Source organism: Pseudomonas sp. K5002 (genome assembly GCF_013386655.1).
GTDB lineage: Bacteria > Pseudomonadota > Gammaproteobacteria > Pseudomonadales > Pseudomonadaceae > Aquipseudomonas.
In genome coordinates, this window is record NZ_JACARK010000094.1 from 1 (window position 1) to 43,977 (window position 43,977).

A 43,977-nucleotide genomic window follows, 5' to 3' on the forward strand; every position below is an offset into this window, starting at 1 on the left:
CACGCCAGCGCGTTGCATCCGTCCTTGATGCGCCCGACATTGATCAGCGCGACGGCCCGACTGGCGCAGGTGCTGGGCACGCCGAAGTTGTGGCTATGGCTGCTCAGCGCGTCGAAGGTGCTCTGGCCCACGTCCTGGTTGGTGATGCAGTCGGCCAACTGCAACTGGCCCTTGCTGATCACCAGCTGTTCCACCTCGCTGCAGCGCGCATCCGACCAGTAGTCACCGACCACCACCGGATAAGGACTGGTGTGGCGGGTGATGCCTTTGCATACGGTCGGCAGGCCCTGGGCGAGCTTGTCGGCATACACGGTGTTCTGGCCGTCGCCTTCCCAAGCACCCAGGAACAGCACCAACGTGGAGCTGCAAAGCGCAATGGCGCCGGCGGCGATCTTGCCGCGCAGGCTCATGGCTTCACCTTCCAGTCGCGCAACATCTGGCGATACTTCGGAACCAACAGCAGGATCTGCAGCACCATGTAAACGGCAGTCAGCATGTAGGCGACAGCCGACCAGTCGACGGCCCCTGTCGCTCCAGTTGCCGCTACACCGATCGCAGGTGACGCCTTCGCCAGTGCGATGGCGGTGTCCTGGGCCGCCTGATTCGTGCTCATCGCTGCACTCCTTTCTCGAAAAAGGACTGGCACAGAACGCAGCGGGTTTTGCCGCCGAGCGCCTGGCGCGCTGCAGGAATCTCGTTATTACAGTCCTGGCAATGTGTAAGGCTTGGGCCCGCTGACTCACGCCGGGCCTGGGCCAACTGGGCGTTGATAGCCTGGTCCCGCTGACGTTGTTCCAGGGCTTGGGCGCGGTCGAACGGGCAAGTCATCAGCTCAGGCCCTCGATCTCGGTAGCGTCGAGGTACGGCACGCCGTTGATGCGGATAAAGTCCGGGCTGGTGACCTCAAACGGCACCTTGTGCTTGGTCTTCTCGCCGCCCTTGGGATCAATGCTCAGCAGGCTGGAGACCTTCAACTTGCAGCCGAAGGCCTCAATGCGCAGCTCGTCGTCGCCGGCCTTGGCAAAAAACACCGTGTCGAAGGGCGGCAGCTTGCGAAAGCTGCCTGCACTGCGCGCCGCCTCGATCAACAGATTGAAGTTGGTGGAATCCAGCTCCAGATCGCCAGCAGCCGCCACATCGCCGTCGACGTAGCCATCGGGTACGCCCCGGGTTTGCGCGGTTTTGCTGTTGTCGGTGATATCCAGGGTGCAGCTTTCGACGTGAACCAGCAGGTCGCCCAGGTTCACGTCAAAGTTCTTGCCGCCAATACGTGACATGGGGGGTTACTCCGAATCGTCGTTGGAAAGGTCCAGGGCGATGTTCGCCATGAGGTCTTTCGGGCAGTTGTGGGGCTTGAGCTTGATGAACGCCTCTACGGCGGTTTTGCTCTTCCAGACCAGCACGATGTCGCCATCCTTCGGCGACTCGATTTCGCCCGGGAACACCTGGCCGGCGAACTTCACCGACTTGGCCATACGGCGCAGGGGCGCCATCAGCGCGTTGATGTTCACGGCCATGCTGTTGGGGGTGCTGTTCAACCGGCGATCGGCCACGCGAAGGATCAGCAGCGGACGCACCAGGCGCGCCGCCTTGTCGGCCAGGCGCAGGTATTCAATGACCTGGTAGTCGCTGGCCGGGGTGTCCAACATGTTGCCGTCGCCCCAGTACACGCCTGGGTAATCGGGGTAGGTCTGAGAGACGGAAAAGCGGGCCTTATCCAGCTCGGCACGGATCGAGGACGGTAAAGGAATCCCCTCCTTGTCCGCTGGCACACTACCGAGGCCGAGAACGGCACCGGTGGCCACACGCATAGGGCTGTCAGCAATACTTACTGCTGCGTTGGCCAGGCGACCGGCCAACACGCCCAAGTCGTTGCCATGCAACTGGGGCACCACCAGGACGCGGGGCGCGGCCAGGTCGGCGGTGATCGCCTTCTGGTCCAGCAGGTATTCGTCCCAGGCCTGCAGCGGCGTCGGGCCGGCGGAAGCCGCCATGATGAATACGCGGCGCCCGTAGACGTTGCTCAGCGACACAGCTGCGTCGTGCATTGCCGCCAGCTCTTCGCCCTTGGTCACCGGCTTGGTGATAACCACAGCCTCTACGGAGAAACCCTGTTGTTGCGATGCTTCCAGCGCCGGTTGCCAATCACCTTCCGCGCCGATAGGCGCCGCCAGGCATGCCCAGCGATCGCCACCGTTCAGGCGCGCTGCAGTGATCTGGGCTTTCAGGTCACTGGGCTGCAGGCCCAGAGTGGCGTCCAAGTCGCTGTCGGTATTGAGCGCGACCAATTTGCCGGCGTTTTTCGTGCCGGGACCGATGAACAGGAAATAGCGTTCGATCTCAGTCACGGCGCCTTGGCCCAGATTGAGATTGTTAACGCTGACTTTGCCAAGTGCCATGCTGTGCCTCGTTAGCGGGGTGAATTAAGGATTTGTTGGAAGACCTGGTTAACCAGCTCGCGGGTTTCGCTCCCGGTCTCTACCCCGAGGAACTGGCGTTTTGGCAGGGTGATGTCCCAGCTTTGCGCGCCCGATGTCTGGGTTTTTTCATCGTTCAAAATGCGGATCAGCAAGCCGGCCTTGGCGTAGTTCACGTGTTCTTGAATCCATGCCACTGACGGCCTGGTCAGCGTCTTTTTGCCCTTCTGCCGGGTGCGAAACCCCAGCCGGCGTAAGCGCTTGGCTTGTTTGTCGGTGCAGGCGATTCCCGGCGGGACTTTGTTCCAGCGCCTCATCTGTGCAGCGGTGCGCCGCTCGCTGACGCCGTTGTGCTGCTGGGATGCGACCCACCGGGTAAGCGCGTTTTTCCAGCCCAGTTCGGCTTCATCGGAACTGACACGGGTGACCTGCAGCAGCTTGGCCAGACCGGCTTCCATCTTCTTTTTGCCCTTGGCAGACCCCTTGCGCTCGGCGAAGGGGCTGCCGTCCAGGTTCTTTTGTTCACGTACCCGCTTGCGGCTCATCGAGCGCACGCGTTTGGTCACGTTGTTCAACAACCGCCGGCGCAACTGGGGCGACAGATCAAGCAACGCCAACTGGGCGTCGACGTTGAGCAAACCCCTGATATCGAGGTCGAGCGGGCTAGCTGCCATGACCGACCTCGCCGTGTTCAGCGATCCACAGATCGAACGGCACAAAGGCCCAGGTCTTGTTGAAGGCCTCGATCTCGCCGGCGGGATCCTCAGCCAGGTATTGCGGCTCAACGAACTCCAGCGACAGCTCCACGTCGAAGCTGTCCTGGTCCAGGGGCTCAACGGCGAACAGTGGCGCCGGCAGGTCGTGGCGGTGGCGATCGGGATCGTGTGTTTCCAGCCAACTGCCCACCAGGGCCATCAGCCTCGCGGGGTGATCGGTGAAACGCTCCAGGGAGAACACAGCGCGATAGCGCATGTCACTCATGTGCAGGCCGTCGCGGTCGGGCTTCCAGATCAGTTCCAGGCTGACCTGTTCGGTCCAGCTGTCGAACTGCTCCGGGGCAACCAAGTTGCGGGCCATGAGGTAGGCGGTCAGCGCCTGCAGCTGGATCACTGCAATGACGCCGTGATGCGGCCACGGCCCTGCAGGGCTCGAACGGCCTGCTGGCTGAAGGCCAAGAATGTTTCAGCCCGCTCTGGGGCTTCCTTGCCGGTGTTCTCGGCGCTTTCCCTGCGGGTGACCGTGGCGAACTGCGGCAACAAATTGGCCTTGGTGCGGCAGTACACGGCGCGCTTGTACAGCTTCACCTTGAATGCACGCTCCGGCAGCAGCACCGTGTCCGCGGACTCAACATTCGTGATGCCGTAGGCCTGCCAGCGCGCCTTGCACTTGGCCAGGTCGCCGTTGACCTCGATCATGGCCATGGTCAAATCAGCGCCCAGCAGCTCTACCAGGTACTCCGCCGGCAGGCGGTATTCCTTCTGGAATTCAGACAGGGAAAGGTTCGGCCAAAAGCCGTCGTTCTCGATTGTCTGCTCCACAAAGGTGGTGGGTTTCCCGGAAAAGCTCATTGCTGGGCGCTCAAATAGGGCGGAGAGCCTGTTTTCAGTGGGACGGTCCATAAATGGGCGGCTCACTTCCACAGGTCCCCGCTGGGGGGGGTAGTCGGTTATTCGGTCGCCGGGTTAGCGGCCGCTTGTTTTGCCAAGGCCTTGCGAACCTTTTTGATGCGGGTGTCGTTGCCGGCCTGCGCATAAAGCTGAGTGGAGCGCTCCAAATGCTTAAGCGCGGTTTCCCACTGCTCGGCTTCCATGGCGCGCATGCCGATCAACTTGTGGTACTTGCTCGGGATCTGCTCCGTCAGGTTCCACTCGCCGTCTACACGCGGCAGCAGGTCGGACAGGTATGGCTCTGGAGAGCGACTGGCGTTGTATTCGGCGTAGGCCCACTCGCACACGGCATCTGCAACAAAGGTCTGGATATCCCGGCGCTTGAAGCGCTCCGGCATTTCCTGGCCCTGCTCCATCAGGAAGTCGGCCAGCTCCAGGGCGTCTTCGAACTGGGCGGTGTCGAACAGCCAGACCAAAACCTGCACCGCAACACGGTTGGGGAAGTTCAGCCCCGACTCGCAGTAGCGCTGGACGTATTCCTTGTATTTGGGCAGCAGCTCTTCACGCTTCAGCGCCTGGCGTCCGGCCAGGCCGTTGATAGCGCTGATTCGCGCCAGGTCCTGATCCAGTGCCGCTTCCTGTAACAGCAGATGCTTGCGCGCATTAGCGGGACTGCTCAGCGCATCGGCCGGGGAATAGGCCATGCCTGCAGCAGCGGCGAGCGCCGCTACTGCAGTGTTGCCCAAGGCCAGGGTGCGGCGCTTGTGCGCCAGGGCCAGGCTCACGCGACCACCAGCTCAACGTTTTCGGTGAACGCGATCTTTTCCAGTTGCTCGATCACGTAGCCTTCGTTGCGGCTGTTGTAGTCCTCGACGCGGGAGCGCTTCGGATTCTCGATCGTCTGCTTACGCCAGCTAGTGTCCTGGTAGTAAATCGAGAGGTTGTCCCAACTGGTGACCAGCACCGCGTTGACCGGAAAGTTCGGTACGCTGAACGCCGGCAGGCCGCCATAGGTCGCAATGACCTGAGCGTTTTCGATACGCTCCTTCTCGGTCGGGGTGTCGCCCTGTTTGGTGTACAACTTGGCCTTATCAGCGGCGAGCAAATCGGTGCCGATGATCGCGACCAGGTCGCCGTCTTCGCGCAGGATCTCGTCCACCATCTGCTTGGTGTCATGCACCAAGGCATCAAGGTTGGCGTAGTCGCCACCGGCGCCCAGCGTAACCTTACCGGCAGTCTTGCCCTCTTTGAGCACCTGCTGCGGGGCCTGCTCGCGAAGTTGCTGCAGCCAGCCTTTGTTCACGTCCTGCAGCTTGGGGAATTTTTCCAGATCAGTATCAACAGCAGCGTGAGTGCCGTGGAAGCCGATAACGATCCGATCTTGTGCGATACGCTTCTGCACGGCGGCGGAGTAGCGCTCTTTGAAGTCTGGAAACTTCGCCCAGGCGTCGATTTTGGCATACGGAAGACCAACGTCCGACTGTGTATCAGCCAGTTCGTATTGGGTGTTATCCAGCGCCGATGCGTCCTTGGCTTCGCGATCGGTTGTCTTGGTGTTGGTGCGGCCAGTGACCGGGCCGTTCACACCGATGAACACCTTCTCACCTTTGATCTCGCTGACCGGGGTGACGTTGATGCGCTCCAAGAAGTCGGCCTTAGCGGTGATCGCGTCGTTCAGCTCCTGAGCAATCGACGGTTCAACACTGAACATGCGGCTCGATCGTTCAACACCATAGGCTTCGGCGATTGCGGCCTGCAGCTCGGCATATTGTTTGGCGCCACGGGCGCTTAATGGCTGGGCCATGTCAGAGCACCTTGCGTCGTGGGGTGTTTACCGGGCCTGGATTGCGTGGCAACTGGCGACCGGTCGAGGTGTTCTGCAGTGCGGAAAATTGCTGCTCCAACTTCGCCATGCTGGCGAGCAATGCCTTGTTGGTGGCGCTGCCTTTACGGCTGAATTCGCGGTCGTCTTCGGCAGTGGTGACGATATCGTCAACAGCTGCTGCTACGTCGTCGATTGGGGCGGCTTCGGGCTCTGGGGCGTCTTCCGCGACGGGCTCAATCACAGCCTGAATGCCGGCAGCGACAATCAGCAATTGAGCCAGCAGGGCTTTAAGGGCCGTTGCTGTAGCTTCATCCATTGGGGGTTTGCTCTCGTTTGGGGTGGTGGGTTCGACGGGCTCGTCATCCGTGGAAAAGCGCTTGAACAAGCCAGCGAGCAAGCCGATAAGCTTGCCGACCTCGCTCTGTGGCTCAGCCTCAAAAGAGCCCAGTTCAACGGACGCGGCATAGAAAGAGTTTTTGTGGGTCTGCTTCGAAAAATAGAGTTCCTGGGAGCCCAGGCTGGCCGGCTCATCGGTGACGCCCAGACCTGTCAGGTAGGCTTTTCCGCTGCCGGCGAAGTTCGGGGTGATCTCGATGCTGGAGAAGAGCTTTTGGCCCTGATCATTCAGCTGCAGTAGGCGATCATTCGGCTTGAGCTGTGCCTCCAGAGCGATTTGCCCGGGCTCCAGATCTTCGCCCTCCTCCAACAAGCGCACGGCAAAGACGGTGCCGTGGGAACCGCTCCAACGTTCGTGGTCGCACCAGATCACTGCCGTATACTTCGAAGGCTTGTAGGTTTCAGCGATGTCGCGCAGTTCCTGGGGAAGGATCTCGCGACCATCGGCGGTAGTGCCGCTGGTGGCGACACGTTTCCAGTACGAAACAAGGGAACGGGGCATGGGCGTTAACTGCGCTCAATCGGTTGAATGAGCCGCCAAGATAGGGAGCCCCCAAGCCCTAAACAAACGGTTCAAATGCGCGTTTCTCCTAGATTCGGCATATAGGAGAAACGCGGAATTTAACCCCGCGTTTCCAGCGTTTTCGCCGCATAGACTGCGGCCCATGTACTACTCGACCGAAGTTAAAGAAGCCGCCAAACGCTTGTTTCTGCGCCGCTGTAAGGCCAAAGAAATTCAGGCGCAGCTCAACCTGCCCAACATCCGCATCGTCTACTACTGGATCCGCCAAGGTGGGTGGGAGGACATGCTGTCGGACGAAGAACCGCTGACCGCCGTTGGCCGGCGAATCACCCTCCTCCTGGACAAAGCCAGCAGCCTGACCAAGGACGAGCTGAACGAATTGGACCGGCTGACTACCGTTCGCGAGCGGCTGTTAAAGCAGGCGGTCAAACCGGCGCCGGCACCGATCGGGGAATCGGCCAGCGAGCCCCAGGAACGTCGCCCAGGTCAACGCAGCGAGCGCTCCAGCCGTGGAGATAGCGGTGCAAAGAAGCGCGAAAAGAAAGTGAAAAACGACGTCAGCGAGCTGACCGAAGTCGACTTCCTGGATAAGTTCATCAGCAAGATGTACCGCTATCAGCAGGAGCTGTTCGCGGCCAAGCAAAACCCGCTGACGTGCCGGATCCGCAACATCCTGAAAAGCCGCCAGGTCGGCCTGACGTACTACTTCGCCGGCGAAGCGTTCATGGACGCGGTGCTAACGGGCGACAACCAGGTGTTCCTGTCGGCCAGCCGCTCGCAGTCGGAAATCTTCCGCAGCTACATCATCCAGTTTGCAAAGCAGTGGTTTGACATCGAGCTGACCGGCAACCCGATCGCGCTCAGCAACGGCGCCGAACTGCGGTTTCTTAGCACCAACAGCAGCACCGCCCAGGGCTACCACGGCCATGTGTATGTGGACGAATATTTCTGGATTCGCGACTTCGAAAAACTCAGCACCGTGGCCAGCGCCATGGGCACCCACAAGAAGTGGCGCAAAACCTACTTCTCGACGCCCAGCGCCGTGTCGCACCAGGCCTACCCGTTCTGGTCCGGGGAGGAATTCCGCAACAGCAAGCGCGGCAAGAAGGCCGGCGGCACCTGGCCCGCCGAGGCGGCCTACACCCAGGGCGCGCTGTGCCCCGATGGCCAATGGCGTAAGACCATTACCATCGACGACGCTATCGCCGGCGGCTGCGATCTGTTCGACCTGGAGCAACTGCAGCTGGAGTACGACGAAGACAAATTCCAGCAACTGTTCTACTGCAAGTTCATCGACAGCAGCCAGAGCGCCTTCGGCCTCAAGGATCTGGAGCGGTGTTACTCCGATCTGTCGTTGTGGGAGGACTACAACCCAGAACTGGATCGCCCTTTCGGCAACAGCCCGGTGTGGCTTGGCTACGATCCCAGCCGGACCCGCGACGACGCCACATGCGTGGTGGTCGCCCCGCCGCTGGAGCCCGGGGCGAAGTTTCGAATCCTGGAGAAGCACAGCTGGCGGGGGCATTCGTTCACCTACCAGGCCGCCCAGGTCAAAAAGCTTACCGAGCGTTTCAACGTCCAACACATCGGGATCGATATTACCGGCGTGGGCTATGGCGTATTCGACCTGGTGCGCGACTTCTACGCGAAGGCAACGCCGATTCACTACAGCCTTGAGACCAAAAACACCCTGGTACTCAAGGCCCAGGACACGATCCAGGGCAGCCGCATTGAGTGGGACGCCGGCTGGACGGACATCGCCCAGGCGTTCCTAACCATCAAGCGCGGCACCACCAACAGCGGGCAGGTCACCTACAGCGCTTCGCGCACCGACGCCACCGGCCACGCCGATATCGCTTGGGCCGTCATGCACGCCCTGGCCAACGAACCCCTGAATACCAACAAGCGGCGCCGTAGCCGCTACGTCACGAGCGGAAACAATGCCCAAACCACAACGCAGAAAGCCCCAAGCCAGTCAGCAGGTACGACAGCAGCAGCCCATGCGGGCGTTCACGTTCGGGGAACCCGAACAGGTGCTGTCCGGCAACATCGGCGAGTATCTGGGGGTGTTTCTCAGCGACGACGGCGAAATCTACAAACCGCCGGTATCGCGGGCGGGCCTGGCCAAGTTGCTGCGCGCCAACGCGCACCACGGTGCCATTCCCAAGTTCAAACGCAACCTGCTGTTGCGTGAGTTCATCCCTTCCGAGGGCTGCAGCACACAGACCATGGGACGGGCGAGCCTGGATTACATGGTGTTCGGCGAGGCGTATTTCTATCGCGACACCAATGCCTTCGGCGAGGTGCTGGAGATGCAGCACCTGCCAGCGATCAACATGCGCGTGAAGGTCGACGGCGGTTTCAGGATGCTGCTACCGGACAGCAAGTTCATGGACTTCGACCAGGACGAAATTGAACACGTCCTGGACTACGACGTGGAACAGAACATCTACGGCGTGCCCGACTACCTGGGTGGCCTGCAGGCGCTGTTGCTCAACGAAGCCGCGACCCTGTTCCGCCGGCGTTACTACAGCAACGGCGCGCACGCGGGCTACATCTTCTACACCAACGACCCGGACCTGACCGAGGAAGACGAAGAGAACCTGCGCGCACAGATCAGCGCCAGCAAGGGCGTGGGCAACTTCCGCTCTATGTTCGTCAACATCCCGAACGGCAAGGAAAACGCGATCCAGATCATCCCTGTGGGCGACTTCCAGGCCAAGGACGAGCTGGAGAAGGTGAAGAACATTACCCGCAATGACGTGATCGCTGCTTGGCGCATGAACCCCGCCCTGGCCGGGATCATCCCGGAGAATAACGGCGGTTTTGGCGATATTGAGAAGATCGATCGCGTGTACACCAGCAACGAGATCAGACCGATCTGTCAGCTGTTCAGTCAGTTGAATGACAGCCTTCGATGCGACAGGCACATCAACTGGAAAAAGATAGATAACTCAGGGGAAAGCGTTATCTGAACGTTCAAAGATAGAGAAATATCCTGCACTACATGCGACCATAGTGGCAAATAGCTGCACCCTGGGGAGGGAATATGAGAGTTACTTGTAAATGCGGGCACAAAGGCCGGATTGCGTCGCGTGAGGTGCTATCTACCGACTTCGCGAAGCTTTATTGCCAGTGCCTTGATGCGAAGTGTGGGCACAGCTGGGTCGCAAATCTCACGTTCTCCCACACACTCAGCCCGTCTGCACAGACGTTCGACAGGCTGCTGATTGATCGTCTGCGAGACATGCCTAGAGCCCAGCAGCGGGAGCTATTCGAAAGGCTCGGATCGCAGGCAATCGCATGATCAAAACCGCCGACAATCGAGTGCCGGCGGCGCTGGGATCAGTCTTCGTCGGAATGATCCGGGTTGCTTATCAGCGCTTCGGTCAGTCTGCGCAATTGCTCTTGGTCGCGAAGGCTCAACTGACGATACAACCCAATCAGACGACGCTCGATTTGCGAAAGCTCATACCGCGCAGATGCTGCCATTTCAACGTAACCAACATCCGCGTTTGTGCGATCCAACATGCTTACCACTCCATTAAATCCATTGCTGTCGCAGTGATATGGGGGCAAGCGAGTGGCGAGACGGGAATGGAGGGATTAACCCACCCCTTTGGCAGCATCGTCAGCGATGGCTTTAAGAAAGCGCCGGATGGCTTTTTGATCGTCCACCGGAATGCTGCGGTACTGCTGAACAATGCTGTCCTCAACCTCAGACAACGCATCAACTGTCAGCGTGGTACGAGTTCCGCTCACGATGTAAAGCACGTCAAATCCGAGCGCGCTTGCAGCCATACTCAAGTAGGAGGCTGGCGCGTCACTGGCACCAGATTCGTAGTTTCCTTGAGTTCTTTTCGAGACACCAAGTTGTTCCGCAAGTTGATCTTGCGTCAGCCCAGCCTGGGCTCGCTGTTGGCGCAACCTTGCGCCAATCTCTTCGGAGAGTGTCAATATTTTTCCATCCAGATATTTACATTGGCAGATTTTTGCCACATCCTGCGCTTGTCATCACACGAAAACGCAAGGAATTGCACTATGCCCAACTCACCCATCACCGAGCAAGCTCGCCAGCAGGCGCGTGCATCCTTGGAGAAGCGTGGCCAGACTGCCAGAAATTTTGCTGAACGGAACAACCTCAACCCCAGCACCGTTTATGCGGTGCTGAATGGACAAAGCCAATGCCGTCGTGGGGAGGCTCATCGCGCAGCCGTATTACTCGGAATCAAAGACGGCGTGATCGAACAGTAATGGCCGGTGCACTGAGGGAACAGCAGAAGATGAAAAGTCAGGTTCTAAAAACACGACGTGAAGTCGTCAGTGCAATTATTTGCACCTTTGAAGGTGGCCGCGAACGCGCCGCCGCTCGCATCGGCCTACCTCTCAAGAAGTTTGATAACCACGCTTACGAGAACAATAACTGCCGTCCGCTGACAGACCTACAGATCTATCAGCTGGAACAAGTCACAGGCACCCAGCACCTGGCCAACTACGTAGCGGCCATGTACGGCGGCATGTTCGTGCCGGTCATCCAACCGGAAAACCTCGACAACGTTGAGATGTACGCACGGGCAGTGCAGACCTCAGCCAAACAGGGCACGGTCGACCAGGTTATCGCTCAGGCTATCGAAGACGGCGTAATCACCGAAGACGAGGCCGAATTGATACTGAACGCGCACGTCTTGCACATAGCTGCACGTACTGCCGAAATTCATGCCGCCATCGATCTCTACCGTGCCAAGTCTAGGAAAGGCCAATGAACACTCAAACCAATACCCTGGACTACAAGCAGTGTATGCAGAACGCTGCCATGGCGTTCCTTAAGCGCCACCAGGCCGAACACCTGGGCGATCTGTCGGCGCTACGCAACCGAGCAGTTATTCATCTGGTGGAGAACCTCGACGTGGCCGAACCGGTTGCAACCAAACTGACTGACCTTGCCCACATCGAGTTGTTGGACCTGGCGCGCCGCTAACGCTCCGCGAACTCGTAACACCTACCCCAACCAATCGCCGGCCCCACATCCGTGGGTTTGGGTGAGCTGCGCCCGAAATTGAGGTTTAACGATGGCAAACGCCGTAATTGTCACCACACAACTGCCCCCAGCCGAGGCCGAGGCGTTGCTGGCCGCGCTGCGTGAACAGTATCGCTTGAGCCTCAACGAACACTGGTACGCCGACCAATTCCGCCTTGTTGCGGCCGGTCTGCGCCACGGCGCGATTCTCGCCCACATCCCGGTCATGGCTGCGCAAAAACGCCTCATGGCAGCCCTGTCCCACAGCCTCAAAGCAGTGAAGTAACCCCATGAAAGAAGACCTTCGTCACGACGTGTTGCAACGCCTTCAGGCCGACTTTGGGCTCAAGCACCGCACGGGCACCGACTACATGCGCGGCGGCACCTGCCCGAAGTGCAAAAAGAAAGAACTGTATTCCCGCTTTGATACGCCATGGATGGTGATTTGTGGTCGCCCCGAAAAATGTGGTCACACCCTGCACGTAAAAGAGCTGTACGACGATCTGTTCGAAGACTGGAGCAAGCGAGCGCCGGCGACAGACCAGCATCCCAACGCAACTGCACGCGCCTACCTGGAGTTCGCCCGGGGCTTTCGGTTTGAGCTGATCCAGGGCTGGTTCACCCAGGAAACGTTCTACTCCGCTGAACACAACGCTGGCAGCGCAACGGTGCGCTTCGCTCTGGAAAAAGGCGGCTGGTGGGAACGCCTGATCGATCAGCCGCACCGCTTCGGCAAGATGAAAGCCCGCTTCAAATCCAAGGATAGCTATCGCGGCGTCTGGTGGTGCCCGCCCTGCGTCGACCTTCTTGAAGCCAAGGAAATCTGGATTGTTGAAGGTATCTTCGACGCCATCGCCCTGGTGCATAACGACATCGCGGCCGTATCGGCAATGTCGTCCAATGCGTTCCCTGGTGACTCACTCAAGGGCCTGATTAAGACCCGCGATGGCGGGAAGTTGCCCAAGCTGGTCTGGGCGCTTGATAACGAGCCCAGCGCCAACGCCTACACCCGACGTTGGGTGCGCGAAGCCCGTGCCCTGGGCTTCGTCTGTGAGTCTGCGCAGATCCCGCAACGCGACGGTCGCAAGTCAGACTGGAACGATCTTCATCAGCGCTGGAGCTTCATCCACGACGACACCAAGCGCGCCGAACAGATCGCTGCTGACCTCAAGCAAGCCCGGCACCAGGGCGCCCTGCTGCTGGCCGAGAGCGCAGCGGAAAAGGCCTTGCTGATGTACGACTGGAACAAGCGCGGGGAATTTCACCTGGGCTTTGCCAACCGCCTGTACTGGTTCAAGTTGGACATGGAGAAGTTCAACCGGGCCATGTCCGACATCGAGGACAGCGAGAATCACGACGACCAGTTGCTCAACCAGGCACAACAGCGCGAAAAGGCGCTGCAGCAATCCGGCAGTGTTGTGGAGATTGCCAACTGCTACCCGCAAGCCCTTTATTTCCAGCGCAACGAAGTAACGGACGAGTCCTGGTACTACCTGCGCGTGGACTTCCCGCACGACTCCGAAAGCGTGAAAAACACTTTCACCAGCGGCCAACTGTCGGCCGCGAGCGAATTCAAAAAGCGACTGCTCGGCATGGCGGCAGGTGCGATGTTTACCGGCAGTGGCCAGCAGCTCGATAAGCTCATGAAGGACCAACTGTTCGGCATCAAAACTGTGTCGACCATCGACTACGTGGGCTACAGCAAGGAATACGCCTGCTACGTCTACGGTGACATCGCGATCAAGGACGGCACCACCTACAAGGTCAACAGCGAAGACTATTTCGAGTTCGGCAAGCTGCGCCTGAAAACCCTGCAGAAAGGCGTCCCCATAAAGCTGCAGCGCGAAGCAAAGGGCTTTGATGAAAAGTGGGTGCAACTGCTGTGGACCTGTTTCGGCGCCCAGGGCTTCGTCGCGCTGGTGTTCTTCTTCGGCTCGCTGTTCTGCGAACAGATCCGCGCCCGTTACCAGTCCTTCCCGTTCCTAGAGGCCACCGGTGAGGCCGGCGCCGGTAAAACCACCCTGCTGAACCTGCTATGGAAGTTACTCGGCCGCGAAGGCTATGAGGGCTTCGACCCCATGAAATCGACCAAGGCCGGACGCTCGCGCCTGATGGGCCAGGTCTCTGGCATGCCGGTTGTGTTCCTGGAAGCAGATCGCCACAGCGATGATCGAGCGCACGCTAAAACCTTTGAGTGGGACGAGCTGAAAGACTTCTTCGGCGGGGGAACCCTGGCTACGAAGGGCGTCAAGACGGCCGGTAACGAGACGTACGAGCCACCATTCCGGGGAACGATCGCAATCAGCCAGAACGCGGCCGTGGTCGCTCACGAAGCGATTATGACGCGAATTGTGAAACTGCACTTTGTACGCCCGACCGTAACACCAGAAAGCCGCGCTGCAGCTGATCAGTTAAACGCTTTGGACGGCGGCACCCTCAGCCACTTCTTATTGCGGGCTGTAGGCAAAGAGTCCGAGGTGCTTGAGCTGTTCGCCCAGCGTATGCCCGAACACGAAGCGAAGCTGCGTCGCCTCCATACCCAATGCTTTGCCTGCGGCACCGCCTATACCAGCGATCAGGGCAACTGCAGCAGTTGCGGCTATGACTTGCGCGGTTACCTCCGTGTCGAGCGCATCAGCAAGAACCACGCGCAACTGCTCTCGCTGTTGGATTGCCTGCGCCTGCTGCTGAAATTAAGCGACCCCCAAGTCGCTGCCACCCAGCGCCAGATTGTGCGGATGGCCATCGAACGCCAGGCCTCGATCAGTTCCGACCATTCGGCCGTGGCCGAGTTTTGGGAGGTGTACGACTACCTCGAATCCTTGAGCGAAGACCCGGTGGTGAACCACAGCAGCGACCCCACCGTGATAGCTATCAACCTCAACGAATTTAGCGAGCGCGCCGCTGAACACAAACAGAAGTTAGCCGACGTGGCTACGTTACGCGATCTGCTTAAAGAGTCACGTTCCCGCAAGTTTCTAGACAGCAACAAGGCGGTACACAGCGCAGTTCGCACTGCGATGAACAGCAAAACACCACTGGCGCCAGGTCGCCCCACGACAGTCAAGTGCTGGATTTTCAAAGCGTAAGGGAGGCTACAACGATGCAAATCCAAGTTTTTATGGACAATGCTGGTGACAGCAAGACGAGCAGGCTGCAGGAGATACAGAACCGGATGGAATGGATGAATGTGGATGAGTTCGCCGTTGTGGCTCAACTATTAGCTGACCATCCATCGACTAGGAACGACAGAACTGTTCGGACTTTCTCACTTGATGGAGCAACACAATGAAAACGTTATTTGTCTTGATGGCCCAATACAACGGTCAGGTGGTCATTCCCTTGGATCGAGTATGTAAGGACTACTTCACTCATCTAACCACCGACATGTTCCAGCGCAAAGTGGGGGCCGGGCAAATCAAGATTCCTATCACTCGTATGGAGCCAAGCCAAAAAAGCGCAAAGGGCATTCACATCACGGACCTTTCCGAATACCTAGATGCGCAACGCGCCGCAGCCGTCAAAGAGAGCAATCAGTTGAACAGCGCGCCACGCGGTAGCTAATTCACTTAAGCGTCCTGGCGCCCAGCTTTACGGGCGCCTGTAGGACTTTTTCCAACCACTTCCAATTTTCGTATGCATCCCCGCGTCCGCGAAGGTGGGTATAGCGCCGCATTGAGTTCCAATCACGATGCCCCGATACACTCGCTACCCGAGGAATGTCCCAGTCCATTTCGAACAGGCGGCTGACACCGTCGTGGCGCAAGTCATGAAAATGCAGATTCTCGATACCAAGTATCTGACAAGCCCTGGTCCATGATGTGGATACAGACTCTGCACTGTACGGAAATATCTCCGGCAGCACCTTCGGCATAGTTTGGAGAATTGCCCAGGCTTCTGGCGGTAAATGGCACCAGACGTCGTTACCAATCTTCTGGCCAGGGTTTTTCATGTCTCGCACCAGTACCCGATGGCCCACCTCATCGAGATCCGTCCACTGAATCCGCGTAATTTCCTCCTGCCGGCGTGTTGAAAACAACGCGAACCCGGTCATCTTGAGCATGTTGATCGACGTTGGGCGGCGCGCTTGGATACCCTGAAAGTGCGTAAGTAACTGGTCTAGTTCATCCAGAGTGGGGCGTCGGTCGCGCTCGCGACTTTTCATGTTGTACCCCAGCTTTTTCAAGACCCGGCGGGCATCCGTCATTGCGTGCGGGTCGACTTCATAGCCCCAGGCAGGCCGAGCGATAGACAGCACTGCGCCCAGATGCGCCAGATCATTGCCAGCCGTCTGTGGTTGTACAGTCCCGCCCTCCTTACCCATGCGCCACAGCGCATACTCCACCAGCACCTGACTGTTAATGTCCTGGTCGTCCAATTTGCCTAGGTACGACTCGCTAATTGCTTTGAGCGTAGCGAGCTTGGTCTTACCCAAAGGTCGGACCTTCTCCATCTCACTCAAATAACGGTCAATCATCTCCTTGACTGTCGCGGCTTTGCGGTTTGCACGCTCGATCGCGCCAGGCTCAGCCAGCTCCGTTTCGCGCTTGCGAGCCCAAGCTTGGGCAGCCTGTTTCCGGGCGAAGGTCTGGCACTCTTGGTAGACTAAGGCCCCTTTGTTTTTAAGGCGGATCTGGACCGTATAACTGACCGATCCGTCGGCCTTCTTTCTTGCTCTAATGGTTGCCATCGTTCCAGTGGTACAAATGAGAAAGTGAGTGGTACATTTTACCACCGGCCTTTAAAAAACGTCTGAAAACGCCTAAAAACGGCCCAGAATTCGCAGAGAAAAATGCTACCTAAAACAGTCACTAAGCCACAGAACACAAGCTCTGCACTGTCTCGGCGGTTTAGCGTTGCGCCCATGATGGACTGGACGGACAGACACTGCCGCTTCTTCCTGCGCCTACTGTCCAAAAACGCCCTCCTCTACACCGAGATGGTCACCACCGGCGCAATCCTCCACGGCGACCACGAACGCTTTCTGCGCCATAACGAGGCCGAGCATCCACTCGCCCTGCAGTTGGGCGGTAGCGTCCCGGCGGACCTGGCCGCCTGCGCCCGCATGGCCCAGGACGCCGGCTACGACGAGGTGAACCTCAACGTCGGCTGCCCCAGCGACCGGGTGCAAAACAACATGATCGGCGCGATCCTGATGGCCCACCCTGCCTTGGTGGCGGATTGCGTAAAGGCGATGCAGGACGCGGTCTCGATCCCGGTAACGGTTAAGCACCGCATCGGCATCAACGGCCGGGACAGTTACGCCGAGCTGTGCGATTTCGTTGGCCAGGTGAAGGACGCGGGCTGCACCAGTTTTACCGTGCATGCGCGAATCGCCATTCTGGAAGGGCTGTCACCGAAGGAAAATCGGGACATCCCGCCCTTGCGCTACGACGTTGCCGCCCAGTTGAAGCAGGATTTCCCTGAACTGGAGATCATCCTCAACGGCGGCATCAAGACCCTCGAACAGTGCCTGGAGCATTTGCAGACGTTCGATGGCGTGATGCTGGGCCGCGAGGCTTATCACAATCCGTATCTGCTGGCCGAGGTGGATCAGCAGCTGCTTGGCAGCACTGCACCTGTTATCTCCCGCGCCGAGGCGCTGGCGCAGTTGCGTCCTTATATAGCCGAACACTTGGCGACAGGTGGCTCGATGCACCACATCACCCGCCACGTACTGGGGCTGGGGACGGGTTTCCCGGGGGCGCGGAAGTTTCGGCAGTTGTTGTCGGTGGATATTCATAAGGCCAGTGATCCGCTGGCGTTGCTGGATAAGGCCGGGGAGTTGCTGGAGGGGCGGTGATTTGGGTGTCAGTGGGTTTATTGGGTGGCTGACACGACGCCTTCGCGAGCAAGCCCGCTCCCACATTTGGATGGGGGGATGTCAGGAAGATGGGGCAAGGCTGCTCCCACCGTTTGATCGGGTGGTCATCGGGCAGTTGGGTTGAACCTGCTGACTGTTTTGGCCTCCTATTGAGCATTAGCCGGTGATTCAAACGGCTGTTTTCAGGTTGTTGCCCTCGCAAACGATCGAATGCATTTGCGCCCTTGAGCGGCTGTCAGCGCTCGGGTAATGTCATCAGACCCACAGGACAGAGCACGCCCATGACTTCCAAGCTGGAACAACTCAAGCAATTCACCACTGTAGTAGCCGATACCGGCGATTTTTCTACCCTCGCCAAGCTCAAGCCACAAGACGCCACTACCAACCCTTCCCTGCTGCTCAAGGCCGCGTCGATCCCAGGCTATGCCAAGCTGCTGGACGAGGCTGTTGCCGACTGCAACGGCGATGTAGGCCTGGCCAGCGACCGTTTTGCGGTAGCCGTCGGCCAGGAAATCCTGAAAGTGGTGCCCGGCCGCATTTCCACCGAGGTGGATGCCCGTCTGTCGTTCGACACTGACGCCGTCCTCAAGCGCGCCCATCGCCTGATCGACCTGTACGACAAGGCCGGCATTGGCCGTGACCGCGTGCTGATCAAGATCGCTTCCACCTGGGAAGGCATCCGCGCCGCCGAGCAGCTGGAAAAGGAAGGCATCCAGACCAACCTGACGCTGCTGTTCTCCTTCGCCCAGGCCGTGGCTTGCGCCGAAGCCGGCGTGTTCCTGATTTCGCCGTTCGTGGGCCGTATCTACGACTGGTACAAGAAGGCCAACGGCAACGACTACACCGGCTCCGAAGATCCGGGCGTGCAGTCGGTGACGCGCATCTACAACTACTACAAGGCCAATGGCTACAAGACCGTGGTAATGGGTGCGAGCTTCCGTAACCTGAGCCAGATCGAAGAGCTGGCTGGTTGTGACCGCCTGACCATCAGCCCGGACCTGCTGGAAAAACTCGCAGCCGACAACGGCAAGCTGGAACGCAAATTGTCGCCAGGCCATGCGGGCGAAGCTCGTGTGCACTTGACCGAAGCGCAGTTCCGTTGGGAATCCAACGAAGATGCGATGGCCACCGAGAAACTGGCCGAGGGCATTCGTCAGTTCGCCCGCGACCAGGAAAAACTCGAAGCGCTGTTGACCGCCAAGCTCTAAAAACGGCGGCGACAAAAAGGGCGGCACCTGTGAGGGTGCCGCCCTTTTTTTGTATTAGCCGATTTCGAGCCGAACTCAGTTAAAAATGTGGGAGGGGGCTTGCTCCCGAATACAGGCGTCAGTCGCTACATTCACTACTGACCCGCCGCTTTCGGGAGCAAGCCCCCTCCCACACTTTGACAGTGTTTCAGCTGGAAATTAGTGCCGCTCCAGCGCATTCACCAGGTCGTGGAACGCCTCGCGGTTGGAGTCGTTCAAGCCCATCAGGATCTTGTGGGCTTCCAGTACCTTGACCCGTACCACTTCCTCGGACTGGTCCTGGGACGGCAGGTCGGTCAGGCATTCCGGGCACGGGATCGGGCGGTCAACGATGTTGAACACTTGATCGAAGCCCATGGACTGCAACAGACGGGTGATGTCTTCGTGGGTGGTGACGACGGTCGGCAGCAGTCCGACCTTCTGCCGAGACAGAATGGACAACTTGGCCAACAGCCCAAGGGTGGTGCTATCGATGCTGCGGGTTTCGGTCAGATCGATCACGATCGCCGAGAAATTCAAGGCTGTGAAAATCCGCTCAATCGTCGCATCCAGCGCCGAACACAAGGTCAGGCGCACTTCACCGACAAACTTCAGGACAAACGTCCCGTCTTGCTCGGCGAATTGGATTCTTCCGGTACTCATCAAAGATTCCTGCTCAACACCAATAGGGCGATATCATCCGGCATCTCCCCTAGCGTGGCCAATCCAAAAACCTGCCGCAGGCCATCCAGGCTGCCGCCCGCCGACCTGACCCGTTGGGGCAAGGCGGCTTCTTTCTCTTTGAGTGTAGGCTCTGGCAAAAGGTCCAGGATACCGTCGGACATCAGCGTCAGGCTGAACGTCGGCGGCAATTCCAGGATGTGGTCTTCGTAGGTGGCTTCATTGAACAAGCCAACCGGCAAACCACGCCCTTCCAGGTAGCGCACACTGTCTGGAGTGTATAAAACCGGCAATGGCAGGTGACCGCCAATGCTGTAGGTCAAAAGACCTGTTTCTTCATCAATCACGCCGCCGACCATCGTCACGTGCTTGCCCAGCTTGCAGCTGATCAGGCCCCGGTTGATGTGGCCCAGCACTTGCGAAGGGGTGAACTCCGGCAAGGTGCCATTGCGCTTGGATTCGAACAACAGCCGTGTGGTCATGAACTTCAACAACACGGTCACGAATGCCGAGGAGGCGCCGTGGCCGGAAACGTCGGCCAGGTAGAACGCGACACGCCGCTCATCAACGCGGAAGTAGTCGACGAAATCACCCGACAGGTACAGCGACGGGATGATCTGGTGGGCAAACTTGAACTCGTCGATGCTCCACGGGCTCACCGGAAGCATGTTCATCTGCACCTGGCGACCGGCGTTCTGGTCTTCCTGGAGCAGGTTCAGGCTGGCTTCGAGTTCGCGGTTGGCGGTTTCGAGCTTTTCACGGTAACGCTGGTTTTCCAGCAGCAACCGTGCACGATCCAGGGCACGGCGTACCGAGTGCTCCAGTACGGCCAAATCTTCCAGGGGCTTGATCAGGTAGTCGGCGGCGCCCAGACGCAAGGCCTCGACGGCATCATTCATCACACCGGCACCGGACACGACAATCACCGGCGTCTGCGGGGAAAGGTCGGTCACCTGGCGAATCAGCTCGAGGCCGCCCACTTGCGGCATGCGCAGGTCGCAGATCACAAGGTCGGGCTTGTCGCGCTCGAATACCTGGAGACCCTGGAGGCCGTTGCTGGCCTGCAGGACGCTGAAGCCACTGTCTTCCAAATAGGCCGCAAGACTCGCGCGCACTACTTCGTCGTCATCGATTATCAGCAGCGTGGCACTGGTTTTCTGCATGTGGGCAAACGGCGCCAGAATTAGGTTGGCGTAGGCAGCTCGACAATGGCCGGGCTTACTACTGGATTCGCTTTCTAGCCTCTCTGTCCTACAAAACGCCGAGTTATTGCCGACGCACAAAGGTAAAGCAGAGGTGCCCTTCTAAGGCGCAGACGGTACTCCCATCCGCCAGGGGTTTCAAGCTCACGGCGATGGTCGCCGGGCGTCTTTACATCGCAAATCACCAGTAGTTATAAGAACGCATAAAACCGCGACTTAAAGTAAGCACGTAACCCACGGATAAACCTCGAATGCCGCCCACAAAAAAGGCGACCCGAGGGCCGCCTTCTTCTTTCAAGCCTGGGGCTTAAAAGTCGTCTACAACCTTGCCATCCTTGACCTTGAACTCGCGGTTCTGCAAGTAGGCGTTGCGGATGAAGGTGTATTTGTCGCCGCTGATCAGCTTCTCGGAGGACAGCAGGCTGGCACGCGTGTCGACGATATTCAGGCCGAAGGTGCTGTTGCGCCAGCCGATATCGTTCATGTAGCGGTACGGCTGGGTGTAGCTGTCCACGTATTTGGACGGCGCGTCACGCAGGGTGCTTGGGCCCAGCAGTGGCAGCATCACGTAAGGACCGCTGTCGACGCCCCAGTAGCCGAGAGTCTGGCCGAAGTCTTCGTCGTTGCGTTGCAGCCCCATTTTGGTGCCGACATCAACAAAACCCAGCACGCCGAACGTGGTGTTCATCAGCAAGCGAGCAGTGTCGACGCCTGCAGCGTGGGGCTTGAGTTGCAGCACGTCGTTGGCAAAGTTGCCGACGTCGCCGATGTTGCGGAAGAAGTTGTGGATCCCGTCCTGCACGAACTGCGGGGTCACGAACTGATAGCCTTGAGCCAATGGCTTGAGGGCATAGGTATCAACGGTATCGTTGAAGGTGAAGATCGGGCGGTTGACGCTTTCCCATGGATCATCTTCCGAGGCCGCCTGGGCTACGAAAGGAACCAGCAAAATACTCGCACATACGGACAGCTGAGCTAGACATTGGCTCCAGCGCATAGCTTGAACTCCTTGAATGGTCTGTCATGGGCGCTATGCCCTGAATGAGGCCGTCAGTATATGACGGAAGTGTCAGATTAGGCAGCCTTGCAGAAATGTCATTCAGCAAATGCACAAAATTCCTACAATTGCTGCGGGTGTAACTTGCTTGTCACCCAAGTCCGGTAGCGTCACTGCTATTTCAGGGACGTCGAAATGCCACACGCCGAGATTGTTAGTGCCAGCACCCCGTCCTTGACGGCCGTACTGTTCGGGCTTAGTGGCTGCCTGGTGGACTTTGGTTCCCAGGCCCGCGCCGATTCCGCGCCTTCCAGCGATACCCATGCCACTGTCGGCGCCCTGAAGATCCTGCGCAGCCTCGAAGAACAGCGCGTCCCTTGTGCATGGCTGGACGAGTTGCCGGCGTCGGTTTCCACACCGCTGGCCGCCGGGCTACCCCGCTGGATCAAGGCTGCCAAGCCCTCCTCCACCCGCTGGCCGGCGCCTCACGCCTGCTGGCAGGCCCTGATGGAACTGAATATCGAACGCCTGGAAGGCTGCGTCCTGGTCAGCGGCGAGCCACGCCTGCTGCAATCGGGGCTCAATGCCGGGCTGTGGACCATTGGCCTGGCATCCTGTGGCTCATTGTGCGGGCTTTCGCCGCAGCAATGGCAAGCACTCAGCGAGAAGGAACGCGAGCATAAGCGCGCCAAAGCCACTGTCGCGCTCTATGGCCTGGGCGTGCATTCGGTGATTGACCACCTGGGCGAACTGCAGACCTGCCTGGCCGACATCAGCCTGCGCCAGCTCAAAGGCGAGAAGCCCTGATCGAGATCATGCACAGTAGGCGCCAGTGGATTAATCTACAGGTCAGCCCATAGACCTTTCCCGGCGTGCCGCGGTCTATGTCAGTGCCTATCGATAAAAGGAAGAACGCCATGCCTGCCCGCGAACAACTGCAAGAACAGGTCAAAATTTTGCGCGAGCAATTGGATCAGAATCCAGAAATGCCCCTCGAACAGCGCGAAGAGCTGCAAACATTGATTGCTGAACTGGAAGTTCAGGAGCCACTGGAAGGTGCCATTCAGGATCCAAGCATCGCCGATGGTGTGAACCTGGCGGTAGAACGCTTCGAACTCGACCACCCGGGTATTGCCGGGACCTTGCGCAATATTGTGGTGACCCTGGGTAACATCGGGATTTAATAGCCCGACACCTATCAAATGTGGGAGCGGGCTTGCTCGCGAATGCGGTCCGTCAGCTGATACATATGCTGGCTGATACACCGCTTTCGCGAGCAAGCCCGCTCCCACATTTATTTTGGGTGAAGGCTACTGTCGAGCCAGCCGCAGGTTCTGGAACTGCAGATCTTCCGTACTGCGGTACGGGTTGATATCGAGCCCGCCACGCCGCACATACCGCGCATACACCGTCAGTTTCTCCGGCTTGAGCAAGCGCTGCAGGTCGAGAAAGATCCGCTCCACGCACTGTTCATGGAAGTCCGAATGCTGGCGGAAGCTCACCAGGTATTCCAGCAGGCTGGCATGATCCAGCGCCGCGCCGCGGTACTCCACCGCCACACTGCCCCAGTCAGGCTGGCTGGTCACCGGGCAGTTGGACTTGAGCAGATGACTGTGGACGCTCTCCTCCACCACGCGCGAATCGTCGCAACGCAGCAGTTCCGGGCGCGGGTGCTCGTAGTTGCTGACGGTAATGTCCAGGTCATCAATGCACACACCCGGCAACGCGACCACGCCTTCGGCTTCAACCTCGCCCAGGCTGCGGATGCGCACGCCAACCGGCTTGCCGGCCGCTGCACTCAGGTCGGTGCGCAAAGTCGCTTCAAGGCTTTGCACATCGGCAAACGCGGTTTGGTTCAGCGAGTTGAGGTACAACTTGAACGACTTCGACTCGATGATGTTCGGCGAGTCGGCCGGGATACTGAATTCACCGATGGCCACCACGGGTTTGCCGGATGGCAGCAGCCAGGACAGTTCGAAGCAGTTCCAGAAATCCACGCCTTTATACGGCAGGGTCTCGGCACTCAGGCCCAGCTCGGCCCACTTGGCGGCGCGAGGAATCGGGAACAGCAACGACGGGGTGTAGGTGGAGATGTATTCACTGGACTTGCCCAGCGGCGAATGTTCGGCTGCGGGATGCATGGCGGAAACCTGGCTAAATAAACGCCGCCATTCTACCCGCCTTTGCCCGTCAATGGCTTACTGGCTGACGGTCAGCTTGCCGACCATGCCCGCCTGGTAATGCCCCGGAATGTTGCAGGCAAACTCCAAGCCGGTGGCCTTGGTGAAGGTCCAGGTCAGCTCGGCGGTCTTGCCTGGCTCTACCAACACGCTGTTGGGGTCGTCGTGCTTCATGCCTGCCATATCACCATGCCCCATCGCACTGTGGTCCATTTTGCCCATGCCGGTCGCCGTCAGCATGCCGCTGGCCTGCATCTGCAGCATCTCTTTCTGATGCGCTGCGTGCATGGCGGCATCGCCAAGGTTGAATTCATGAAGCAACTGGCCTTTGTTGACCAGCACAAAGCGCACAGTCTCACCGGCTTTTACATCAATAGCCTTGGGCGAAAAGGAAATGTCCTGCAGCACCACTTCCACGGTGCGCGTGGCCTTGGCGGCGGGCGCGGCCTCACCGAAGGCGAAGGTTTCAGCCGGGGATGCCAGCACCGGAAGACTCATCGCCATCAGGCAGCCCGCCAACAACCAGGATTTACGTAAAAACATGCTCACACTCCAAAGGTTCGGAATCAGTCTGTGGGACACTTTACGAACGCGCCGCTGCCAGCCAGCTGACTGCCAGATTACAACTTTGTCAGCTTGAGCCGGCTGCCGGATGTGCGCGGTATAACGTCTGTGTTCCCGTAAAACCATGAGCCGCCCATGAAACTGCTGATCGTCGAAGACCAACCGAAAACCGGCCACTACTTGCGCCAGGGGCTGGCCGAGGCCGGGTTCAACACCGAGCTGGTGGCCGACGGCACCAGCGGCCAGCACCTGGCGCTGACCGGTGACTACGACCTGTTGATCCTCGATGTGATGCTGCCGGGCCGCGATGGCTGGCAGATCCTCCAGGCCGTACGCAACGCCGGGCTCGACATGCCGGTACTGTTCCTTACCGCGCGGGACGCCGTGGAAGACCGGGTGCATGGCCTGGAACTGGGCGCCGACGATTACCTGGTCAAGCCCTTCGCCTTCTCCGAACTGCTGGCCCGGGTGCGCAGCCTGTTACGCCGTGGCAGCAGCCCCCCCCAGGAAACCAGCCTGCAACTGGCCGACCTGCGCATGGACCTGATCCGCCGCCGGGTAGAGCGCGACGGCCAGCGCATCGACCTGACGGCCAAGGAGTTTTCCCTGCTGGAACTGCTGCTGCGCCGCCAGGGCGAAGTACTGCCCAAGTCGCTGATTGCCTCTCAGGTGTGGGACATGAACTTCGACAGCGACACCAACATCATCGAAGTCGCGATCCGCCGCCTGCGCCTGAAGGTCGACGATAACTTCCCCAACAAGTTGATCCACACCGTGCGCGGCATGGGCTACGTGCTTGAGGAGCGGTTCAGTTGATGAAACGGATTTCCCTGACCAGCCGCCTGGCACTGCTGTTTGCTGGCTGTACCGCCGTGGTTTCATTGCTGGCCGGCGTGCTGTTCAACCATGCCAGCGAGGCGCACTTTATCGAGCTGGACCAGCAGTTGCTCGACGGCAAGCTGATAGCGCTGCGCAGCACATTGCAAGGTGCCGACACGCCAGAACGATTTGCCTTACGAGAAACAACGCTGCGAGAAGAACTCAATCGCCAGCCTGACCTGGCCTTGCGCATCACCGCAGGCGATCAGCGCTGGTTCGACGGCGCTCCCGGCATCACCCTGCCCCAGGCGCCTGGCCTGCACAGCGTGCAGAACGCCGGCACCGATTACCGCGTGTACAACGCGCCGCTGATTCCTGGAAACACTGACTCGCCACGCCTGACGCTGATGCTCGACATCACCCACCATCAACACTTCCTGCAACGCATGCAGCATCTGATCTGGCTGACCGTCGGTCTCTCCGCCCTGGCCACCGCCCTGCTCGGCGCCTGGGCCGCCCGCAGCGGGTTGCGACCGCTGAGGCGCATGAGCGAAGTCGCCAGCGGCGTGTCTGCCCACTCCCTGACCCAGCGCCTGCCCCAGGAGCAAATGCCCGCCGAACTGGAGGAACTCGCCCAGTCCTTCAACGCGATGCTTGGCCGCCTGGACGATGCCTTCCAGCGCCTTTCGGCGTTTTCTGCCGACATCGCCCATGAACTGCGCACGCCACTGTCGAATTTGCTGACACAGACCCAAGTCATCCTCACGCAGCCACGGGCGCTGGAGGACTACCGCGAAGCCCTGCACAGCAACCTGGAAGAACTGCAATGGATGGCGCAGTTGGTCAACGACATGCTGTACCTGGCCAAGGCGGACCATGGGCTGCTGGTGCCCAAGCGCGAAACCCTGGTGCTGGCGGACGAGGTGGAGGCATTGCTGGAGTTTTTCGCACCGCTGGCGGAGGACGTCCAGGTGCGGCTGGTTCGGGAAGGCAACGCCAGCACTTCAGGTGACCGCAGCATGTTGCGCCGGGCGATTTCCAACCTGCTGGATAACGCGCTGCGGTTCACCCCGCCGGGTGGCGAAGTCAGCGTGCGGATCGTCGAGGGGATGCAAGGCGTGACGCTGAGTGTGGAAAACACCGGGGAAGGCATTCCCGAGGCATTGTTGCCACGGTTGTTTGACCGGTTTTACCGGGCAGATCCGGCGCGTCATGAAGGGAGCAGCGAACATGCGGGGCTGGGTTTGGCGATTACCCAGTCGATTGTGCGGGCCCATGGGGGGCGGATTTTCTGTGAGTCGGGGGCGGGATGGGCGAGGTTTGTGATGGAGTTGCCGCAGGGGTATTGATGCAAGCTGTAGCGGCCCTTTCGCGAGCAAGCCCGCTCCCACATTTTGACCGGGTGCATTCAGGAAGAACGCGGTCAAAATGTGGGAGCGGGCTTGCTCGCGAAGGCGGTCTTAAGAATTACGAATACCTGAGGGCATGCGCCGGCTCAATCTTCGCCGCCCGATACGCCGGATAGATGGTCGCCAAAAAGCTCAACACAAACCCCGCCGAGCAAATCAGCAACACATCCCCACCCTGCAACTGCGAAGGCAGGTTGCTGACGAAATACACGTCCGAACTGAAGATATGCTGCCCGGTGACCCGCTCCAGCCAACCCACCAGTTCACTGACGTTCAGCGCCGCAATCACGCCGAGGATGCCACCGATCAAGGTACCGACGATCCCGATCACCGTCCCCTGCACCATGAAGATCGCCATGATCTGCCGCGGCGTGGCGCCAATGGTGCGCAGGATCGCAATGTCGGCGCCCTTGTCGTTCACCACCATGATCAAGGTCGCGATGATGTTGAACGCCGCCACCGCGACGATCATCAGCAACAGCAGGCCGATCATGGTTTTTTCCATCTTCATCGCGCTGAACAGGCTGCCCTGGGTGTGGGTCCAGTCGTCGGCCTTGTAGTCGGCGCCGAGGCTGGCGGCGATATCCGCCGAGACCTTGGGTGCGGCATACAAGTCTTTCACCGCCAGGCGCACGCTTTGCACCTGGTTCGGCTCCCAATGCTGTATCTCGGCGGCGTCGGCCATGTGGATCAGGGCCATGGAGCCATCCAGCTCCGCGCCCACCTTGAACACACCCACCACGTTCAAACGCTGCATACGCGGGGTGATGCCACCGGGCGCACTGCTGATTTCCGGTACGATCAGGGTCAGCTTGTCACCGACATTCAGGCGAAAACGCCGGGCGGTGATTTCGCCGATCACCACACCGAACTCGCCCGGCTTCAGGTCTTCCAGATGGCCCTGGACAATATGTTGGGCCACGATCGACACCTTGCCTTCCTGGGCCGGATCAACGCCACTGATCTCGATCGGCTGCATCGCGCCCTTGTAGGAGAGCATGCCGTCCATCTGTGTGAACGGTACGGCAGCAGTGACTTCCGGATTCTTCATCGCGGCATCTGCCACCGGCTGCCAGTCGCTGATCGGCTTCACGCCAACGATGGTCGCGTGGGGCACCATGCCGAGGATGCGTGAGCTCATTTCCCGCTGGAAACCGTTCATTACCGACAACACAACGATCATCGCCAGCACGCCCAGGGCGAGGCCGATCATCGAGGTCATCGAGATAAACGAAACAAAACGGTTGCGGCGCTTGGCGCGGGTATAGCGCGTGCCGATGAAAATCGATAACGGTCTGAACATTCGCGGGCACCGTTGAAAAAATAGAAAACCCGGCGCCGGGCGCCGGGCTTGAAACAGGTCAGATGGCGACCAGATGACCTTCCTGCAGGTGCAGCACACGGTCCATCTGGCGGGCCATGCTCATGTCATGGGTCACCACCAGGAACGCAGTGCGCATCTGGGTGCTCAACTCCAGCATCAAGTCCTTGATGCCCTGGGCGGTATGGGAGTCGAGGTTGCCGGTTGGCTCGTCGAGCATCACCAGGCCCGGGTTGTTGACCAGGGCACGGGCAATTGCCACACGCTGGCGCTCGCCGCCGGACAACTCAGCCGGCTTGTGCTCCAGGCGATGGCCCAGGCCGACGCGCTCCAGCAACGCCTGGGCACGCTGGCGTGCTTCCGGGATCGCGGTCTTGCCGATCAACAGCGGCATGCAGACGTTTTCCAGGGCGGTGAACTCGGGCAGCAAGTGGTGGAACTGGTACACAAAACCCAGCGAACGGTTGCGCAACTGGCCACGGGCCTTCTCGCCCAGGGCCGACAACTCTTCGCCGGCCAGCCAGACGCTGCCCTGGGACGGCGTATCAAGGCCGCCCAACAGGTTGAGCAAGGTACTTTTACCGGAACCGGAACTGCCGACGATCGCCACGCGTTCGCCCGGGTGCAGTTCCAGCTGCAGGTTGGACAGCACCACCACGGACTCCGGGCCTTCCTCGTAGGATTTGCCCAGGTTGCGGCAGCTCAGGATTGCTTTTTCACTCATGCCCGATTCACTCATAACGTAAAGCCTGCGCCGGCTGGGTACGTGCCGCGCGCCAGGCTGGATACAGGGTGGCAAGGAAACTCAGGACCAACGCGGCGCCGCCGACCATCAATACGTCCTGGCTCTGCACCTGGGACGGCAAGTAGTCGATGAAGTAGACGTCGGAGTTCAAGAATTTGTGGCCGATCAACACTTCCAGCCCGGCGATAGCAGCGCTGACGTTCAGCGCGGCGAGAATCCCCACCACGGTGCCGATCAAGGTGCCGACGACGCCGATCACCGTGCCCTGGACCATGAAGATCGCCATGATCTGCCCCGGCGTGGCGCCAAGGGTGCGCAGGATCGCGATGTCGCCCTTCTTGTCGTTCACCACCATCACCAGCGTGGAGATGATGTTGAAGGCGGCGACGGCGACAATCAGCAGCAACAGCAGGCCGATCATGGCTTTTTCCATGCGTATGGCCTGGTACAGGTTGCCGTGGGTACGGGTCCAGTCGCGGGCGTAGTACTGGTTTTCACCCAGGTGCTGGGCAATTTCCCACGAGGTACGCGGCGCGTCGAACAGGTCGTTGAATTTCAGGCGCAAGCCCTGGACCTGGTCCGGCTTCCAGCGATGCAGGCGGGCCAGGTCGGTCAGGTTGGTCAGGCCCAGGTAGCCGTCGATCTCACCGGCGCCGACATGGAAGATGCCGACCACGGTAAAGCGCTTCATGCGCGGGAACATGCCCGCCGGAGTCACGGTGACTTCCGGCGCGACGAAGGTCAGCTTGTCGCCGATGCCCACGCCGAGCTTGGCCGCCGCCTTGTCGCCGATAGCGATGCCAAAGCTGCCGGGCGACAAGTCGTCCAGTTTGCCCTGTTGCATGAAGTTATCGATGATCGAGACATTGCGTTCCTGCGCCGGGTCGATGGCATTGAGCAGGACTTTCTGCACCTTGCCGTCGTTGGTCAACAGGCCCTGCATCTGGGTGAAGGGCGCAACCGCCAGCACTTTGGGGTTCTGCTTGACCTTCGCGGCCAGGCTTTGCCAGTCGCTGATGGGCTCACCCGACTCGATGGTCGCGTGGGGCACCATGCCCAGCACGCGGGTGCGCATCTCATGATCGAAACCGTTCATCACCGACAGCACCACAATCATCACGACAACGCCAAGGGCGAGCCCGATCATCGAGGTCAGGGAAATGAACGACACAAAATGATTGCGACGTTTTGCACGGGTATAACGCGTGCCAATAAATACGAAGAGAGGTCTGAACATGTCGGGGCTTGTTCGGAGGAAAAGAAGACGTCCTTGTGGCGGGGTCAGGTAAGCAGCTTTACACTCAGACCATCACCGCTGCCTTGGGTTCGCCATGTCGACATTAGATGAAGAAGATCGCCGCGAATACTACCGTATCGAGGACATGATCGCACTGGAAATTACCCCACTGTCGGGCCCGGAAGCGCTGAGCAAGGAAGTGTTGCTGGATGATTCGCCGCTGTTCAATCTGCTCAGCGAGTTGCACCTGAGTGAATTTGAATCCCAGCATTTGCTGCGCCAGATTGGCGAGCGGGACCGCACCCTGGCCGCCTTCCTCAAAGTGCAGAACAAACGCATGGATTTGCTCAGCCAGATCATGGCGCAAAGCCTGCTGGGCGAGATCGGTACGCCGCAGCCCGTGGTCATCTCCGAAGGCGGCATCGAATTTCTGAACCCCACGGCGATCCAGCCCGACAGTCACCTGGCGGTCAAACTGGTGCTGATGCCGCAAGCCCTCGGGCTGTTGCTGCGAGCCAAGGTTACCCATTGCGATGCCAAGACCGGTGGCTTTGAAATCGGCACGGAATTCGAAGCCATGACCGATGCCCAACGCCAGTTGCTGGCGCGCTACATCCTGCAGAAACAGGCCCAGGAACGGCGCCTGGCGCGGGAAAAAAGCGACGAATCCGACACCTGAATACGATCATTGAATGGCGCGTCGCGTCATCCATCCAGCCAGGAACCCTGGCGTAAAGGAGCAACTGTGACCCTGATTTATGGCCACCGCGGTGCCAAAGGCGAAGCACCGGAAAACACCCTGACCAGCTTCCAGGAATGCCTCAAGCACGGCGTGCGCCGCTGCGAACTGGATTTGCACCTGTCCATGGACGGCGAGCTGATGGTCATCCACGACCCGACGCTCAAGCGCACCACCGACCGGCGCGGCAAGGTCGTCGAGTACTCAGCCGCCGACCTGGTCAAGATGGACGCGCGCAAAGGCGGCCCGGGCTGGGTCAACCCTTGCCCGATCCCGCGCCTGGAAGAGCTGTTCGAACAGTGCGACTTCGACCACTGGCAACTGGAAGTCAAAAGTGCATCGCGCACCCGCGCGGCAACCACCGTGCTGGCAATCCGTGAAATGGCTCAGCGTTTCGGGCTGATGGACAAGGTCACCGTGACCTCAAGCTCGCGGGAAGTGTTGAAAGCGGCGCTGGACCTCACCCCGGACCTGTCCCGCGGGCTGGTAGCCGAATACGCCTGGCTCGACCCGTTGAAGGTCGCGGCCAACTATGGCTGTGAGATTCTGGCGTTGAACTGGACGTTGTGCACCCCTGAGCGTCTGGAAAAAGCCCAGCGCCAGGGTTTGCACGTGTCCGTGTGGACCGTCAACGAACCCGCGCTGATGCGCAGGCTCGCCGACTTCGGCGTAGATAGCCTGATTACAGACTTTCCCGGTTTGGCCACTGCCACCCTCGGGAATTACTGAAATCGGTCTCCCCGGCCGGCTCAGGCCACCGGCCGGAGCCGCTCAAAAAAGCCGGTTGAGGCCGTCGTAGGCCGCTACCCGATAGGCTTCAGCCATGGTCGGGTAGTTGAACGTGGTGTTGACGAAATACTTGAGGGTATTCAGTTCACCCGGCTGGTTCATGATCGCCTGGCCGATGTGCACGATCTCCGACGCCTGATAGCCGAAGCAATGCACGCCGAGCACTTCCAGGGTCTCGCGGTGGAACAGGATCTTCAGCATGCCCTGGGGCTCACCGGCGATCTGCGCGCGCGCCATGCTCTTGAAGAACGCCTTGCCGACCTCATAAGGCACCTTGGCCTTGGTCAGTTCGTGCTCGTTCTTGCCGATCGAGCTGATCTCGGGAATCGTGTAGATCCCGGTCGGCACGTCGTTGACGTAGCGCCAGCTGCCGTTGTCGACAATGCTGCCAGCGGCCGAGCGGCCCTGGTCATGGGCGGCACTGGCCAGGCTCGGCCAGCCGATCACGTCACCGGCACCGTAGATGTTCGGTACGCAGGTGCGGTAGTTCTCGTCGACTTCGATCTGGCCACGGCTGTTGACCTTCACACCGATGTTTTCCATGCCCAGCTTGTCGGTGTTGCCGGTACGGCCGTTGCACCACAGCAAGGCGTCGGCCTTGATCTTCTTGCCGGATTTCAGGTGCAGGATCACACCGTTGTCCAGGCCTTCGACCCGCTCGTACTCTTCGTTGTGGCGCACGGTGATGTTGTTGTTGCTGAAGTGGTAACTCAACGCCTGGGAAATTTCCGAGTCGAGGAAGCTCAGCAACTGGTCGCGGTTATCCACCAGCTCGACCAATACACCCAGGCCGCTGAAGATCGAGGCGTATTCACAGCCGATCACGCCGGCGCCGTAGATGATCAGTTTGCGCGGGGTGTGGCCCAGGCTGAGGATGGTGTCGCTATCGTAGATACGCGGGTGGTGGAAATCGATATCCGCCGGGCGATACGGACGCGAGCCGGTGGCGATGATGATGTGCTTGGCTACCAGCTTCTCGACCACGCCGTTGGCGCAGACCACTTCGACGGTTTGCTCGTCGGCGAAGCTGCCGGTGCCGAAGAACAGGTCGACGCGGTTACGGGCATAGAAGCCGGTACGCGAGGCAACCTGTTTGGAAATGACTTTTTCAGCGCTCTTGAGCACGTCCGGGAACGAGAACCAGCGCGGCTCACCAATGGCCCGGAACATCGGGTTGGTGTTGAACTGCATGATCTGGCGCACCGAGTGACGCAAGGCCTTGGACGGGATGGTACCCAGGTGGGTGCAGTTACCGCCGACCTGGCGACGGCTATCGACCATCGCCACCTTGCGCCCTGCTTTGGCGGCGTTCATCGCCGCACCTTCTCCAGCTGGGCCGGAACCCAGTACCACCACGTCGTAGTTGTAGACAGCCATGCGTACTCCTCAGAACAGGCCAGGGCGCACGGTTGGACGCCTGGCTAAATCATGCCGCGGCCAGCGGTCATGAAGGATCAATGTGGCTCAAGTGTGTGAGCCGGGGCACAGTCTATAGAACGCTCAACGTCGCGCACATTAACCCTTGGTCGCGTCGTAGGCCAGTTTTGCCTTTACTACACGGCGCTCGTTATTGAATTAACCTGTAGGCAAGCACCTTTTCAGGACTGGCCATTATGAAGCATGTCGTCATTTGTTTATTGCTGATGTTTTCGGTCCCGGTTCTGGCGAATGAGGCTGATCGCCTCAAACAAGCCGATTTTCCGCCGCAATCTCATCAACTGGTGCTGAAAAACCAGGCCGTCCTGACCTACCTCTGGGCAGACGTCTATGCGGCGGCATTGTTCGCCCAGGCTGACCTGAGCGCCAAACAAGCCCTGGATCAGCAAAAAGACCTGCGCCTGGAGCTGTATTACTTTCGCGACATCGACCGCAACGATGTGATCAAGGCCGCCACCGCCACCCTCGAACGTCAGCAAACACCCGCCACCCTCGCCCGCCTGAAGCCTGAACTGGATCAATTGCACAAAAGCTTCCGCAACATCCGCAGCGGCGACCGTTATGCGCTGGACTTCCAGCCTCAGCGCGGCCTGAACCTGGAAATCAACGGCACGGTGGTGTTCAGCAGTCGCAATGACGAGCTGGCCAAGGCTTACCTGGGAATCTGGCTGGCACCAAAAGGCTTGTCCGACAGCCTGCGTAACACCCTCCTCAACTGATCGCAAAAACCCTGTGGGAGCGGGCTTGCTCGCGAATGCGGTGTGTCAGTGGCTCATAAGCTGACTGACACACCGCATTCGCGAACAAGCCCGCTCCCGCATTGTATTTTCATCACCGGGAGGCCTGCGGCAATTTGCCAGCTTGCTATCGGTTTTTTGTTGCCTGTGGTGGCTTATACACATATCGTTACAAAACTGTTCAGCGCCAGCCTCGTGCCAAGGCTTTAACAGCAAGGACGGTTGCGACCAGGGATTACTAATAAGATAGCCAAAATGAGTGCATGACATGTCCACTACAACGGGCAAGGGCAAGGCGATCTTTCGCGTTGTCAGCGGTAACTTCCTCGAGATGTTCGACTTCATGGTCTATGGCTTCTACGCCACGGCCATTGCCAAGACATTTTTCCCCACCGACAGCGCGTTCGCGTCCCTGATGCTGTCCCTGGCGACCTTTGGTGCCGGGTTCCTGATGCGTCCGCTGGGCGCGATTTTCCTCGGTGCCTATATCGACCGTCACGGCCGTAAAAAGGGCCTGGTGATCACCCTGGCGATGATGGCCGCCGGTACCGTGCTGATCGCCTGCGTTCCCGGGTATGCCACCCTGGGTGTCGCGGCGCCGCTGATCGTGTTGTTCGGCCGCCTGCTGCAAGGTTTCTCCGCCGGTGTCGAACTGGGCGGCGTGTCGGTGTACCTGGCGGAAATCGCCACTCCAGGCCGTAAAGGCTTCTTCGTCAGTTGGCAGTCCGCCAGCCAGCAAGCTGCGGTGGTATTCGCCGGCCTGCTGGGCGTAGGCCTCAACCACTGGCTCAGCCCGGAAGAAATGGGTGACTGGGGCTGGCGCGTGCCGTTCCTGATCGGCTGCCTGATCGTGCCGGTGATCTTCGTGATTCGTCGCTCCCTGGAAGAAACCCCGGAATTCCAGGCGCGCAAACACCGCCCTACCCTGCAGGAAATCGTCCGCTCGATCGGCCAGAACTTCGGCATCGTCATCGCCGGCATGGCGCTGGTGGTGATGACCACCGTGTCGTTCTACCTGATCACCGCCTACACCCCGACCTTCGGCAAGGCCGAACTGCACCTGTCGGACTTCGACGCGCTGCTGGTCACTGTGTGCGTGGGCATCTCCAACTTCATCTGGCTGCCGGTGATGGGGGCGGTGTCCGACAAGATCGGGCGTAAACCCCTGCTGCTGGGGGCGACGATTCTGGCGATCCTCACCGCTTATCCAGCGCTGTCCTGGCTGGTGGCCAACCCGAGTTTCAGCCATCTGCTGATCGTGCTGCTCTGGCTGTCGTTCCTGTATGGCTCGTACAACGGCGCGATGGTTGTAGCGCTGACCGAGATCATGCCGGTAGAAGTGCGCACCACCGGTTTCTCCCTGGCCTACAGCCTGGCGACGGCAACCTTTGGTGGCTTTACTCCGGCGGCGTGTACCTACCTGATCCACGTGCTGGACAACAAGGCCGCACCGGGCATCTGGCTCAGCGGCGCGGCGGTGCTGGGCTTGATCGCCACATTGATTCTGTTCAAGGGCAACCGGCATGAACTGCGTACCGCGCAGGCCTCTGTAGTCGGCGGCGCTTGATAGGTCGCTTTCGCGAGCAAGCCCGCTCCCACATTTGAAATGTATTCACAAATCAAAATGTGGGAGCTGGCTTGCCTGCGATGAGGCCGGTACAAGCAACACAAAAACAACAGACATAAAAAAGCCCCGAACCAGTCGGGGCTTTTTCATTTACCGCTGATGCTTAGCGCGGGAATGCTGGCGGGTTAACCCCGGCCATGTCTTCCATCACACGAACCACCTGGCAGCTGTAACCGAATTCGTTGTCGTACCAGACGTACAGAACAACGCGGTTGTCTTGAGTGATGGTCGCTTCAGCGTCCACCACACCGGCGTGGCGCGAGCCCACGAAGTCGGTGGAAACCACTTCCTGCGAATTGACGAAGTCGATTTGCTTGTGCAGATCGGAGTGCAGCGCCATGTAGCGCAGGTACTCGTTCATCTCTTCACGGGTGGCGGCTTTCTCAAGGTTCAGGTTGAGAATGGCCATCGACACGTTCGGCGTCGGAACACGGATCGCGTTACCGGTCAGCTTGCCGGCCAGCTCAGGCAGGGCCTTGGCAGCAGCGGTGGCAGCACCGGTCTCGGTGATCACCATGTTCAGCGCGGCACTACGGCCACGGCGATCGCCCTTGTGGAAGTTGTCGATCAGGTTCTGGTCGTTGGTGTACGAGTGAACCGTTTCAACGTGACCGTTAACGATGCCGAACTTGTCATTCACAGCCTTCAGCACCGGCACGATGGCGTTGGTGGTGCAGGAAGCGGCGGACACGATCTTGTCGTCAGCGGTGATTTCACCGTGGTTGATGCCGTGCACGATGTTCTTCAGCTTGCCCTTGCCAGGCGCAGTCAGGACAACGCGATCGATACCCGGGCACGCCAGGTGCTGGCCCAGGCCCTCGGCGTCACGCCACACACCGGTGTTGTCCACCAGCAGTGCGTCCTTGATGCCGTACTGGGTGTAATCCACCTCAGACGGGTTCTTCGCGTAGATCACCTGGATCAGGTTACCGTTGGCGGTGATGGTGTTGTTTTCTTCGTCGATGACGATGGTGCCGTTGAACGGACCGTGGACCGAGTCACGACGCAGCAGGCTCGCGCGCTTGGTCAGGTCGTTTTCAGCACCTTTACGCACCACGATGGCACGCAGGCGCAGGCCGTCGCCGCCACCGGTTTTTTCGATCAGGATGCGCGCCAGCAGGCGGCCGATACGACCGAAACCGTACAGCACAACGTCGGTGCCTTTGCGGGCTGCGGCGTTTTGCTGGCCAACCACGTCGGCCATTTCTTCACGTACGAACTGCTCGGCGGTGCGGCCAGCGCCTTCCTTGCGGAATTTATAGGCCAGCTTGCCCAGGTCTACCGAAGCCGCGCCGAGCTTGAGCTCGCTCATGGCTTTAAGCAGAGGGAATGTTTCGTGGACGGAGAGTTCGCTATCGTCGGCAGAACGATGGCGAGCAAAGCGATGAGCCTTGAGAATCGCGATGACTGATTGGTTGATCAGGCTGCGGCCATAGATCGAGCTCACCACGTTGTTATTGCGGTATAGCTGACCGATAAGCGGAATCATCGCTTCAGCGAGTGCTTCACGGTCGATCCATTCACCAAGACACTGGTCGGGCTTCTGAGTCACGGGAACCTTCCACATGTAGGGGCAGAAAAAAGGGGCTACATTATGCCGCCCGACCGCCCTCGGAGCAATGCGCGGCCCGCAACAAAACCCCTTGCAAAAAAATATCGCCCCTCTGCAGCCCAGTAAATACGCGGCTTCCAGCGCACCCCCTGTTGGACCAATGTGACAAAGTGTCCGTAACCCTCCGAAACATACACCGATTTCGGCACTACATAATGAGTCAAAAGGCACCTTTGTTTGTCTTAGCCACTACATTTCCTACAAACCGTAATAGGCTCAGTCAGCAACTGACAGGCGGCACTCCGGGCCGTTACAATTACCGACTTTGTCGCAACGCTTGGAGCTCAACCTTCCGTGCCCGTTCTGCGTCTACCGCTTCTCCCTGCCGCGGCAGGTAAACAGCACTGGGGCAATCTGCCCGGTGCCGCCCTGAGCCTGGCCATCGCCGAGGCTGCCAGCGCTGCCAAGCGCTTTACCCTGCTGCTCACCGCCGACAGCCAAAGTGCCGAGCGGCTGGAACAGGAGCTGAGTTTCTTCGCCCCCGATTTGCCGGTACTGCATTTCCCGGACTGGGAAACCCTGCCCTACGATCTGTTCTCGCCGCACCAGGACATCATTTCCCAGCGCATCGCCAGCCTGTACCGCTTGCCGGAACTGGCCCACGGCGTGCTGGTGGTGCCGATCACCACGGCCCTGCACCGCCTGGCACCGACCAAGTTCCTGCTGGGCAGCAGCCTGGTGCTGGATATCGGCCAGAAGCTCGATGTGGAGCAAATGCGCACCCGGCTTGAGGCCAGCGGTTATCGCTGCGTCGACACGGTGTACGAGCACGGTGAGTTCGCCGTGCGTGGCGCGTTGATCGACCTGTTCCCGATGGGCAGCAAACTGCCCTACCGGATCGACCTGTTCGACGACGAAATCGAAACCCTGCGCACCTTCGATCCGGAAAACCAGCGCTCCATCGACAAGGTGCAGTCGATCAAGCTGCTGCCGGCCCGGGAGTTCCCGCTGCAAAAAGACGCGGTCACGCGCTTCAAGGCACGTTTCCGCGAGCGCTTCGACGTGGATTTCCGTCGCTGCCCGATCTTCCAGGACTTGAGCAGCGGGATTACCCCCGCCGGTATCGAGTATTACCTGCCGCTGTTCTTCGACGAAACCTCCACGCTCTTCGACTACCTGCCTCAGGACACCCAGGTGTTCTCGCTGCCAGGCATCGAACAGGCAGCGGAGAATTTCTGGAATGACGTGCGCAACCGTTATGAAGAACGCCGCGTCGACCCGTCCCGTCCTTTATTGCCACCGGCCGAGCTGTTCCTGCCGGTGGAAGACTGCTTCGCCCGCCTGAAAAACTGGCCGCGGGTAGTCGCCAGCCAGCAGGACGTGGATGCAGGCGCCGGCCGCGAGCGCTTCCCGGCGCAAGCGCTGCCGAACCTGGCGATTGAAGCCAAGGCCAACCAGCCGCTGGAAGCACTGTCGAATTTCCTCGGTGACTTCCCCGGCCGCGTGCTGTTTACCGCCGAGTCCGCCGGGCGCCGCGAGGTGCTGCTGGAGTTGCTGGAACGCCTGAAGCTGCGGCCGAAAACCGTCGACAGCTGGCCGGACTTTGTCGCGAGCAAGGACCGCCTGGCGATCACCATCGCACCGCTGGACGAAGGCCTGCTGCTGGACGACCCGGCCCTGGCACTGATTGCCGAAAGCCCGCTGTTCGGTCAACGGGTGATGCAGCGCCGCCGCCGGGAAAAGCGCGCCGATGCCAACAACGACGCAGTGATCAAGAACCTCACCGAACTGCGCGAAGGCGCGCCGGTGGTGCATATCGACCACGGCGTGGGCCGTTACCTGGGCCTGCAGACCCTGGAGATCGACAACCAGGTGGCCGAATTCCTCACCATGGAATACGCCGAGGGCGCCAAGCTTTATGTGCCCGTGGCCAACCTGCACCTGATCGCCCGCTACACCGGCAGCGACGACGCCCTCGCGCCGTTGCACCGCCTGGGCTCCGAGACCTGGCAGAAAGCCAAGCGCAAGGCCGCCGAACAGGTACGCGATGTGGCCGCCGAGTTACTCGACATCTATGCCCGCCGCGCCGCCCGCGAAGGTTATGCGTTTGCCGACCCAAAAGCCGACTACGCCACCTTCAGCGCCGGCTTCGCCTTCGAAGAAACCCCGGACCAGCAAACCACCATCGACGCCGTGCGCGCCGACATGCTGGCGCCCAAGCCGATGGACCGCCTGGTGTGCGGCGACGTGGGCTTCGGCAAGACCGAAGTGGCAATGCGCGCAGCGTTTATTGCGGTGCACGGTGGCCGCCAAGTGGCGATCCTCGTGCCGACCACCCTGCTCGCCCAGCAGCACTACAACAGCTTTCGCGACCGCTTTGCCGACTGGCCGGTGACTGTGGAGGTGATGAGCCGCTTCAAATCGGCCAAGGAAGTGAATGCGGCCATCGCCGACCTGGCGGAAGGCAAGATCGACATTGTCATCGGCACTCACAAGCTGCTGTCGGATGACGTGAAGATCAAGAACCTCGGGCTGGTGATCATCGACGAAGAGCACCGCTTCGGGGTTCGCCAGAAAGAACAGCTCAAGGCCCTGCGCAGTGAAGTCGACATCCTGACGCTCACCGCCACGCCGATTCCGCGCACGCTGAACATGGCGGTGTCGGGCATGCGCGACCTGTCGATCATCGCCACGCCGCCGGCGCGCCGGTTGTCGGTGCGCACCTTCGTCATGGAGCAGAACAAAAGCACGGTCAAGGAAGCCCTGCTGCGCGAGTTGCTGCGCGGCGGCCAGGTGTACTACCTGCACAACGATGTAAAAACCATCGAGAAATGCGCCGCCGACCTCGCCGAACTGGTGCCGGAAGCACGGATCGCCATCGGCCACGGGCAGATGCGCGAGCGCGAACTCGAACAGGTGATGAGCGACTTCTATCACAAGCGCTTCAACGTGCTGATCGCCTCGACCATCATCGAGACCGGCATCGACGTGCCGAGCGCCAACACCATCATCATCGAGCGCGCCGACAAGTTCGGCCTGGCGCAGCTGCATCAGTTGCGCGGCCGGGTCGGGCGCAGCCACCACCAGGCGTATGCCTATCTGCTGACACCGCCGCGCCAGCAGATCACTTCCGACGCCGAGAAGCGCCTGGAAGCGATCGCCAACACCCAGGACCTCGGCGCCGGCTTTGTGCTGGCCACCAACGACCTGGAAATCCGCGGCGCCGGCGAACTGCTGGGCGACGGCCAGAGCGGGCAGATCCAGGCCGTCGGCTTCACCCTGTATATGGAAATGCTCGAGCGCGCGGTGAAGTCCATCCGCAAGGGCGAACAACCGAACCTCGACCAACCGCTGGGTGGCGGCCCGGAGATCAACCTGCGCCTGCCGGCGCTGATCCCCGAAGACTACCTGCCGGATGTGCATGCGCGACTGATCCTGTACAAGCGCATCGCCTCGGCCACCGACGAAGAAGGTCTCAAGGACCTTCAAGTGGAGATGATCGATCGCTTCGGCCTGTTGCCGGAGCCGACCAAGAACCTGGTGCGCCTGACCCTGCTCAAACTGCAGGCCGAGCAACTGGGCATCAAGAAGGTCGACGCCGGCCCGCAAGGCGGGCGTATCGAGTTCGAAGCGCAGACGCCGGTGGACCCACTGGTGCTGATCAAGCTGATTCAGGGCCAGCCCAATCGCTACAAGTTCGAAGGGGCTACGCTGTTCAAATTCATGGTGCCGATGGAACGCGCCGAAGAACGCTTTAATACACTGGAGGCGCTGTTTGAGCGCCTCATCCCGAAATCTGCTTGAAGGACGCCCCAATGCGCCTGTTCCGCATTTTGAGCTTGTTGTTGGTGGTCGTTGCGCCTTCGGCGTTCGCCGACAGCCCGTACCTGGTGGAGATGATCCTGGTGCGCCAGAACGCCGAGCCGGTGATCAACAGCCGTGCGGCGCCGGAAAACTGGGACGCCGGTGCACCACGCCTGGGGACTGACAAAATGAGCCCGCCACGACTGGGCAATATTGTCGAGAAGCTGCAAGCCAGCAGCGACTACACCGTATTGCTGCACAAGTCCTGGGAACAGAATCTCGGTGAGCAACCGGTGAAGCTGGCCATCAGCGATGGCCAGGAACAGTTCGGCCAGTTCCCCATCGAAGGCACCCTGAACCTGCAGCTTGGGCGCTTTACCGATATCGACGCGGACTTCTGGGTTAACCAGTTCGACGCCAACGGCAGCGTCATCGCCAGCGAACACCTCAGCCAGCAAGACGTGCGCACCAAGAACAACCAGCTCAACTACCTGGACGGCGGCCACCTCGCCCTGCTGATCAAGATCACTTCGCTGACCGCCAAGCCGCCCAGCGCTCCACCGCCCGATGTCCAGGACTGATCCAGCACCATGCCCCTGACGTCGTCGTTGACCAAACCCCTGGCCCCTTCGTGGGCCAATCGCTTTAAAGAGCAAAGCCTCGAGCGTGGCCGACGCTACGCCCTGGAAAACCGCGTGCGTATCGTCGAGTCCGGCGACAGCACCATCATTGCCAGCTGCGAAGGCTCGGGTGGCAATGTCTACCGCCAGACCATCTCCCTGCGCGAATCCGCCAAGGGCACGTTGATCCTGGTGGACAGCCGCTGCACGTGCCCCGTGCACACCAACTGCAAACACATCGCCGCCGTGCTGCTCAAGGTCCAGGAAACCCTGGCCTACCCGGCGGCGGCCCAGGATGCCGAGTTGCTGGAGAAGCTCCAGGCGGTGCTGGATAACCGCGTGGTGTTGCCGCAAGTGGTGATGGAAGACGTGCAACCGGTGCCGCGCCTGTGGCTGGCGAGCATCGAGTTCAGCGCCTTCGAGCCGCGCAACGGCAAGATGCAGCGTTATATCCAGCATCGCGCAGCGTTGTCCTTCAACTATCTGGGCAACTACGTCAGCGGCCAGAAGAACGCCGACATTATCGTGCGCCAGGAACAGCAGAGCCTGCGGATCAAGCGCCACCCCGAGGTGGAGCAGCAGTTTCGCGAACAGCTGCGCCTGCTGGGCTTCAAGATCGCCACGCGCCAGAGCAAGGCCCTGCCGGAAAGTGCCGGCGAGCTGTTCGAGATGGTCAACGACAGCGCGTGGCTGAACTTCACCCTGAATGCCTCGCCGAACCTGCGCGCCCAGGGTTGGGAACTACAGATCGACGAAGATTTCGGTTTTGACCTGAGCGCCGTCGACGACTGGTACGCCAGCGTCGACGAAGTGCCGGAGCGTGACTGGTTCGACTTGGAGCTGGGGATCATCGTCAACGGCGAACGCCTGAGTCTTCTGCCGATCCTGTTGAACCTGATGCGCTCTCACACCGAGATCCTCAACCCGGAAAAACTCGCCCGGCGCCGTGATGACGAACTGATCCTGGTGAACATTCCCGGCCTGCCCAACGGCCACGGCCCGCTGCAAGTGGCGCTGCCTTATGGCCGGCTGAAACCGGTGCTGGCAACCCTGGGCGAGTTCTACCTGCAAGAGCCCGGCACCACCGCGCTGCGCCTGGCCAAGGCCGACGCGATTCGCCTGAACCCGCTGGAAGACCTGCCGCTGCAATGGGAAGGCGGCGAAAAGATCCGCAACTTCGCCCAGCGCCTGCGGGACATCAAGGATTTCAGCTGCGAAGCGCCGAAAGGCTTGAACGCAACGTTGCGCCCTTATCAACTGGAAGGCCTGAGCTGGATGCAGTCGCTGCGCCAACTCGACGTCGGCGGGATTCTCGCGGATGACATGGGCCTGGGCAAAACCCTGCAAACCCTGGCGCATATTCTCAGCGAGAAAATCGCCGGACGCCTGGACCGCCCGTGCATGGTGGTGATGCCCACCAGCCTGATCCCGAACTGGCTCGACGAAGCGGCGCACTTCACGCCGCAGCTCAAAGTCATGGCGTTGTACGGCGCGGGGCGCAAGAAACATTTCCCTCAGTTGCAGGACTACGACCTGCTGCTGACCACCTACGCCCTGCTGCCCAAGGACATCGAGCAACTGGCCGCCCTGCCCTTGCACGTGCTGATCCTTGACGAAGCGCAGTACATCAAGAACCCCAACAGCAAGGCCGCCCAGGCGGCCCGCGAGCTGAACGCCCGCCAGCGCCTGTGCCTCAGCGGTACACCGCTGGAAAACCACTTGGGCGAGCTGTGGTCGCTGTTCCACTTCCTGCTGCCGGGTTGGCTGGGGGACGTGAAGAGCTTCAACCGCGATTACCGCGTACCGATCGAAAAGCGCGGCAGCGATGTGCGATTGCAGCACCTTAATGGTCGGATCAAGCCGTTCCTGCTGCGTCGCACCAAGGAGCAGGTGGCGACCGAGCTGCCGCCCAAGACCGAGATCATCCAATGGGTCGACCTCAACGAAGCCCAACGCGACGTGTACGAAACCATGCGCCTGGCGATGGACAAGAAAGTCCGCGACGAGATTACCCGCAAGGGTGTGGCGCGCAGCCAGATCATCATCCTGGAGGCGCTGCTCAAGTTGCGCCAGGTGTGCTGTGATTTACGCCTGGTCAATGATGCAACCCTGCCGGCAAAGGGCAGTAGCTCGGGCAAACTCGACAGCTTGATGGAGATGCTCGAAGAGCTGTTTGCCGAAGGCCGCAGGATTCTGCTGTTTTCCCAGTTCACTTCGATGCTGAGCCTGATCGAGGCCGAGTTGAAGAAGCGCGGCGTGGCTTATGCGCTGCTTACCGGTCAGACGCGGGATCGGCGCACGCCGGTGAAAGACTTCCAGAGCGGCAAGCTGCAGATCTTCCTGATCAGCCTGAAGGCAGGCGGCGTCGGACTTAACCTGACGGAAGCCGACACGGTGATTCACTACGACCCGTGGTGGAACCCGGCCACGGAGAACCAGGCCACCGACCGTGCGTATCGCATCGGCCAGGAAAAGCCGGTATTCGTCTACAAGATGATTGCCCGGGGCACCGTGGAAGAGAAAATCCAGCATTTGCAGAAGGAAAAGTCTGATCTGGCGGCGGGCGTTCTGGATGGGCGGACGACGGGGGATTGGAAGTTGGGGAATGAGGATATCGAGGCGTTGTTTGCGCCGTTGCCGCACAAGCAGGAAAAGCGCTGACTGTTAGATCGCCTTCGCGAG

General features: G+C 59.9%; 46 protein-coding genes. 22 read left to right on the forward strand and 24 right to left on the reverse strand.

Annotated elements, in window-relative coordinates; all coding sequences use genetic code 11:
* The 11 genes from HX846_RS05790 to HX846_RS05840 all read right to left on the reverse strand — a co-directional run.
* Positions 1–410: lysozyme (locus HX846_RS05790; RefSeq protein WP_178965108.1), on the reverse strand; the 410-nt coding region annotated here is incomplete at its 3' end.
* The gene (locus HX846_RS05795) at positions 407–613 is read right to left on the reverse strand and encodes a hypothetical protein (RefSeq protein ID WP_063033543.1); all 207 of its coding nucleotides are present in this window, start codon (positions 611–613) and stop codon (positions 407–409) included. The genes HX846_RS05795 and HX846_RS05790, both read right to left, overlap by 4 nt.
* Entirely contained in the window at positions 610–828 is a 219-nt protein-coding gene (locus HX846_RS05800) for a TraR/DksA family transcriptional regulator (RefSeq protein WP_063033544.1), read from the reverse strand. Before HX846_RS05800 ends, HX846_RS05795 begins: the two co-directional genes overlap by 4 nt.
* Positions 828–1,277: a phage protein gene (locus HX846_RS05805; protein WP_063033545.1), complete on the reverse strand. Its 450-nt coding sequence runs from the start codon at positions 1,275–1,277 to the stop codon at positions 828–830. Before HX846_RS05805 ends, HX846_RS05800 begins: the two co-directional genes overlap by 1 nt.
* Positions 1,278–1,283: 6 nt before the next feature.
* Positions 1,284–2,399, reverse strand: a complete 1,116-nt coding sequence (locus tag HX846_RS05810; RefSeq protein WP_178965109.1) for a DUF2586 domain-containing protein — start codon at positions 2,397–2,399, stop codon at positions 1,284–1,286.
* Positions 2,400–2,410: 11 nt separating this feature from the next.
* Positions 2,411–3,091: a virion morphogenesis protein gene (locus tag HX846_RS05815; RefSeq protein WP_178965110.1), complete on the reverse strand. Its 681-nt coding sequence runs from the start codon at positions 3,089–3,091 to the stop codon at positions 2,411–2,413.
* Positions 3,081–3,527, reverse strand: a complete 447-nt coding sequence (locus HX846_RS05820; RefSeq protein WP_178965111.1) for a phage tail protein — start codon at positions 3,525–3,527, stop codon at positions 3,081–3,083. Before HX846_RS05820 ends, HX846_RS05815 begins: the two co-directional genes overlap by 11 nt.
* Complete coding sequence (locus tag HX846_RS05825) at positions 3,524–3,985, reverse strand: head completion/stabilization protein (protein ID WP_178965112.1); 462 nt, start codon at positions 3,983–3,985, stop codon at positions 3,524–3,526. Before HX846_RS05825 ends, HX846_RS05820 begins: the two co-directional genes overlap by 4 nt.
* Positions 3,986–4,083: 98 nt before the next feature.
* A complete protein-coding gene (gpM, locus tag HX846_RS05830) occupies positions 4,084–4,809 on the reverse strand; it encodes a phage terminase small subunit (protein ID WP_178965113.1) in 726 nt (241 codons plus the stop codon).
* Positions 4,806–5,828, reverse strand: a complete 1,023-nt coding sequence (locus tag HX846_RS05835; RefSeq protein ID WP_099312194.1) for a phage major capsid protein, P2 family — start codon at positions 5,826–5,828, stop codon at positions 4,806–4,808. Before HX846_RS05835 ends, gpM begins: the two co-directional genes overlap by 4 nt.
* Before the next feature lies 1 nt (position 5,829).
* Positions 5,830–6,747, reverse strand: a complete 918-nt coding sequence (locus HX846_RS05840; protein WP_178965114.1) for a GPO family capsid scaffolding protein — start codon at positions 6,745–6,747, stop codon at positions 5,830–5,832.
* A 163-nt stretch (positions 6,748–6,910) separates the two neighbouring features.
* Between HX846_RS05840 and HX846_RS05845 the strand changes: the two genes are divergently transcribed.
* The 3 genes from HX846_RS05845 (at position 6,911) to HX846_RS05855 (ending at position 10,075) form a co-directional block, all read left to right on the forward strand.
* The gene (locus tag HX846_RS05845; protein ID WP_178965115.1) at positions 6,911–8,962 is read left to right on the forward strand and encodes a terminase large subunit domain-containing protein; all 2,052 of its coding nucleotides are present in this window, start codon (positions 6,911–6,913) and stop codon (positions 8,960–8,962) included.
* A complete protein-coding gene (locus tag HX846_RS05850; RefSeq protein WP_256739781.1) occupies positions 8,901–9,743 on the forward strand; it encodes a phage portal protein in 843 nt (280 codons plus the stop codon). The genes HX846_RS05845 and HX846_RS05850 overlap by 62 nt, the downstream gene beginning before the upstream one ends.
* Before the next feature lie 74 nt (positions 9,744–9,817).
* Positions 9,818–10,075 carry an ogr/Delta-like zinc finger family protein gene (locus HX846_RS05855; RefSeq protein ID WP_178965116.1) on the forward strand — a complete coding sequence of 86 codons (258 nt, stop codon included), beginning with the start codon at positions 9,818–9,820 and terminating at the stop codon, positions 10,073–10,075.
* A 38-nt stretch (positions 10,076–10,113) separates the two neighbouring features.
* Here the strand turns inward: HX846_RS05855 and HX846_RS05860 are convergent, their stop codons facing one another.
* Positions 10,114–10,299, reverse strand: coding sequence for a hypothetical protein (locus HX846_RS05860; RefSeq protein ID WP_178965117.1), 186 nt, complete (start codon positions 10,297–10,299; stop codon positions 10,114–10,116).
* A 75-nt stretch (positions 10,300–10,374) separates the two neighbouring features.
* The gene (locus HX846_RS05865; protein WP_256739780.1) at positions 10,375–10,767 is read right to left on the reverse strand and encodes a helix-turn-helix transcriptional regulator; all 393 of its coding nucleotides are present in this window, start codon (positions 10,765–10,767) and stop codon (positions 10,375–10,377) included.
* A gap of 42 nt (positions 10,768–10,809) precedes the next feature.
* Here HX846_RS05865 and HX846_RS05870 point away from each other — a divergent pair, with 42 nt between their 5' ends.
* The 6 genes from HX846_RS05870 (at position 10,810) to HX846_RS05895 (ending at position 15,349) form a co-directional block, all read left to right on the forward strand.
* Positions 10,810–11,022, forward strand: a complete 213-nt coding sequence (locus tag HX846_RS05870; protein ID WP_106576223.1) for a DNA-binding protein — start codon at positions 10,810–10,812, stop codon at positions 11,020–11,022.
* 29 nt (positions 11,023–11,051) lie between these two features.
* Complete coding sequence (locus HX846_RS05875; RefSeq protein WP_306173110.1) at positions 11,052–11,531, forward strand: YmfL family putative regulatory protein; 480 nt, start codon at positions 11,052–11,054, stop codon at positions 11,529–11,531.
* On the forward strand, positions 11,528–11,746 hold the full coding sequence (locus tag HX846_RS05880) for a hypothetical protein (RefSeq protein ID WP_178965119.1): 219 nt from the start codon (positions 11,528–11,530) through the stop codon (positions 11,744–11,746). Before HX846_RS05875 ends, HX846_RS05880 begins: the two co-directional genes overlap by 4 nt.
* 91 nt (positions 11,747–11,837) lie before the next feature.
* On the forward strand, positions 11,838–12,071 hold the full coding sequence (locus HX846_RS05885; RefSeq protein ID WP_178965120.1) for a hypothetical protein: 234 nt from the start codon (positions 11,838–11,840) through the stop codon (positions 12,069–12,071).
* A 4-nt stretch (positions 12,072–12,075) separates the two neighbouring features.
* Positions 12,076–14,874: a toprim domain-containing protein gene (locus HX846_RS05890; protein WP_178965121.1), complete on the forward strand. Its 2,799-nt coding sequence runs from the start codon at positions 12,076–12,078 to the stop codon at positions 14,872–14,874.
* A gap of 199 nt (positions 14,875–15,073) precedes the next feature.
* Complete coding sequence (locus tag HX846_RS05895; RefSeq protein WP_178965122.1) at positions 15,074–15,349, forward strand: pyocin activator PrtN family protein; 276 nt, start codon at positions 15,074–15,076, stop codon at positions 15,347–15,349.
* Between the two features lies 1 nt (position 15,350).
* Here the strand turns inward: HX846_RS05895 and HX846_RS05900 are convergent, their stop codons facing one another.
* A complete protein-coding gene (locus HX846_RS05900; RefSeq protein ID WP_178965123.1) occupies positions 15,351–16,475 on the reverse strand; it encodes a tyrosine-type recombinase/integrase in 1,125 nt (374 codons plus the stop codon).
* Positions 16,476–16,577: 102 nt separating this feature from the next.
* Here HX846_RS05900 and dusA point away from each other — a divergent pair, with 102 nt between their 5' ends.
* Together dusA and tal are read left to right on the forward strand one after the other, a co-directional pair.
* Positions 16,578–17,588, forward strand: a complete 1,011-nt coding sequence (gene dusA / locus HX846_RS05905) for a tRNA dihydrouridine(20/20a) synthase DusA (protein WP_178965124.1) — start codon at positions 16,578–16,580, stop codon at positions 17,586–17,588.
* Positions 17,589–17,890: 302 nt separating this feature from the next.
* Positions 17,891–18,817: a transaldolase gene (gene tal, locus HX846_RS05910; protein ID WP_008437618.1), complete on the forward strand. Its 927-nt coding sequence runs from the start codon at positions 17,891–17,893 to the stop codon at positions 18,815–18,817.
* A 198-nt stretch (positions 18,818–19,015) separates the two neighbouring features.
* Here the strand turns inward: tal and rssC are convergent, their stop codons facing one another.
* The 3 genes from rssC to HX846_RS05925 all read right to left on the reverse strand — a co-directional run bounded on the left by rssC (position 19,016) and on the right by HX846_RS05925 (position 21,715).
* Positions 19,016–19,498 (reverse strand): anti-sigma factor antagonist RssC, encoded by a 483-nt coding sequence (gene rssC / locus HX846_RS05915; RefSeq protein WP_003218919.1) that lies wholly within the window; start codon positions 19,496–19,498, stop codon positions 19,016–19,018.
* Positions 19,498–20,679 (reverse strand): two-component system response regulator RssB, encoded by a 1,182-nt coding sequence (gene rssB / locus HX846_RS05920; RefSeq protein WP_017477221.1) that lies wholly within the window; start codon positions 20,677–20,679, stop codon positions 19,498–19,500. Before rssB ends, rssC begins: the two co-directional genes overlap by 1 nt.
* A gap of 346 nt (positions 20,680–21,025) precedes the next feature.
* Complete coding sequence (locus tag HX846_RS05925) at positions 21,026–21,715, reverse strand: VacJ family lipoprotein (protein WP_008437615.1); 690 nt, start codon at positions 21,713–21,715, stop codon at positions 21,026–21,028.
* Between the two features lie 195 nt (positions 21,716–21,910).
* On the opposite strand from HX846_RS05925, the gene HX846_RS05930 reads away from it, so the two are divergent.
* Together HX846_RS05930 and HX846_RS05935 are read left to right on the forward strand one after the other, a co-directional pair.
* Positions 21,911–22,522, forward strand: a complete 612-nt coding sequence (locus tag HX846_RS05930) for a hypothetical protein (RefSeq protein WP_003218927.1) — start codon at positions 21,911–21,913, stop codon at positions 22,520–22,522.
* Positions 22,523–22,632: 110 nt separating this feature from the next.
* A complete protein-coding gene (locus HX846_RS05935) occupies positions 22,633–22,899 on the forward strand; it encodes a DUF4404 family protein (protein WP_177028721.1) in 267 nt (88 codons plus the stop codon).
* Between the two features lie 126 nt (positions 22,900–23,025).
* On the opposite strand, the gene queF is transcribed toward HX846_RS05935, so the two are convergent.
* Together queF and HX846_RS05945 are read right to left on the reverse strand one after the other, a co-directional pair.
* Positions 23,026–23,856 (reverse strand): NADPH-dependent 7-cyano-7-deazaguanine reductase QueF, encoded by an 831-nt coding sequence (gene queF / locus HX846_RS05940; RefSeq protein WP_076017252.1) that lies wholly within the window; start codon positions 23,854–23,856, stop codon positions 23,026–23,028.
* A 57-nt stretch (positions 23,857–23,913) separates the two neighbouring features.
* Positions 23,914–24,438 (reverse strand): plastocyanin/azurin family copper-binding protein, encoded by a 525-nt coding sequence (locus tag HX846_RS05945; RefSeq protein WP_003218934.1) that lies wholly within the window; start codon positions 24,436–24,438, stop codon positions 23,914–23,916.
* A 156-nt stretch (positions 24,439–24,594) separates the two neighbouring features.
* Here HX846_RS05945 and HX846_RS05950 point away from each other — a divergent pair, with 156 nt between their 5' ends.
* Positions 24,595–25,275, forward strand: coding sequence for a heavy metal response regulator transcription factor (locus tag HX846_RS05950; protein ID WP_003218936.1), 681 nt, complete (start codon positions 24,595–24,597; stop codon positions 25,273–25,275).
* Complete coding sequence (locus HX846_RS05955) at positions 25,275–26,627, forward strand: heavy metal sensor histidine kinase (protein ID WP_177028720.1); 1,353 nt, start codon at positions 25,275–25,277, stop codon at positions 26,625–26,627. Before HX846_RS05950 ends, HX846_RS05955 begins: the two co-directional genes overlap by 1 nt.
* A gap of 118 nt (positions 26,628–26,745) precedes the next feature.
* Here the strand turns inward: HX846_RS05955 and HX846_RS05960 are convergent, their stop codons facing one another.
* The 3 genes from HX846_RS05960 to HX846_RS05970 are packed head-to-tail and all read right to left on the reverse strand — an operon-like array spanning position 26,746 to position 29,990.
* Positions 26,746–27,990, reverse strand: a complete 1,245-nt coding sequence (locus tag HX846_RS05960; protein WP_003218940.1) for a lipoprotein-releasing ABC transporter permease subunit — start codon at positions 27,988–27,990, stop codon at positions 26,746–26,748.
* A 58-nt stretch (positions 27,991–28,048) separates the two neighbouring features.
* The gene (gene lolD / locus HX846_RS05965; RefSeq protein ID WP_003218941.1) at positions 28,049–28,732 is read right to left on the reverse strand and encodes a lipoprotein-releasing ABC transporter ATP-binding protein LolD; all 684 of its coding nucleotides are present in this window, start codon (positions 28,730–28,732) and stop codon (positions 28,049–28,051) included.
* Positions 28,733–28,739: 7 nt separating this feature from the next.
* Positions 28,740–29,990: a lipoprotein-releasing ABC transporter permease subunit gene (locus tag HX846_RS05970; protein ID WP_003218943.1), complete on the reverse strand. Its 1,251-nt coding sequence runs from the start codon at positions 29,988–29,990 to the stop codon at positions 28,740–28,742.
* A gap of 94 nt (positions 29,991–30,084) precedes the next feature.
* Between HX846_RS05970 and HX846_RS05975 the strand changes: the two genes are divergently transcribed.
* Positions 30,085–30,669, forward strand: a complete 585-nt coding sequence (locus HX846_RS05975; protein WP_003218944.1) for a PilZ domain-containing protein — start codon at positions 30,085–30,087, stop codon at positions 30,667–30,669.
* A gap of 66 nt (positions 30,670–30,735) precedes the next feature.
* Positions 30,736–31,458 carry a glycerophosphodiester phosphodiesterase family protein gene (locus HX846_RS05980; protein ID WP_003218946.1) on the forward strand — a complete coding sequence of 241 codons (723 nt, stop codon included), beginning with the start codon at positions 30,736–30,738 and terminating at the stop codon, positions 31,456–31,458.
* A gap of 42 nt (positions 31,459–31,500) precedes the next feature.
* Here the strand turns inward: HX846_RS05980 and sthA are convergent, their stop codons facing one another.
* Positions 31,501–32,895: a Si-specific NAD(P)(+) transhydrogenase gene (gene sthA, locus HX846_RS05985; protein ID WP_003218947.1), complete on the reverse strand. Its 1,395-nt coding sequence runs from the start codon at positions 32,893–32,895 to the stop codon at positions 31,501–31,503.
* A gap of 236 nt (positions 32,896–33,131) precedes the next feature.
* On the opposite strand from sthA, the gene HX846_RS05990 reads away from it, so the two are divergent.
* Together HX846_RS05990 and HX846_RS05995 are read left to right on the forward strand one after the other, a co-directional pair.
* Positions 33,132–33,674, forward strand: coding sequence for a chalcone isomerase family protein (locus HX846_RS05990; RefSeq protein WP_178965125.1), 543 nt, complete (start codon positions 33,132–33,134; stop codon positions 33,672–33,674).
* Between the two features lie 286 nt (positions 33,675–33,960).
* A complete protein-coding gene (locus tag HX846_RS05995) occupies positions 33,961–35,259 on the forward strand; it encodes an MFS transporter (RefSeq protein ID WP_008437599.1) in 1,299 nt (432 codons plus the stop codon).
* Between the two features lie 163 nt (positions 35,260–35,422).
* On the opposite strand, the gene HX846_RS06000 is transcribed toward HX846_RS05995, so the two are convergent.
* Positions 35,423–36,886, reverse strand: coding sequence for a glyceraldehyde-3-phosphate dehydrogenase (locus HX846_RS06000; protein WP_023659083.1), 1,464 nt, complete (start codon positions 36,884–36,886; stop codon positions 35,423–35,425).
* 339 nt (positions 36,887–37,225) lie between these two features.
* On the opposite strand from HX846_RS06000, the gene mfd reads away from it, so the two are divergent.
* Genes mfd through HX846_RS06015 form a run of 3 tightly spaced genes read left to right on the forward strand, consistent with a single transcriptional unit; the run spans position 37,226 to position 43,956 of the window.
* Positions 37,226–40,675 (forward strand): transcription-repair coupling factor, encoded by a 3,450-nt coding sequence (mfd, locus tag HX846_RS06005; RefSeq protein ID WP_003218956.1) that lies wholly within the window; start codon positions 37,226–37,228, stop codon positions 40,673–40,675.
* Positions 40,676–40,686: 11 nt separating this feature from the next.
* The gene (locus HX846_RS06010; RefSeq protein ID WP_003218957.1) at positions 40,687–41,256 is read left to right on the forward strand and encodes a CsiV family protein; all 570 of its coding nucleotides are present in this window, start codon (positions 40,687–40,689) and stop codon (positions 41,254–41,256) included.
* 9 nt (positions 41,257–41,265) lie between these two features.
* A complete protein-coding gene (locus HX846_RS06015) occupies positions 41,266–43,956 on the forward strand; it encodes a DEAD/DEAH box helicase (RefSeq protein ID WP_178965126.1) in 2,691 nt (896 codons plus the stop codon).
* Positions 43,957–43,977: the final 21 nt, after the last annotated feature.

What these genes read in the sequence shown, in the direction of transcription:
- HX846_RS05890 (WP_178965121.1), top strand. Translation starts at nt 12,076, where the DNA reads ATGAAAGAAGACCTTCGTCACGACGTGTTGCAACGCCTTCAGGCCGAC.
- HX846_RS05975 (WP_003218944.1), top strand. Translation starts at nt 30,085, where the DNA reads ATGTCGACATTAGATGAAGAAGATCGCCGCGAATACTACCGTATCGAG.
- HX846_RS05930 (WP_003218927.1), top strand. Translation starts at nt 21,911, where the DNA reads ATGCCACACGCCGAGATTGTTAGTGCCAGCACCCCGTCCTTGACGGCC.
- HX846_RS05995 (WP_008437599.1), top strand. Translation starts at nt 33,961, where the DNA reads ATGTCCACTACAACGGGCAAGGGCAAGGCGATCTTTCGCGTTGTCAGC.
- queF (WP_076017252.1), bottom strand. Translation starts at nt 23,856, where the DNA reads ATGCATCCCGCAGCCGAACATTCGCCGCTGGGCAAGTCCAGTGAATAC.
- HX846_RS05875 (WP_306173110.1), top strand. Translation starts at nt 11,052, where the DNA reads ATGAAAAGTCAGGTTCTAAAAACACGACGTGAAGTCGTCAGTGCAATT.
- HX846_RS05845 (WP_178965115.1), top strand. Translation starts at nt 6,911, where the DNA reads ATGTACTACTCGACCGAAGTTAAAGAAGCCGCCAAACGCTTGTTTCTG.
- rssB (WP_017477221.1), bottom strand. Translation starts at nt 20,679, where the DNA reads ATGCAGAAAACCAGTGCCACGCTGCTGATAATCGATGACGACGAAGTA.
- HX846_RS05925 (WP_008437615.1), bottom strand. Translation starts at nt 21,715, where the DNA reads ATGCGCTGGAGCCAATGTCTAGCTCAGCTGTCCGTATGTGCGAGTATT.
- HX846_RS05835 (WP_099312194.1), bottom strand. Translation starts at nt 5,828, where the DNA reads ATGGCCCAGCCATTAAGCGCCCGTGGCGCCAAACAATATGCCGAGCTG.
- HX846_RS05900 (WP_178965123.1), bottom strand. Translation starts at nt 16,475, where the DNA reads ATGGCAACCATTAGAGCAAGAAAGAAGGCCGACGGATCGGTCAGTTAT.
- HX846_RS05880 (WP_178965119.1), top strand. Translation starts at nt 11,528, where the DNA reads ATGAACACTCAAACCAATACCCTGGACTACAAGCAGTGTATGCAGAAC.
- HX846_RS05815 (WP_178965110.1), bottom strand. Translation starts at nt 3,091, where the DNA reads ATGGCAGCTAGCCCGCTCGACCTCGATATCAGGGGTTTGCTCAACGTC.
- HX846_RS05895 (WP_178965122.1), top strand. Translation starts at nt 15,074, where the DNA reads ATGAAAACGTTATTTGTCTTGATGGCCCAATACAACGGTCAGGTGGTC.
- HX846_RS05840 (WP_178965114.1), bottom strand. Translation starts at nt 6,747, where the DNA reads ATGCCCCGTTCCCTTGTTTCGTACTGGAAACGTGTCGCCACCAGCGGC.
- HX846_RS05795 (WP_063033543.1), bottom strand. Translation starts at nt 613, where the DNA reads ATGAGCACGAATCAGGCGGCCCAGGACACCGCCATCGCACTGGCGAAG.
- HX846_RS05990 (WP_178965125.1), top strand. Translation starts at nt 33,132, where the DNA reads ATGAAGCATGTCGTCATTTGTTTATTGCTGATGTTTTCGGTCCCGGTT.
- HX846_RS05825 (WP_178965112.1), bottom strand. Translation starts at nt 3,985, where the DNA reads ATGAGCTTTTCCGGGAAACCCACCACCTTTGTGGAGCAGACAATCGAG.
- HX846_RS05945 (WP_003218934.1), bottom strand. Translation starts at nt 24,438, where the DNA reads ATGTTTTTACGTAAATCCTGGTTGTTGGCGGGCTGCCTGATGGCGATG.
- tal (WP_008437618.1), top strand. Translation starts at nt 17,891, where the DNA reads ATGACTTCCAAGCTGGAACAACTCAAGCAATTCACCACTGTAGTAGCC.
- lolD (WP_003218941.1), bottom strand. Translation starts at nt 28,732, where the DNA reads ATGAGTGAAAAAGCAATCCTGAGCTGCCGCAACCTGGGCAAATCCTAC.
- HX846_RS05810 (WP_178965109.1), bottom strand. Translation starts at nt 2,399, where the DNA reads ATGGCACTTGGCAAAGTCAGCGTTAACAATCTCAATCTGGGCCAAGGC.
- rssC (WP_003218919.1), bottom strand. Translation starts at nt 19,498, where the DNA reads ATGAGTACCGGAAGAATCCAATTCGCCGAGCAAGACGGGACGTTTGTC.
- HX846_RS06015 (WP_178965126.1), top strand. Translation starts at nt 41,266, where the DNA reads ATGCCCCTGACGTCGTCGTTGACCAAACCCCTGGCCCCTTCGTGGGCC.
- HX846_RS05860 (WP_178965117.1), bottom strand. Translation starts at nt 10,299, where the DNA reads ATGTTGGATCGCACAAACGCGGATGTTGGTTACGTTGAAATGGCAGCA.
- HX846_RS05935 (WP_177028721.1), top strand. Translation starts at nt 22,633, where the DNA reads ATGCCTGCCCGCGAACAACTGCAAGAACAGGTCAAAATTTTGCGCGAG.
- HX846_RS06000 (WP_023659083.1), bottom strand. Translation starts at nt 36,886, where the DNA reads ATGTGGAAGGTTCCCGTGACTCAGAAGCCCGACCAGTGTCTTGGTGAA.
- HX846_RS05805 (WP_063033545.1), bottom strand. Translation starts at nt 1,277, where the DNA reads ATGTCACGTATTGGCGGCAAGAACTTTGACGTGAACCTGGGCGACCTG.
- HX846_RS05800 (WP_063033544.1), bottom strand. Translation starts at nt 828, where the DNA reads ATGACTTGCCCGTTCGACCGCGCCCAAGCCCTGGAACAACGTCAGCGG.
- HX846_RS05950 (WP_003218936.1), top strand. Translation starts at nt 24,595, where the DNA reads ATGAAACTGCTGATCGTCGAAGACCAACCGAAAACCGGCCACTACTTG.
- sthA (WP_003218947.1), bottom strand. Translation starts at nt 32,895, where the DNA reads ATGGCTGTCTACAACTACGACGTGGTGGTACTGGGTTCCGGCCCAGCT.
- HX846_RS05955 (WP_177028720.1), top strand. Translation starts at nt 25,275, where the DNA reads ATGAAACGGATTTCCCTGACCAGCCGCCTGGCACTGCTGTTTGCTGGC.
- HX846_RS05970 (WP_003218943.1), bottom strand. Translation starts at nt 29,990, where the DNA reads ATGTTCAGACCTCTCTTCGTATTTATTGGCACGCGTTATACCCGTGCA.
- HX846_RS05885 (WP_178965120.1), top strand. Translation starts at nt 11,838, where the DNA reads ATGGCAAACGCCGTAATTGTCACCACACAACTGCCCCCAGCCGAGGCC.
- dusA (WP_178965124.1), top strand. Translation starts at nt 16,578, where the DNA reads ATGCTACCTAAAACAGTCACTAAGCCACAGAACACAAGCTCTGCACTG.
- HX846_RS05960 (WP_003218940.1), bottom strand. Translation starts at nt 27,990, where the DNA reads ATGTTCAGACCGTTATCGATTTTCATCGGCACGCGCTATACCCGCGCC.
- HX846_RS05855 (WP_178965116.1), top strand. Translation starts at nt 9,818, where the DNA reads ATGAGAGTTACTTGTAAATGCGGGCACAAAGGCCGGATTGCGTCGCGT.
- HX846_RS06010 (WP_003218957.1), top strand. Translation starts at nt 40,687, where the DNA reads ATGCGCCTGTTCCGCATTTTGAGCTTGTTGTTGGTGGTCGTTGCGCCT.
- HX846_RS05870 (WP_106576223.1), top strand. Translation starts at nt 10,810, where the DNA reads ATGCCCAACTCACCCATCACCGAGCAAGCTCGCCAGCAGGCGCGTGCA.